This window comes from Candidatus Bathyarchaeia archaeon, from assembly GCA_038883335.1.
GTDB lineage: Archaea > Thermoproteota > Bathyarchaeia > Hecatellales > Hecatellaceae > JAVZMI01.
The window spans coordinates 57,672-102,232 of record JAVZMI010000005.1 but is presented as its reverse complement, the minus strand read 5'-3'; the positions used below and the strand labels follow the sequence as shown (position 1 = coordinate 102,232).

Here is a 44,561-nt window from a genome sequence, read left to right as displayed (position 1 = left end):
CTCTAACCATAAAATCCAAGGGTTCAACTATTAACCTCACCCCAATCGCTTGGAGGTGAGCTGGCATATGAGAGAACCTGTAAAACTCAGCCATATTGCGCACCCTGAGTGTCACCTCAGCGGAAGCCCCCTCCCGCTTCACTAAGCTCTCCTGCTCATCTTTAAACTCTTCAAGTCTTTTCCTCAAGTGAGGATTATCTTTTAGAATGCTGAGGTAACTCCTCCTTATGGGGTTATGGTAAAAGTCGGCAACTTCACATAGAAACTGGACGAAGCAATTTAGATCATCGGGCCTCGGCCTAATGGATGCTAATATAGTTCTCATCAACAACTCAAATCCCTGTGTAGTAAATTCTCTGAACACGCTCAAATATTCTGGAACAGTCTGCCTCTCATGCCTCCACTTATTGCTCAAGAACTCAAGAAGTGACAAGGCTGCAGTTTGACTATCAATGTCTTCAATGTTATGGCCTGCCTTAGCATACTCTAAGAGAAGTTCGTATACAGCCTCACTCCTCTGACCCAGACTTGAGCCTATAGTTAAAAGGGCGAAGGCTAGACTGTCATCTCTATATTCCACCTTCGTCAGGATTGACCGAGTCTGTTCGAAGTTCCTGAATTCTGGGAACGCCATGAGCGCTACGACACCTTTGGCTGTCAGATAATATCCACTTTTACTGGTTTGCATAGCCTTCTTACATAACAGGCCTTTGGCCTCTAACACTCCCACGCTCTTGGCGACTGCTAAATTTGAAAATTGATATGACTTAACAATCTGGCGCCTTGTGACTTTGCCTTCTCCAACTGCGAGGAGAACTAGTAAATTTCTTTCAAACGCCCTCTTCGAAGTTGCTGACCCGTTCCTAAAATTGAGGCTTGGAAATAGTGTAAGAATGCTTTGATCAGCATCTTCGACGCTGCCGCTTGAAACTCCTGCCACCCCAGAGATTTCTCCCGTAAGTTACATTAAACCCACTATAGCTTAATGGAATTTATATCTTCGCCCATCAAAACAAGGGAGACGTTCAGTGTGAGCTGTGAAAAGCGGAGGGTTGAGACTAGATCTCATCAATATGGGTCATCTCCTCAAACGGCATCAAATCTTCAATGACCTTAGTTTGAATTGGAATGCCGCTCTCACTTACTGCAGCTAGAGGGTTAGTTCCACCTATAAGTGCTATGCCAACTCGACCGATGCCAACCGGGACGCCGAAGATGGATTCGTTGGGTTCGCCTATCTTTAGCACGCCTCCAATCCCAAGTCTTTCCGCTTTTTGCAGTATCATCTTAGCATTATCCACAGCGTCCATAGGGATCTCGCGTAGGTTAGTCAGAATCTGGCCGTTCCCCGTCTCTATCGCCTTCATAACTGAACTCAAGCCCTTCGTCGCGAATAGGTCTAGAGGGTCGAGTGTTGTGCCTGTGTATTTTATCGCGTCTGTAAACCTCAACGGCTTCCCATTCACAACTTGGAGTACACCTCCAAACTCTAAGGTTATGGGGATCCCAGCCTTGTGCAGTATGCCATCTTGAGTTATGCTACAGAGGGTGAAGATCATCTTCTTGCCTTGAGGTACGGTGTTACCCCCAAAACTCTCTCCCCCGTCGAGGATCCTGATCTTTGAAGACACCGTGTAACCCGCCTTGATAACTCTCTTAATAATCACGATAGCTTCTTTGAAGTTCTCATCGTCAACAAGTGCTAGATTGACTATCACATTTCCTTTCCCACTCTCAATATCAAAATCCATCCTGTAGATTAGAGACTCTATCTTTGCTATGACGAACCCCATCCGACTTATCATCAGAGCGTTTCTTATCTCCTCTAACCCCTTAGCTGTTATCACACGCCCCTCATAGCCAAAGTTCTCTGTAAGGCCTCTTTCATCCAATATCTTCAGATGATACCTCACCGTCCGCTCGTCAAGTCTGAACCCTCTCCTCATGAGTTCATTAGCCACAAGACGGGCGCCCACAGGCTCTCTGTGTTCGCTGAGCACCTTCAAGATCTCTATAAGCTTTCTCTCAGAGTATTCGCCCACCATCTTCACCCGCACTGGTTCTGAGAAGATCTTCGCATAAATTAGCCTTACGTAACTTCAAGGATGATGCACCCAGATTGAGGCACAGTACCAATGAGACCACTGCAACAGAAAGATGAAAGCAGCAGCGGTTTGGATGATTCTTTCATCTGAGGCTTAAACTGAAAGCCTCCCAAATGACATATTAATGCGTATGGTGGGAGGAATGCCGGGTTTATGTATCTGCCAAATTAGGTTAAGGGAACTACTTTATTCCCATTTTCCGCGCGTATCTGGCTATCAAGAAGACTACGAACGCAACTATTATGAAGTCAATTAATACGCCTACAAAGTCACCTATGGCGAGGTTTATTCCATTCCCAACCGGTATACTGACCACAGCCTTCCTCCAATCACCACTAGGCAGGAAGGCGCCTGGAATAGGCATTATGATATCTGTTACGAGCGCAGAGACGACTTTACCTACATATAAACCAATAACGAAGCCGACAGCCAGACCTAGAACCCCATATTTGCCTATAAAGTCCACAAACTCAGCCAATAGACCTTTGGGTGGTGGAGGCGGCGGGGGTGCTGGTTTGGGGGTTACAGCTTCTCGAATCTTCCTCAGCTCATCCAGAATCTCCTGCTCTAATGACATCACACATCGGCTATAATATGCCTGATCCCTCTGTATAAAACTTTGGAACATAAAGTATGCACCCGTATATTACACCTCACATTAAGCCCTTCTCTCAAGCGTCATCTTGTTAATTGAGGTCAAAATTAGTTTGTATATCTCCATTACACAGAGGGCTGAGCTGAAATATTAAGGGCGTTAAACCATTGAATGAACTTAAAATTTTGCGTTAATCAAAAAATGCAGTGGTTGCCTCAGCTTCGGCAATTATACTTATAACCGTTATTTTCACATAAAATATAGAAGAATATTATGTTCTTTGGGGGTAGGTAGATGGAGGAAAAGAAAGAAAAGGCGGAGGAAGTTGCCGAGAAGACAGGTGAGATAGTCGGGAAGGGGATTAAAAAAGGACTTGAATTCGCTAAGGCGTTCGGGAAAGGTGTAAAAGGGGCGGTCACAGAGAAAGATGAGAAGAAAAAATAGTTAAGCATCCGGCAGTCCACTCGGTTCTCTGATTAAAACTCAGCGGTATGGTGCGATTCACGGATTTGATTCAGCATTTATTGATTAAGGACGACATCTACTTTTATTTACTCAAAAGCTAATGACTCTGCGTGCATTATCCATGCAACTAAGCTAAAGCGTAACTAAATGGCAAGTCGCACTAAACACTGCCAGGACCCTCAGCAATTATCCTGTGGTGGCAAACTGCATCTACAGCCCTCGCTATCGTAATAGTGTTTTAGCTGGCGAATGTTAGGCTCAGGGTTTAATTTTTCGAGTATTGAAGCCAGCACCCTGGATCGGAGGCTAGCATATTGCCCGTACATTCATATGCTCTCCCTCTACATCCCGCGCAAATATCACGGTTTGCACATTCCCCGCATTCTCCTTTCAACAGATCTCTTGAGCGGAGCATAGTCAAGATTGGAGACCTCTCCCAGATATCCACAATATTTCCTTTTCTCACATTTCCAATCTTAACCTGAAGGAGCATACAGGGAATCACATCTCCATTTGGGAGAATGGTTACATACCCCTCTGGCATCCCAGCGGCACAGCCGCGATTATAGTATGGTATTCTGTGTAGGAGATTGTTTGGGAAATGCCTCGGCTGAATCTTCTTCTCCTTTAGAATTAGAGGGTACATGGGGCACGCTGGTACCCTTATTATGATAGGACACTCGGCTTGCGCTTCAGCCAGCCACTCCATAACTTTTTCCCTTTCACCCACGCTCAGCACTTCCTCGGCGCATTCGCGTTTCACTCTACTCACCTGCACCAGATCGAAGAACTCAGCGGCATTCGCTCCACTTTCAACTGCTAATTGGAGTATTTGAGGAAGCTCCGTGATCGTCCGTCTCCTGATGACCGTGTTAAGCTGAAAAGGCAGCCCGGCATCCTTGCAAGCTCTGATTCCTTCTATAGCCTTGGCGTAGGCGCCCTCTTCACCTCTGAATCCGTCGTGCGTTTCAGCTTGAGCCCCATCCACCGAGATAGCTACAGCTTGCACCCCAGCCTCACGCATCTTCGTTGCCACTGACCCGTCGATGAGGGTTCCATTGCTCCCTACAACTACCCTTAAACCTTTTGCTGAAGCATGGCGTGCAAGTTGGTAGAAGTCGTCTCTGCAAAGGGGCTCTCCACCATCAATAATCAGAAGCTTTGCTCCCCAATTTGCGATGTGATCAAGCAGTCTTTTAGCCTCATCTGTTGTTAATTCGTCGGGCGCACTTTCCTCAGCTGCTTCGCTGTAGCAGTGCTTGCATTTTAGATTACACTTCTTAGTTATGGCGTAAGAAACTAGATAGGGCGGGGCAACCATCAAAATCCCACCATTGCAGTAATGAGTCCAAACCTATAAATTAAAACGTTCCGAAATTGCGAAGGGGAATCATTTCGACTTAATTTTTAAAAAAACATCTGAGCATGGCGAAAACTGAGAGAACAGTCTGCATAATGCTTAAAAATTCTTATAAACACGTTCGACCGAACCATAATCGGTGTCCTCGTCGGCTTCCGTAGGAAGACCAGCCGCAACTCTACATAAACAGTGAAGTACATGAAAAGTATGATTATATGCAGCTGGAAGATGCCGTCTGGGCTTGGGATTTTAAGAGAACCATGCGCTCTTATCCATACCAATGTGTGGGGGTATGATAGTGGAGGATGAGCTTAGAGAGGAGACTGAGAGTTGTTTCAAGCTCTTGAGAAACGGTGAAGCTGTAATCTTCCGCGTAGTCACATTCACGGACCTCAAGAAGACTTTGGAGGGGCGTTTCGCTTCAGGCGCCTTTATAGTCCTATACGATGCTGGGCGAGGCTGCGGTAGGCGCAGTAGTCAACGCCTCATGCAGATATACCCTGACAGGGAGGAGCTGCTCAAAGCCATAGCCCAAAATAAACGGAGCGAAGGATGGGGAAACATACGATTCCAACTCGACATGGAAAATGGGACAGGAAAAGTGGTTTTGGTTGAAAGTTTTGAAGCGAAAGAGTATGGGCCCTCCCAGCAACCAGTATGCTGGTTTTTTAGAGGCTATTTGGAGGGGGCGCTAAGCCAAGCCTTCAACAAGCCTCTAAAAGCAACAGAGACCGCCTGCATAGCCAGAGGAGACAAACAATGCGTCTTCCAGATATAACCAGAACCTCAAAGGGGAGAAGGGAAGTAGGTGAACGTGAAGAGGATGCGCCCCCATATTCTGCGATTTAGACACCTCTTCACCACGGCCTCCACCAAAGGGGCTGCTTCGTCCATCCTAAACTTATCTTCTCACAACCTACTAAAGGCCTGCGAACCGTTGCCATCTATCCTACTCTCACACAAACAGACAGGTAACCGCAACCCTTATTATTTCATTTACATATGCCGAGAATAGTTATCTAAGCCGGATTCAAACTCGCATGATTTTCAATAAACAGCTAGGGAAATTTTTGGCGGGCCCGAGGGGATTTGAACCCCTGACCTACAACTCTCCCCAAGTTTAGGAGGCTGCCGCGCTATCCTGACTGCGCCACGGGCCCAGCCATTCAAGAGATTACCTCATCTTTAGAAGTTTCGGTTTCAAACTTTCAGAGACAGCATATCACTCCACCGATGCATCTATGAAAGTTGCGTAAATCTCTCCAAACGTTGAAGTTGCTCGATCTTAAAGACTAGTTTGCCCAGTCTCTTATGGCGGATAAGCTCTTGCGCCAAGTCCACCGCGTACGCCGCCTTGTCGATAACTATAGCATCGCTACTCGCAACTATTTTCGCATACTCTAAGGTGCAACTGTCAGCCTGCTTCACTGCTGAAGCTACTCCCTCAACCCCCGCCTCCGCTAGAAGCCTCCTAGTCAGAGCTGCAACATCACCGCTCCTGCTTATCTGGGCGTCAAAGAAGAAACCAACCTCACCAACCTCTGAACTCTTGATGATAGAGGCAATCATGCGTAAGGCATCCTCAGTGATAACCTTCATCTCATACCCACCATGCACAGCAGACAGGTCCCTTATGAAACCGTCGTCGCAGATTATCAAGGGTTTGGATTCCAGTAAGCTCTCCACAGTTATTAGCGTGTTATATCCGTCCACCGCGATCCGCTTCCCCTTCGCTTCTCTGAGAGGAATAAGCTTCGTCCTGCGCGCCCTAGCCTCCTCGAGGCTGTGGACGCATCGATAAAGCAGGAGTCTCTCCAGTCTGCTTAACAGATATTTATCTCCTACAAGCCTTAAAGAGGTCTCTCTCTTATATCCTCGGTTCAGGAGGTACCTGTAATCTTCTATAGCTCGGAGGAGCCTCCCCATGAGCAGGTCTCCGCATCAGCCTATTCCACGTAGATTCCTGGGCGATGTGGCTCTGCTAGAAAGGATCGCCCCTGCGGGTCAAACTTGGCAGGGTCATCTTCACGGTATATCTCGATACTAGCGTTGAATTCACTCTCCAGAAAGCCCTGAGCCTCTTTCAAATATGCTGTCTCGTCGAGTAACCCCGCTGCCATCGCCTTCTCCAACCGGTCTCTAGGCGCCCTTGAGACAACTTCGAAGGTTCTCTTCAAGAATTTAACCGCCGATTCTGCCCCTACAGCAGCTTTGTATGAAGCTGTTACCTCCCTTATTAGTTGGGGGAGGGAGGCTTCGTTCTTGAGTGTAGCTTCTAACACCCTTAGGTAGACTCTCCACTTCCAATCCGATGCGGTATAATAACATATCCTCCTAGGACTTATGTTGGTGGCTTTGAGTATGCTTTTTGTGTCCTCCACCACCGAGATGATGATGCTCTCCAACTCCTCTGCTCTGAGGTCGATCTTCTCCACGCTTGGAGAGGGCCAATTGGCTAACGCCACGAAACCTTCCTTTCCAAGGAGGCTCCACACCTCCTCGGCGAGGTGAGGTATGAATGGAGCTAAGAGCCTGATCTGAATGTCGAGGGTCTCCCTTAACACTCCCGCTGTAACCCTCCTCCTCTCCGGGCTCTCAACTTGGCTTCGCCTAAGATACCATTGAACATCCTGATCCAGAAGGTAGAGGGCGATCTGGCATGCTTTCATAACCTCAAGTTTCTCCATGGTTTCGGTGACTGCTTGGATATGCCTCTGGACACGACTTATCAGCCACCGGTCGCACCAAGTCAGGTTCCGCTCTTCCTCAGCTGAAGGTCTTTCAAGACTGGCGACCTTAACGGCGTGGTTATAGAGGCGCTCTAATCGGTCACTCATCGATCTTGCGAGGTTGGCGCTGAAGTCGGCGTCTTGAAGAAGCCCAGCGGTAGCCAGCAGGGAGATCCTGAGCGGGTCAGCGCCATAGATGGCAATGGCCTCGCGGAGTGGGATTATGTTCCCCAGACTCTTTGACATCTTCTGCCCTTCCATCAGGACGCTGCCATTGACCACTATCTGCCTAGGCCAGAGAGCCTCTGGAAATATGGCTACATGGTTAAAGATGAAGTAAGTCAGATGGTTAGTAACTAAATCGCGGCCTGAATGCCTAGCGTCTAGAGGGTAGAAGTATGTGAACTCACGCCGCATCTCTTTTAGGAGGTTTACGTTTAGGTTGGAAGACTTACTCACAGCCGAGACGTCGCCCTCGCCGAAGAACACGTAATCGAATACAGCGTCTGTTAGCTGATCGGCTGAGATGTGTTCTCGGTTAATGTACTTCGCCAATAAGTAATATGCCATGTAGATCGTGCTGTCCGAAAGTGACTCAATTATCCAACTAGGATCCCAAGGTAGCCGTGTCCCCAAGCCGGATCTTCTAGCGCATGCCTTCTCTTTCAGCCATTCAATTACGTACGTGAACTCACGCCGCATCTCATCTGGAAGAATGCTCATCTTACTTAAACACTCACGCGCTCGCCTCTTCCATTCAGCGTTCCCATAATCGATAAACCATTGATTCTCAAATATCTTGACCACACACTCTGTCCCACACCGGCAGAGGATAGGTCTATTGGCCAGCTCATACATAGTCCCAGCCGCGCCTGCTTGTATCAGATCTCTCTTAACAGCCTCTTTCGCCTCAGCTACCGACAACCCAGCGTAACAGCCCGTGTTAGCCTTCATCCTTCCACTATGGAATTCATGCCTGTAGACCACTCGGGTAGCCTCTTCGAGGCGTGTGTCAGTCTGATCTTTTATCTTAAACTCTCTGACCACATCCGCGGCTGGGCTCTCAGAGTAACCTGGCAGTTCGATAATGGATATGGGTTCAAGTTTCCCTAAATCCTCCTTCCCCAAACCGTATGGGGCCAAGACTTCTGGGCTCCGCCTCACCTCTTCAAGGGCTACACAATCGTATGGGGCGTGGGCTGGGACTGACATCACCACGCCGGTAACCACGGCTGGATTTACAAAGCGGGCTGGGAGTATGGGGACTTTTTTACCGGTAGCTGGGTTTGATACGTATTTTCCTATGAGGAATTTTCCAGGAAACCTCCTCTTCACTTCCACCTTATGTGCAAGGAGTCGCAGCTTCTCTACGGATTCGGCGCTGATTATCTGGTTCTCTCCATCAACATTCGCTTCAACGTATTCGGCGCCAGGATTAACCCAGATGTTCGTGACTCCAAAGATTGTCTCCGGCCTCAGAGTTCCTGTGGGAAGGATGAAGTTTTCGTTCTTAAATTTGATGAGGGTAAATTCCTCTATCTCAGGCTCTACGTCGCCTCTTGTGTCATGTTGCCCAACGGGGTGGCCGCAACTGGGGCACCACCCAACCGCATGGCTCCCCTGGGATATAAAGCCTCGCTCACGTAGTTTGCGGAATTGCCATTCAATGAAGCGACTATATTGGGGGTCTATAGTGGTAAATTCGCGGCGAAAGTCTATTGAGTAGCCCATCTTCTTCATGCCCTCTCTTATCTCTTCATGGAAGTAGGTAGCGATCTTCAGTGGATCCTTGAATTCTTCGAGGAGTTGAGGGGGCACTTTGTATATCTCTCTGAAAGTGGTGATCAGCTCCTCGTCCCCTGCGGCGAGACGCTTAGCCATCGCTAGGATGGGGGTTCCAGTATAGTGGAAACCCATCGGAAGCAAGGTGTTATAGCCTCTCATCCGGCGGTATCTGGCATGGACATCAGCAAGCGTATAGGTTCGGCCGTGGCCTATGTGCTGTGGACTGTTAGGGTAGGGGTAAGCCACTGTGAGGAAGAACTTCAGCCTAGACGGATTCGAGTCTGGATCAGCCTCGAAGACTTTAGCCTCAGCCCACCTCTTCTGCCACTTCTCTTCAATCTCCTTCCAAACCAGCGGCAACTTAACCTCGCCTCAGCTGCCTTCCTACAACAACTTCAACAGCCTCAAGGGCTTCATTCACCTTATCTAACCTCGGACCTCCACCCTGGCCTAGGTGCAGTTGACCACCGCCGCCACCACCCAGCATCACGGACAATTCAGCCGTAACCTTCCCAGCGTTGACGCCGACTTCTACAGCCTTCGCCCCAGCCATAACTACAATCCTAGCCGAGTTTGTAGTGATACCGATATATACGACCACAAGGTCTGCTTCTGCCTTCACGAGTTCGCTCCAAGTTTTTATTACACTATCCAAGTCAGCATTCTCGGCCGCCATTTTCATCACCCTTACACCGTTGACTCTTCTTGCTTTCTTGAGTAGCTCGGAAGCCTCATAGGAGGCAGTTCTCTCTCTCAGTCTCTCAACCTCCTTCCTTAGAGCCTTCAGCTCCGACAGCAAGTCTTCAACGGCCTTCTCAGAATGTTCTACGGGAACGCCGAGGGTCTCAGCCACATGTCTTATCTTATTCTCGCTCTGTTGGATGTGGTGAATCGCAGATTGTCCGGCTGCGAATAAAATTCTCTCCACTCCGTCTTGTATCCTTTCGCTCTTCAAGATTTTTATGAGACCCACCTCCCCAGTTGATTTACAATGTGTCCCCCCGCAGGCTTCTACATCCCAGTCGCCTATCTTCACAACCCTGATCTTCGCTCCGGGAACTACACCGCCCTGGTAGAGTCTGAAGCCGAATTTAGCCTCAGCATCTTCTCTAGCCATCCACATGGTCTCCACGGAGGTGTTGGCCATAACCGCTTCGTTAGCTAGCCACTCAAGTTTATGGATCTGTTCGAGGTTAAGCTTCTCGTAGTGAGCTATGTCTAGCCTCGACCTCACAACATCTTTTTGCGCCCCTGACTGCCATACGTGATCACCCAACAACCGCACCGCAGCTCCCATTATAAGGTGGGTCGCAGTGTGCTGCCTCATGAGAGGTAGTCTCCTCGCCCTGTCAACTATCCCCATGACTTCGCCCCCCTCACTTGGCATCTCCCCCTCGAGGGCGTGGAAGATTACATCTTGAATCTTCTGTGTGTCCACGACCTTAGCCTCTCCACCTTTGAATCTGATGATGCCCAGGTCTGGTGGCTGGCCTCCACCCTCAGGGTAAAAGGCAGTTTGGTCGAGAACCAAATATTTCCCATCCACAATACGCAGCACCTTCGCCTTGAACTCGAAAATGTGAGAGTCCTCATAGTATAGTAGCCTAGTTGGAGGCAATTTCCCCGCTAACTCCCTATACTTGGCAACCCAACCCGCAGTTTCCTCCGCCGTAGACTTGGCGGAACCTTCGTGAAGTTTGGCTATGCGGCTGAAGAAGTCAGCTGGTACCTCAACCTCCACCCCTAGGCTCTTAGCTGTCTGCTGGACAAAGTCGGGGGTTAGTCCGTGGGAGTCGTAGAGTTTCAGCAGCTCTCCTTCAGCTATAGTGGGCTTAGCTTTCGCCTTAGCCTCCCCAACCAGCCTTGAGACGATTTCCCTACCCCTAGCTAAGGTTGCCGCGTATCTCTTCTCTTCTAGATCAACCATTCTCAGAATTATCTCTACCTTCCTCTTATACTCTGGAAAGGCTGTAACAAGCTCTTTCAGCTGGATACTCAAGACCTCACTTAGAGGCATGGCAAGTCTTAACTCCTCCAAGTTTCGCAGGGTTCGCCTTATTAGTAGACGCGCAAGGTAACCAGCCTCAGCGTTTGATGGAACTACACCATCACCCAACATGAAAGTGAGGGTTCGCGTAAAGTCTGCTACAGCATATATAAGCTCCATAGGCTTCATCAGAGCCTCCAGCTCCGCCGGCGTAACTCTAACTCTCTCCGCAACCTTAGCTCTGAGGAGGGCTAACCCGCCAGGGCTCCTGATATCGACTAAGCCGGCCTGCCGAGAAGCCTCTAGGAAGATTGTCTCATCCTCTATTTTATATCCAGTAAGTCTGCAGAGTTCTTGGACTACTGGAGCGAAGGCTGTGTCGTAGATTGTGGGTTTCCCTTGGCTGAGCCACGCTATCCGTTCGAGACCGTAGCCTGTGTCGACGGTAAGGTTCTCTATGGGCTTCAGCTTGTCATCCTCAGTCTTATAATGCATATAGACCAGTGTGGCGAGTTCGATACCGTCGACTGTGACCTCGAAGTCTTCCCCTGCATTTCCACCACCTACCCACATCTCCTCAATGAACCGTATTCTTTCTGGCTTGATTCCAAGTTCACTGGTGAGGAATTCGAAGCAGTAGGCAGCCGTTTCATCCGTCCAATAGACCATCTCGCTTGGAGTGTTGAATGCATGATGCGCCATCATCTCGAAGCTGGTGAGATGTCTTCCGGATCTTCCCACGAGATCCATGTCTGTTAATCGCACACATGGTTGGGAAATGACTAGTGGGTTGGCTGGTGGAGGTACTAGTCCACTGGTAACCCACGGCTGGAAATCGTAGATTGAAGCACCAACGAAGAATACGTCATCTCGCCACCTTGCCACCACCGGATATCTACCAACCCTTCTATGGCCCCTCCTCTCGAAGAAGGAGAGGAACTTCTCTCTAACCTCCGCTACACTGTAGCTGGCCTTAGTGGACGGGCGGCCTAGGAATGCATATTCTTGGCAGGGCTGGTCTCCGCAGTAGACACTCTCCCTATCGAGAGTCCAGAAGTTTCTACCGCATGAAGCACACTGCTTCCTCACGAAGCCTTTCTCATCGAAGAGCTTTACATGGTAGATCGAAGACTTGTCTAAGCCTTCCATCATGCCTCCGACCTTAGTCTTCAATCGCTCTCAGCCCAACTATTAAGGTATATCGCTGCTGATGCGGCATAAATTTTAGCCGCCTCCACAACTGAAGGCAAATCAACATACTCGTTGGGAGCATGTGCTCCACCACCTTTAGGTCCTATTGAGACTGTGGGAATCCTACCTCTAACCACCAGATAATTCTCATCGCCAACGGAGAGCTCTATGCGCCTGCGAGGTTTGAAACCGCTGACTATTTGGCATGCCCGCTCAACAATATTCGATATCAGGCTCCTGCGGCTCAGAACGTAAGGTTCCATAAACGGAGTTTTACGCGTCATCAACCGCACTCTGAACTTAGCATCCGAGTCGAGGTCAGCTATCAGCTTCTCGATCTGCTTCAATGCAGTCTCCTTAGTCTCCCCGGGCACGAGAAGCCTATCAACCAGTATGCGGCAGAAGTCCGGAATAGAGAGAAACTCGGTCCCTCCGCTAACTGATAAAATGGATACGGCCCCCTTCACGCCCCTAAACCTTTTCAGGGGTAGACGCTTGAGGTGGGTTATGAACCTAGCAGCTTCATCCACCGCGTTTACACCCTCCTCAGCAAGGGCGCCGTGGCTGGATGTGCCTTTAACGGAGACCTCATAAACCGCTCGACCCCCCCTCCCCTCCACCAGATCGAGCTGAGTAGGCTCCGCGGAGATGGCGGCATGGATGCCTCTTAACTTCCCTTTCTGAATCAGAGCATCACACCCCCTAGAATAAAGCTCCTCGTCGCTCCCAAAGGCTACTAGGAGTGAGCCCCTCAATTTCACCCTCCGCAGCTTATTAGCCGCCGCCAATATTGCGGCTATCCCACCCTTCATATCAGAGGCACCCAAGCCATAGAGGCGGCTACCCTTCAGGGTAGGTTTGAATGGGGGATAGGCCCAGCCTGAGACAGGCTCTATAGTATCCATATGACCGTAGAGAAGGAGGCAGGCACCCTTCTCACCGCGGCTAAGACTAGCTAGGATGTCTGGGCCACATTCAGGTGTATCAATCTTCTCCACATTGAAGCCTAACCCAGAGAGATAGTTGGCTAGCCAGTCTGCTATGTCATGCTCGTTACCACTCACACTTGGGATAGAGATAAGCTCCTCCAAAATTGGCTTTACATCTCTCAGGGTGATACTTGGTGAACTTTGTGAGAGGAGCTTCAAGAGTGCATTTCACTTGAAGCTTATGGTCTCTTCGACAATCCCGTTGGGCGTTATTATCATGAAGTCAGCACCGTCACCGCTCTGGATGTCTCTAGCTACAGCCGCTTTTATGCTTCTAAGCGCCAGCTCCTTCGCCTCTTCTTGAGTCATGTCCTCTTTATAGCTGGATTCTATTATGCCTGTAGCTATCTCTGCACCGGAGCCGACGCATGAGAACTTGTCCTTTATCAGCGACCCAAGAGGGTCCAAGACATATATTGCTGGCCCCTCCTCATCGACACCCCCAATTATGGTCTGTGTGAGCAGGGGGAAGAGCCTCCTCTCGAAGAGGATGTTGGCCATCAGCTTTGCCACCGCGATTACAGAGGACGGCCGTGCGCTGTCTAGGCTGTGAAGCATGGAGAGGGAGGCAACATACCTTGCCAGTATTTGCATATCCGCGACTAAACCGGCGCATGCAGCGCCAACTCTATCGGTGAGCTTAAAAACCTTCTTACCCGCCTTACTAAGGACGAGGTATCCATACGCGACTCTCTTCTCCGAGGCTAGGATTACCCCGTCTTTAAAAGTTATACCAAGAGTTGTAGCCCCGGGCAGGAATGGGATATGAGCCATTATTAAGCCTCCTGTTTATTGGGATAAATACAGGCTATTATAAATCGTTATCGCAGGTGAATAGGGGACAAGACCTAAAGGGTTAAGAGAGATATTAGGGAAGATCTTCTGGAGTGGCAGTATGCCGGTTGAAGATTTCACAGTCACATTCATCCATAGAGGTGCAGTCAGCGACAAAAAGACCATTCCCTTCTCATCAATTCTCAAGATAAGCCGAGCTTGCTTCACCTACAGGTCAAACGGCGAGGAGATACTGATACCCCTCCATAGAGTCTTAGAAGTTAAGAATACCAAGACGGGTGTATCCCTGTGGAGGAAACCAAGCCGAGTTAACACATGCTCGGCTACGCGCGATAGGAAAGTACGCAGAACATTTTAATAATATATGTATTCTTCAAAATAACCCCAGCAGGAGGTTAATTTAGGCGTGTTAGAGTGTGGAGTGAAGATTAAGGTAAGATTCTTCACCACTCTAAGGGAGATTGTGGGAAAGAAAGAGGAGGAACTTATACTCCAACCAAATGCCACTCTAGAAGATGTCTTTAATAGCCTCTCAAGAAAATATGGCTCCAGATTTACTGATTACACTTTAGATGAAGGGGCGATCAAGCCTTTTCTCCAAGTGCTAATAAACGGTCGCAATGCAAACCTTCTCGATGGGATGGCTACCCACCTGAATGAAGGAGATACAATAGCCATCATCCCCCCCGTGGGGGGAGGCTGAACCGTGACTCAGAGAAAAACCGCAGGCGAAGGATGCAGGTTTGGTTAGCGTACATACGCTAACACCTAAAACGATTCTAAGGCGAAGTTGAACTTGTCATCGGCACAAATTCAGGTTAAAATCGAGATTGTGCACCGTACTTTAGATTATCATCTAACAAACAAGTCTGGCTACCTCTGGGGTTCGATGATAACCTTGATTGAGTTCTTAGCCTCCGCGACTAGCCTGAAGCCCAGCCCTGTCTCAGCTAACCCAAACCTATGAGTTATCATCTCCCTAACCCGTACTCTCCGCCTTCGAATTAACTCCAGCGCAACCACATGATCGGCTGGGCTACCTGCATAAGAGCTTGTGAGTGTTATCTCGTTACGCCAGAAAAGGTCGTTCACGGAGAGTGGAATCGTGACACCTTGCTCTGTCGGCGCAAATAAGAGGACAGTACCTCCCCGCTCTACCGAGTTGAATGCTTGCGTAAAAGCTGATGCTGCGCTAGTGGAGACTATCACCCTATCTGCAAGCCTCCCACTATTGAGCTGACGGAGGAGTGCAGGGATGTCTTCTTTCGCATGGATCACGGCGTCAGCCCCAAACCGTCGTGCCGCATCTAACCTATACTCACTTACATCTGTTGCCACCACAAGCCCCGCTCCAAGCGCGCGGGCTAGCTGAATGTGAAGCAGACCTGAGATGCCACTACCAATTACAAGAACACTACTTCCTGGTTCTACATGCGCCAGCCTCTGCCCCCGCAGGACACACGCCAACGGCTCAGTGAATGCTGCCTCCTCGAAGGATACATCATCGGGTAATGGGTATACCCCATATCTTACGTTGACCGCTGGCAGCCGAATGTACTCGGCGAAGCCGCCTGGGTCAAAGTTCGTGCTACGAAGCGTCTCACAAACCGTATGGTGGCCGCTCAAGCAATAATGGCAGGTGTTGCAGGGCACGTGGTGAGAAGCAGTTACCCGGTCACCCACTTTATAGAGGGTTACCCCCTCCCCCACCTCGGCGACTACACCAGCAATCTCATGGCCTAGGACGATTGGTGCCTTCTTTTTGCGGTACCATTCCATGACATCGGAGCCGCATATGCCACTTGCCTCCACCCGCACCAAGAGTTCACCGGGACCTATAGTTGGCGTTGGAGACTCCTCCAACCGTACATCCCGGTTGCTATAATACGTTGCTACCCGCACTGCAACCACTACCGCCAATGCCTTTCGTCTGATGTATGCTACTGTGGCTTTTTCTTGTATTAATTTGATCTGGAGGGCTGGCGTTCATGGCTGCCTTTTGTCTTGCTTTATCTCGTTAAATATATGGTAAGCCTCTTCCACGGTAGCCTTCTCGTGAATGATGGCGCGGAGAGCCCTGATCATTGCCACGGGGTAGTCAGACTGCCAAATGTTCCTCCCCATATCCACACCTACAGCCCCCTCTTGGAGGGCGTTGTAGGTGAGTTTCAACACGTCAAGTTCTGTTGCTAGTTTAGGTCCTCCGGCAACAACCAAGGGTACTGGGCATCCTTTCGCGACTTTCTCGAATCCTTCACAGTAGTAGGTCTTCACCATACGGGCACCTAGCTCCGCCGCGATGCGGCAACTTAGGGCGAGATAGCGTGCATCACGCTTCTCTAACTCTTTACCTACAGCGGTAACCGCGATGACAGGTATACCGTATTCTTCACCTTCATCTACAAGCTTTGACAGGCTGAGCAGGGTCTGCTTTTCATGTTCTGTGCCAACGAAGATGGATAGTGCAACTGCAGCCGCATTGAGGCGAACTGCCTCCTTCATAGAGGTGGTGATTCCTTCATTGGAGAGTGGCCCCCCTACAATGCTTGTACCGCCTGATACTCTAAGGACGACCGGTATGTTGGCAGTAGCCTTTACAGAGGAGCGTAGTATTCCTCTTGTAAGCATAATGGCATCTGTATACGGGATCAATGGCTCGATGGTCTTACTGGGCTCTTCAAGTCGTGTGGTCGGTCCGAGGAAATATCCATGGTCGACTGCCAACATTAGGGTGCGGCCAGTTTCTGGTCTTATTATCCTTGCCAAACGATTCTCCATTCCCCAGTCCATTGCTACAAACCTCCACTCTATATCTGCTCTTGTATCCTGAAATAAATACCTTGGTTCCCAGAGTAATCCTTTAAACAGTGGATCTGTTTACCTCTGTTGAAGGTGGAGGTTTGGACTATTCACTCATCACCGAGATGTACGAGAAGATAGAGGCTACTACCAAGAGGTTGGAGATCACAGATCATCTCATCTCTCTTTTCAAGAAAACTCCGGCGTCTGTTATTGATAAAGTAGTCTACCTCACTCAGGGGAAACTTTACCCAGATTATATGGGCATAGAGGTTGGCATAGCTGAGAAGCTCGGAATAAGAGCGCTTGCTTTGGTTTCCGGCTTGGGGGAAGCTGCCATCCTGCAGAACCTAGAGAAGACTGGCGACCTCGGTGAGACGGCTGCGAGCATTCTGAAGAAGAGAGTTCAAGTTGCTCTAATGCGAGAGCCCCTAACCGTTGAGAGGGTCTATGAGACATTGGATAAGATCGCCAGAGCGGTTGGAGAGGGCGCTCAGGAGACTAAGATTCGTCTACTTTCCAGCTTGCTAATAGATGCGGAGCCTAGAGAAGCTAAATACATTATGAGGACCGTGACTGGAAAGCTCAGGCTTGGGTTGGCTGACATGACAATACTAGACGCTTTGGCAGCGGCTTACTGTGGCTCAAGGGAGGAGAGGCCTAGGCTTGAGAGGGCATATAATTTATCTTCAGACCTTGGCAGCGTGGCTAGGGTTGTGGTTGAGATGGGCATAAAGGGTGTTGAGCAGTTCAAGGTTGTCGTAGGAAAGCCAATCCGTCCGATGCTGGCGGAGAGGCTCCCCTCAGCGAACGAGATTTTGGAGAAGCTGGGTGGAGTTGGGGCAGCCGAGTATAAGTATGACGGGGAGAGACTCCAAGCCCACAAAGATGGAGGCAAAGTGATGCTTTTCTCACGTAGATTGGAGAACATAACAAACCATTACCCCGACGCATGCAAACTCATTCAGCAATACGTCCATGTAAAGGAAGCTATAGTCGAATGCGAATGCGTAGCGGTAAACCCAGAGACTGACGAGCTGATGCCTTTCCAGGAGCTGATGCATCGGCGGCGTAAATACCGTATTGAAGAAGCCATGGAGACTTACCCTGTATCCCTCTTCATGTTTGACGCCCTCTATGTCGACGGGCAAGACTTGACAACTGCACCATACCCCGAGAGACGGAAGAGCTTAGAGAAGATCGTCGAAGAGTCGGACCGGGTGAGGATCGCTAAGGCTCTAGTCACCGATGACCCGGAGAAGTTGGAGAAATTTTTCGAGGAAGCGGTGTCTGAGGGTTGCGAGGGGCTGGTGGTAAAGTCTGTCGCCTCGGATTCTATCTATCAGGCTGGCGCTAGAGGTTGGCTCTGGATAAAATTGAAGAGAGATTATCAAGCGCTACTGACCGATACACTTGACCTCGTCGTTGTTGGGGCATTCCACGGGAGGGGGAAGCGTGGTGGAACCTATGGTGCTCTTTTAATGGCTGCCTACGATGATGAGAAGGACACTTTCCCAACCATCTCAAAGTGCGGTTCAGGCTTCACAGACGAAGACCTAGCGAAGCTACCTACTCTTCTCAAGGATTATAAGATAGACCACCGCCATGCGAGGGTAGAGTCTCAGCTGAAAGCAGATGTCTGGTTCATCCCCGCGGTAGTCCTTGAGATTATAGGCGCTGAGATAACTTTGAGCCCAATCCACCCAGCTGGGATGGATATAATTAGAAAGGGTAGCGGGTTGGCGGTGAGGTTCCCCCGCTTCACTGGGAATTACCGAAACGACAAGGCGCCAGAGGATGCAACAACCGTCAAAGAGATTGTGGAAATGTATCGACGCCAACTGAAGAAGATCGCAGAGAAACCATCTGAGGCGGTAGTATAGACCACGTTAGGTTGCCGTGAAGACTGTAAATGGCTTATTGACACCCCGCCCCTGCCCGAGATGTCAAGCCTTAACTTTAGTCTTCATTTCCATAGTCTGGTTAGTTATCGTCTGATTAGACTATACCCTAAGTCTAATATGACCTCAGGGTCTTAAGGGGAGCAAAGGTGATATGGTGGGATGAGTCTAGTGGAACTTATTCTGAGATTCAGCCAACTTAAACGCCACCTGCGAACCGGTTGGCTGACGAAGGGCATTGGAAGAGGGGATGTGGAGTCAATAGCTGAGCACACGCTTAGAACAGCCTTCATAGCTATGCTCCTCGTCGACCTGGAGACTCCGAAGCTTAAGGTAGACTCCGATCTGATCCTTAGAATGGCTATCATCCATGACCTCCCAGAAGTAATACTGAAGGATATAGATAAGGAGGCTTGGAGCTACCTGAGCCCTAACTCCAAGACGAAGCGGGAGGTTGAGAAAGCCGTACTTGCTGATCTCTTCGCGGAAATTCCGGCAGAGCTGCGGGAGAGATACTGGGAGATCTGGAGGCAGTATAGGGAGGGAGACTCGGTTGAGACAAAAATAGTTGAGGCTGCTGACAAATTGGAGATGGCCTTCCAAGCCTACGAGTATACGCAGCTCGGCTACCCCGGAAGACTTACAGAGGATATGTGGATGGATGCTGAGAAGAAGATTTGCTCCTTAGAGCTCACGTCAGCCAGAAAGCTTCTAGACGAACTAAAAGAGAAGATGCGTTAAATTACTGAGGGATCCAAGATGAAACCTCAGCCATCTCACCGTCCCTAAATATTCTATTCTGAAACCTTAAACTATGGCAACCCACAGTTTTAGGAATTCTTTTTATGTTAGGAGCGAAAAAAATATTTATGGTATTTTCCATTGGTTGCCGAGATCGAGTTTGTCACTGATATCACTATCATTGTGGTGGTAGCTTCTCTTATCACAGTTCTATTCCACCAAATTAAACAGCCGACGATTTTGGGCTATCTGGTTGCAGGGATGGCCTTCGGCTCCTCAATATCACCATTCGTTCTTGTTAAAAATGTCGACGCCATCAGGCTACTGGCAGAGCTGGGTGTAATCCTTCTTCTTTTCTTCCTCGGCCTAGAGTTCAGCGTAAAGAAACTCCGAAATGTGAGCCTCGTAGCGATGGTTACAGGTGGAATCGAGATGCCCCTGATGATCGCTATTGGTTACTATCTTGGCATCTTATTCGGCTGGTCGCCTATGGACTCTATCTTCTTAGGCGCCATAATCTGCGTCAGCAGTACAGCTATCCTGGTCAAAGTCTTGGAGGATATGAAGTGTATGCAGGAACTCTCCTCCCAGATTATATTCGGCATATTAGTCGTTGAAGACTTCGGCATCATTATAATCATCGCAATCCTTTCAGGTATAGGAACAATGGGTACCGTATCGTACCTTGAAGTTGGTGGAATCATCCTAAAGTTGGCGATATTCGTCGGTGCCTTCTTAACACTCGGCCATGCGCTCATACCCAGGCTTATTGATTATATTGCAAAGTTTCATGTAGCTGAGGTGCTTGTCCTCGCTGTTCTGGGGCTGTGTTTCGGAGCTGCCCTATCCACCTTCTGGTTAGGTTTCTCCACCGCCGCTGGAGCCTTTCTGGTAGGGGCGGTTCTCGCGGAGTCTAGGCATGCTGGCGAAATTGCGAGGTTGACGCAACCTATTAGAAATATGTTCGCAGCCCTTTTCTTCATATCGATAGGGATGTTATTCGACTTTTCAGTATTTATGCCTCTATTGATACCCGCATTGATTATAACTCTGGTAAACATCGCGGGCAAGATTTTTACCTGTAGCCTCGGAACTCTTCTGAGCGGATATGATGGTAAGACTGCCCTACGGGTCGGCATGGGGAAGTCGAATGTGGGGGAGTTCTCTTTCGTCGTAGCAAAGATCGGGAAAGACTCCGGAGTGGCCAGCGGCTTCCTCTATCCAATCTCCATATTCGTAGCGGTTGTAACAACCCTTTTCACACCCTACTTCATAAAGAAGTCTCCACAAATAGCTAGCAGCATATCTAAGTTTGCCCCCAAAGGCTTGAAAACCTACTTATCAAACTATACTGTCTGGATGTACAACCTGAGACAGGCGGCTGGAGGCCGAGGCTCTGCCTCTATCGCCCTTAGAAGGACCATCCGGAGGATCTTCGCCGACATTTCAGTCATCGCCCTTATCGTAATCCTACTTCAGATTGCATACACCCATGTTAGCGGGCAGTTCGCCTTCTATGAGGCGTATTTGGACATAATTCTCGCAGGTGTCGCAACTGCCTTAGTCGCCCCTTTCGTAATGATGATGCTCCGCAACCTTGGACGCTTAACAGATCTCGCCGGTGAACTCCTCAAGTCGAAGGCTTCTCCTTATAATCAAAGCGGAGACAGATATACGCATCGTATCGCTCAAAACCTCATTAGAGTTCTCGTGATTGTGATTATCATTGTATTCTCGATAGTAGTTACCCCCTTATTGATTGCCCCATTATTCAGCCGGTTAACAAAATCAATCATTATATTCCTAGCAATAGCCTCTTTGGTGGCCCTTTACCTATCCAGGGAATATTTAAGTGGAGTCTACGATAAAGTAGAGGCCTTATACCATAAGATCCTCTCCAAAGAAGAGAACGAGTCTACACACGCAGAAGAAGAGGAGTCAATTTGAAGTGAGGTTCGATCTCAGGTATTCTGCCAGATAGTTCAGAACGCTTATAAAGTCTGATTTATAGCACGTTATTAATGACTCCAAAGAGCGAATTATTTCGGATCAAACGTACGATCCTTGACAGAGGATGTGCTGATTTCGCCGAGTTACAGCCCATAGCCAAAGATAGCAAGATAGAGGCGGTCATCTTTAACTTAAACGCTAATATCGAGAAGGTTTTCCGTGTTGATAGGGCTTTCTACGGCAGTTATAAGTTTGTTGAGATCACCCCCAAAAACTTGAAAGAAAGTCTCATAATGAATATACGTATTTACATCGTTGAGAAGATCTGGAGCCTGACGCTCTTAGAGATGGTTCGCTGAAGGTTATGTGTCGCAGTTAAACCGAGGTCTGGGTATTTACCGCGTCGGCACCGGGTTAGTTGGTAGAATGTGGAGATGGGCTGCTAATTTTCCACGAAGGTTTAATGTTCTGAAACTATTCTATAAACTATGAAAAAATTCTATAGATTAATTAGATTATAAAGAAACTAGTAGAAATAATTATAAAAAAATATATAAAAAGAGAAGGGAATAATAACCGTGTAGGGTAGGTGTGAGTTTACGTGGAAAGTAGAAGAGTTCAGAAAGTAGGCTACTCCACTCTAAGCGTCTCCCTCCCAAGCCGCTGGGTGAAGGAGGCAGGCCTAAAGCAGGGTGACATAGTACTATTCATACAAGAAAACGACGGCTCCCTAAGAGTAATCACCAGTGCACTAGCGGAATCCAAGAAGGTTAAAGTAGATTTCCAGATAAACTCCGATTTATGTGATGAGCCTCGAATATTGGAGCGCATCATAATTGGAAACTACATCTTGGGACGAGATACTATCATAATCTTTTCTCCTTCAGGGCGGGTAAGTAGCGAACACTTACAGGAAATTAGGGAAGCTACGAGGCGGCTGATGGGTGTAGGCATAATAGAGGAGACCCCAAACCGCATAACTCTCCAGTGCTCTATCGACCCTGCAAAGTTTCCCATAGACACGCTGATGCGGAGGCTATATGTGATAGCGTCCACTATGTACTCCGAAGCCTTACAAGCCTTAAGTGAAGATAAACCCGAACTGGCGCAGGATGCCCTACGCAGGGAAGATGAGGCTGATATGCTCTACTGGCTTATTATCCGCCTCCTCCTATTAGCACAGGAGGATCGAAGCCTCGCCCAGAGTATAGGCATTTCCGACATATTAGAGATCCCCGATAACCGAGCTATCGTCCAGCTCTTGGAGAGCATAGCTGACCATGCTGAGAAGATCGCAATAAGCACCGCTGAGCTTGTGAAGTTTAGAAGCGAAATACCTCGCCATTTAATAGAGAGCATACTTCAGATCGGGGATCTAACATCAGCTGTCTGCCAGAAAGCAATGGACTGCAACTATAAGAGGGATATAAAAGTCGCTAACGACGCGCTTGAAGCTGAATGCGTGGTGGAGTCTGCGGAGGAAAGACTAACAAGCATCTTGCCAAAGGAAATATCAAACCCCTATATCCTAACACATCTCCGATCAGTGATCTACAGTCTGAGGCGGATAGCCGAGCTTGGAGCTACCATAACACTAATTGCTATAGACAAAGCTTTGGAGAAGCCTAGCAAACTATGCGCACCAACAAGCTGACCGAGAGAGAGCCCTACGCAACCAGCTCTCACGTGGATAGAGCAGCTTGGGTGAGCCAAATAAGTGTATCCTTAAATTCAGAATCTTTGAGGCTGGCCAGTGTTTGGCATGCCTTGAATTTATACTCAGCAAGCTTACCTCGACAGTAATCTATAGACCCAGTCTCCTCCATCTTCTCTAAGATCTTCTCAGCAACTTGATCCTCAACATTGCCTTTACCAATATTATTCTCTACTAGCAGTCTCGACTGAGAATCCCCGTTTGTGTAAAGGTGGAGATAGGGGAGGGTTACCCTGCCGTTCACGAAGTCGCCGTAGACCTGACCTAATATATCCTGTAGGTCGTCTTTCAGTTGGTAGGCTATCCCAAATAACTCACCAAATGTGCTGAGAGTCTCAACTTCTGACTTTAGACCGCCAACGACTACAGCACCACACTCCGCAGCAGCCTTGAAGAGCGAGGCTGATTTCTTCCTTATCATCCTAAAGTAGTCCTCCTCCTTACAGTTGCTGATGGAAAAAGAGACATCCATGAACTCTCCGTCACAAAGTTCCATGGTACTTTCTGCTATAATCTCCAGTAGCTTAGGGTTACTTTGAGCTAATAGCGCCACAGCTGAAGCATAAAGTACATCCCCTACGAGTAACGCCTTACTCCCCAACTTACAATACAGCGTAGGTAGATCACGCCGCACACCTTCAAAATCTAAGACATCATCATGGATTAGAGAGGCGGTGTGCACAAGCTCTATTGCCACAGCTGGCATAGTTAACGCTTCTCTCACCCCGCCTAAACTCTGACCGCTCAGTATGAGGAGTAAAGGTCTAAGCCTCTTCCCTCGTGATGAGAGAGAGTAGGTTATGTGAGGTTGAAGTTCGAAATTTGTAAGGAGCGAGGTAAATCTCAGTAGCAAAGATTCGATCTCATAACTCAGCTCGGAAACGTAGATGTGGTATCTCGCCTCATCTTTACAGCTCAAACTGCGAGTTTCATCCAATTAAAGTCTGAACTCCATCCTCGTCAGATTTCTGGATCTCATATCGAAGTCTGCTGCTAAATATGCCTATCGGTTAACCGTCAAGGCATCTACCAAGCATACCGATCAAGCCAACTCATAGATGAGACCTTTTACAGCTAAAGTTCATCATCCGCCACACAAGCTAGGTACGTCATTAAACTCGCTCTATCTATGTCAAAAGCTAACTCAAACTACTAAACCCTTGACCTTGAGAGCTATAAAATTAAGCGAGTGTCTATATCTGAACTCTTTTGATAGGTTCCGAGAGATTGTTCTAACTTGCTCCCTTATAAATTCCTAGATAAACTGGCGGTTGCCGGCGGGATAAGGGATAAAGCTATCAAGTTTCTCAAAATAATGAGAGACGGTAGGGTTGCTCTTGGCTGATGGAGATCTTGCAGGGGTTGCAATTAGAGATAAAGTAAGGAGTCTAACCCACCATAAACCTAAGACGCAGAGGCACATCCGTGTTATCGCTGAACTGTGTAATGGGTGCGCTCTCTGCCTTAAGTTCTGCCCCAGCGGCTCTTGGAAGCTGAGGGACGGTGTTGCTGTGTGGGAATACGGAATGGAGTGCTGCCTAGAATGCGGAACATGCTTCTGCGTGTGCCCCCGCAGCGCAATAGCGTGGAGTTACCCCCGAGGGGGAGAGGGCGTACTCTACAGCTTGGGATGAGTCACACCATCAGCTGGCGGCGTGTCTCCCTTCCTAGGAGTGGTTTTGTCACGTTTCTTGCTTAGGATTGTCGTTCTACCTATGCCTAGGAGGAGTTTCGCCACCTCTTTGAGGGGTACCGTGCCAGACGGCGCCAACTGGACAGTCATTTCCGCCAAAGTCTTCGCATATCGACTCAAGAATTCCTCTACTGCCTCGCCATGTGATTTCCCCGTATAACTTCCATGCTTCGTCATGGCGCTTCCCATCTCATAGATCATCCTGTTGAAGAGGTCGACGCCCATCTTGTTTACCACATAGTCTTGGACTTTCCTTCCGTAGGTTATATCTTTCCCGATGAAACTCTTCATCCACTTATCCTCATACCCACGGAGAGTCTTAGCTGAGACGTCCCCTAGACTTATCGCCTCCGCAGCTACTTCGCCAGCCATCTTGCCTGACATAGCTGCAGCCTCATACCCAGCCCCATCAAAAGGACATACAAACCCAGCTGCATCACCCACGAGAAGGAAACCGCCTCCATAGGTTTGCTCTGGAGCTCCGTAGATGGGTACTAGGTGGGTGGAATAATTCATTAACTTCGCATCCTGCACTTTATCTTTTACGCGAGGAAGCGTCACCACCTCTTGGAGATATGAGAAGATGTTCTTCTCCATCGCGTCAAGCCCGCATCCGATGCCTATACAGAAATCCCTCTCTGAAGGGAATATCCATGCAAACCCTCGGGGGCAAATCTCCTCCCCGAAAAGTATCTCTATCTCAGAGCCGTAGAAGCCTCCAAATCTCTCCTCTATCTTCTCTGGTGGCAGAGTGTAGGTGTACTTGGCGCATAGGGCAACAGAATTCAGCGACAAGTTCTTCCTCAATCCGAGGCTCCTGGCCGTGACAGAGTTCACACCGTCTGCCCCGATTACGATTTTCGAGTAGAGCCTCTCACCCTTATCCGTCACAACTCCTCTCGCGCAACCCGATTCGTCTCTAATAACCCCCTCCACGAGCGTGGAAGTTTTGAGTTCCGCACCCGCCGACTCTGCGAATCCCCCAACCCAACGGTCCCACTCAGGTCTATGAACCGTGTAACCGTACTCCATTTTCCGGCTATAGCGAATCTCAGTAGCCTCGTCTCCAGAGGGAAGGAAGAAGACCCACCCATTTATCCGCCGCTGAAGCGGGCCACCCCTCATCCAAGGGAACTCTTCAAATATGCTGACTGGAAGAAATTCACCACCGACACTCTTCTGACCTGGGTACTCCCCTCGCTCAATTAGCAGAGTACTTAGACCCTTCTCCGCCGTTGTCTTAGCTGCCACCGCGCCAGCAGGACCAGCACCCACCACTATAACATCGTAAGACATAGATGTCACCTTTTTACGTTGATTTTGGTTTTAGCACCTCCATGCCCCTGTTGGTTGGCGGTTGTGGAGCATTGGAGGTTAAGTTGTATGACTGGCGCGTCCAGTTTAACGTTTTCGGGTGTTCTGTTGGGAGGCGGATTGGGGTTGGGAAACTTCACGAGTCGAAGACCTGAAAGAACAACTGAACAGACCCGGCCTCATGCGAATAGACATCTTCCGCGTCAAAACCAGCTGCGAGAATATCGTAAAATACTATACTTTCATCGGCGAAGATGGAGAGAATGCCCTGAAACGTCGGCTCACCATAAGAGCCAAAAGCTCAGCCAATCAAAGACAGCGAACCCTCCCCAGTTCGGAGCAGAGCGGAGGGAAAAAGTCAGACCCCCAGCAGCCGACACAACCCGAAAACACTTGGTAAGAGGCTCCGCAACATTAGCGGCGTGAAACCTGTCGCCTCCGAGTTCTTCTTAGGTCACTAGATGGACGCTGACGGCTACGATAAGAGCCCCAATTAAACCCAGGAGCCTAAGGCTGAGTACCTCAAAGTAGAGCCACAGTTAAACCTCTTCTCGAACCTAGGCGTCGAAGGGGAACTCCAGCGGCAAGAGGAGGAGTTGGCGATGCAATGGGTTGAGGGGTGCCTCAGGAAGAAGATACCAGGGAAAGACTGGAGGCCTGTTGACACCCTACAACTCTGTGGGAGCACCTTCGGGAGCACCTTAGAAAGCAGGCGACGGCGGAGATCTGGAGAGAAGATTCCTTCACTCTCTTCTTAGAGGCGTATTTTTGTTTCATTCAAAACAGGTAGAAGAAGAAAAATAAAACGAAGAAACTAAAATTTTGAATAACTCTCAGCTTCAAACTTATTTCTCGAATTGAGTTTATAAAGAAGTGTAGGGGGCCGCCTACTTGGCGTTTCCATTCGTCGTGGTTTTAATTGTATCTGTTCCGCTGAAGTCAGCCCAGCCACCTTCATGGTAGACTTTACCTTGAATGCGTAGCACGGTTTCATCTGACGGCACCAGAATTACATCTACTATGGCTTGTCTGTCAAATTTCACTCTAAGCACATCGTTGCCCTCAGTCCCCTGTAGAACATTTGCCACGAAGCCATACTTGGTGTTGTTAAGCGCATATGCTAAGGGTGAGCCTCCATTAGCGATGCTTATGGTATTCAAGTCTACTTGTGAAATACTGTATCCTTCGGGCAGAGTTATGTCCACGCTAACCCAGCTTCCTTCACTGTTAAGTTTTAATGTTCTCGGCGTAAACTTAACAGTCGCGGGCACAGCTAGCACGTTAACTCCCACCTGTGTGGTATCAAATGCTCCTTTATCATCAGTAACATTCAGAGTGACCGTGTAAAATCCGATTGTATGGTAAACATGTGAAGTGGTGACACTTTCTCCGAGCTCACCGCTGCCGAAGTCCCACTTGGAGGAGACTATGGTTCCGTCTTCATCGTACGAAGCTGAACCGTCGAACTGTGCCGTATTGCCTGCGGTTATCTCTTAATAGACAGGGTTAGCACTGCAACTGGGAGCCTGTTAACAAGTACGTTTAGGGTGTCGCTGCCTGTACCCCCGTCGTCATCAGTAACTGTTACTGTCACAGTGTAGATGCCACCATTCATGTAGGTGTGGCTGCAGGAGACGGTACCATTGCCTGCATCCTCGTCGACCAAACCGCCATCAACCATTCCATCACCCCAGTCAATTGTAGCTGTATGGGTGCCAAGCCAACCTTGATCTGCAAAGTCAGCTAGTATGACTGTGAACGGCGCATCCTCATTAACCGTTAGGTCTGACACTGCAGAAACGGTTGGAGCTACGTTGACTATAGCCACAGTTGCCATATCTGTAGCTGTACCCTTTTTGTCGTCAGTCACCTTGAGACCTACAATCCCAGAATAGTTGTCACCAAGTATAGGATGCTGTCACCCCGGAGGCATCATCATACAGTCCATCGCCGTCCAGATCCCAATCGTAACCGACAATAGTCCCATCCGGATCGAGTGAGACGGCTCCACTGAAGGTTACTGATGAACCTTCAAAGCCCATGTAGGGGCCGTCTGCCTCAGCTACAGGTTTTTTGTTCTGGATATAAGGTGGAGCTGAGATTGCGTGACGATAATATCCAGTTCCTCCACCGTAGGTGTTAGAGCAAGTGAATGTACCATCGCCGTTGCCCAACCAGACTATAACATCATAGCCATAAATCCCCTTAGTTGTGACAATATCCTGATTTCCATCACCATTAAAATCGTAATTGTCAAGTGGACCATAAGGGTAGATGCGTGAATCGGTTATTGCCTTAACCCAAGTGAAAGTGCCATCGCCTTTGCCCTTATAAAATCCCAGTAAGCAAAATCAGTACGTGAGGCGAGGAGATCTACGTTTCCGTCACTATCAAAATCAGCGGCTGCAACACCCCAGTAATAGCTGCTTTTTGCAGGAGACGTCTTTCTTGTGAATGTGCTATCTCCCTTGCCCAAGTTGATATATAACTGTAAAGCTTCATGACGGGGTACGACAACATAGTCTGCATGCCCATCATTGTTGAAGTCAGCAGTATCGGCGCCTACCGAATAGTAGGGTGCTGTGTTTGCCAGAACTGATCTGGTAAACCCGAAGTGGCCGTTGCCCAAGTATAATTCATCGTTTACGCTCTCATAATGTGTCAATATGAAGTCAAGGTTACCGTCCTCGTTAAAGTCAGCAACCGGCATATCCATAGGGTAGCGTCCCTCCTTCCATGTGCCAATCTCCATCAACGGAGCAAAGTTTTTCCCGAGCCGAGCTTCTCGTAAAGATATACCTTATGGGGATAAATTGTACTGTAACCTGCTCCTACGATCTAGTCGAAGTCTCCATCATTATCGAAGTCTCCGACTCCATTGCCGTAGGTGTGGTGAATTACTGGTGTTTGGCCTATGTACTGTTGGCTAGAGAATGTGCCGTCTCCATTGCTTAACAAATAATTGCTACGCCCCTCATAATCGGCGGCAACAACATACACTTAGTCAGCGCCGCCATTGGAAGCTGATACCGGTATCGCTTGAATAAAATCAAACATTAGAATACATAAGAGAAGGGCTGCGGCTTTTAATTATGAGAGCAGAGTTATAGGTCAAGTTCAGTGTTATGAGTAAAAATATAAACTAACTGTCACAATATACCATCCACGGTGAGATGGGTTGTGGAAGCAGATCTTTGCTTTTTGGTTATGTGTGACACTAGCCCTAACGACGTTAACGGCACCGTCCTATGGAAGTGACGCAACAGTAACTGTATGCCTCAAAAACACTGTGACAGGCGAGATTGTATGGGAAGAGACATCTACCGTCCCAGCCGGGGCATCTGCGATAGAGGTCCCGAGAGCCTTATTTGAGCTCATAGAGAAAGCTTTCGAGACGACCACATTTGAACCGGGGAAATATACGGCATATATTGGAGCGAACGAGTTGTCGATAACTGTTTCCGAGAATCTCACAGTAACGTTCACCCCGCGCCAGTATGGCTGGTCTGTTCCAGCCACCGATGTGGAGACGGTGAAAAAATTAACAGTTAAAGATGCAAAAACGCAAAAAAGTAAGCCATCTCAAACGGCAACGAGCGGAGTCCTCGGGGCACCGTGTCATGGTACAAAATATGCAATTGTGATTGGCATCTCTGACTATCCAGGTACGGAGAATGATCTTCTCTACTCTGATGATGATGCAAGAGATATGAACAGAACTCTTGTGGATACTTACGGCTATGTTAAAGACAACATAATACTGCTCATGAATGGTGAGGCTACGCGAACTAACATTATGAATGCGATCGCACAGTTGAAGGCCAGGGAGACTGGAGGGGACGATGAGATTGTCTTCTTCTTTAGCGGTCATGGAACGAAGGGTGTGGCGGCTGACGGTGATAAAGAGAGAATCGACGAGGCTATCGTATCCCACGATGGAACTCAGCTGGTCCCAATCTGGGACGGGGAACTTAGGCTTGAGTTCAGCGGCTTCGAGACCACAAGAATAATCTGCATATTTGATTCCTGCTTGGCAGGCGGGATGACTGACCTACAGACTTCTGAGAGGATCATCGCTATGGCTACCACCGAGAGAGGAGTTGCATATGAAGGAGAGAGCTGGGAGAACGGGCAGTTTACTTACTACCTAGTTGAGCAAGGCATGCTCTTTGGATCAGCTGATAGGGTGGATCATGACGCTGACGCGGGCACAAGAGACGTTACTGTGGAGGAAGCTTTCGATTATGCAAAGGCTAACTGCAGCCATCAGACGCCGGTAATAAGCGACAACTTTCCTAACGACCTACTTCTGTAGGTTTACACCCATTTTTTACAGTCAAGAGTTGCGGTGGCAGAATTGAACTATATGGGTTTGAAAGAGGGGAGACTGAGCGACCGAGTAGGTATCTAGATGTACTTGCCAATTATTTAAGGCGGTTGAGGGGTAGGCTTGATCCACAACCTTTTTCACGGTTTCAGAGCCCCATCCATACTGCCACTCCTATAGCCATCAACATCAACTGTAACATACACGTACCCGAGGGAGTGCAGCTTATTCGCGATCGACTCCAATATTTTCTCGTTGAAGATAAGACTTCTCTCGTCCCTGCCTACCTCAACCCTGGCGAGATTGCCGTGGTCTCGAACTCTAAGCTGCTTTACCCCAACAACATCCTTTATGAATCTTTCAGCCTCAGCTACACGAGACAATCGACCTAAAGTGATCTCCTCCCCGTAAGGGATCCTCGTAGCCAAACATGCCATTGAAGGTTTTTCAACTGTTGAAAGATTTAGCAATCTTGCCAGCTCCCTAACCTCGCCCTTAGTGATTCCCAGATCCGCCAAAGGGCTGTAAACTCCCTCTTCCATCAACGCTACTGAGCCGGGCCGGTTTGCCTTCAGATCCTCCGCGTTGGTTCCATCCACCAACGTCTTGAGGCGTAGTTGGTTGGCGACTTTCTTGAACTCAGCAATCAACTCTTTCTTGCAGTAGTAGCAGCGGTCAAATTTGTTTCTCACAAAGTTAGGGTTACGTAACTCGTCAACCTTCACAACTAGATGCCTGATACCTATTTCCTCCGCAACTCTTCTAGCCGCCTCCAACTCGCCAGGAGGCAGAGTCGCCGAGTCGGCTGTTATGGCAACTGCCCTATCCTCTAGGGCAATTTTGCTTGCAGCGGCAACTAGAGAGCTATCAACCCCGCCCGAAAGTGCAACCAAAACGCTCTCCTTCTCCCCCAGTTTACGAATCAACTCAGAAAGTCTCCAATTCAAAGATCTACTACTATACGCCATTTACACCTTTACCTCCTTAAACTCATCTGCCTCTACCAGATGCCGAAAGTTGGTGAACATACCGTTTTCCTACTAACTTCTAATAGATCAACTCCCTGAGGACCCATCTCAGGTATTTGTCTGAGGTTGGCTTCATAGCTGAAAAACAGCGTGTACTCATATCTGCCCTGAGTTTGGCTATTGCCTATCCTAGACCTGTACCTTCCCGTGAGAGTTAACAATGCCCGCCGTTTAGCGTTCTCTCTTCTAAATAATCTGCCAAAGTTTGAGAAAAAATTCCCTATGCAACCTAACTAGTGAGGGGTCGTCTGTCAGTGAGCCTATGTCTCGCCCTTCCTTTATGTCGTGGTTGTCGGGTATGGCTTCAATAAAAAGGATCTCATTAGCATCTGCGCAAACATAATTTGGCAGTGGAAGGGTTGTAGTTTTGACTTTTATTACTTCCTTGAGATCTCTCAGTGCAGGCTCGTTCTCGGGGGTAAGGGGTGCAATAACTCGGACATCTAGATTTCTTCCCACAGCCTCTTCAAAAGCATCAAAAAGAGATTTGCAAATTCTGATCGCCCCATTGGCACTAGTTACATTAAAGACGGAATCTTTGGCTTCGTTGACCATCTTGAGGATCTTCCTCTGAACCTGCTCCCTCCCATGAAAACCCCAGAGTTCACGCCTCTCATAAGGCTCCTCCATGTGAATGTATTGCGAAGACTCAAAGCTGAGTGCGAGATCGTCCAGAACCTTCTTACACCTTTCAACATCCTCAGCCAACCTCTCAACGAGAGGAAGTAATATCTTGTTCGGCGCTACTGCAACATAGCGTTCAGGCTTACTCGGGATGACTTTGATGAAGCCTTTCAGCTCCAAACTTTTGATTGAACCGTAAGTTTTGGGTCTAGGTATCTTCCCCAGAAAACCAATCTCGCTGGCGGTCCGCTGACCCATCCTCACTAAAACTGTGTAAATACGTGCCTCATATTCTGTTAATCCAAGTTTAACGAGACACGCCCTAATGTAATCTTCATCTAACGCCATAATTGCGATTTCCTCCACGCATAGGGTTTAGGGGGTGAAACTACTCAAAGATACTCTCCGCCGGAAAGACCTCAAGCCCTTTATCCGTTATCTTGTAGGGTCTAGGTTGTAAGTCTATTGCTACCTCTCTCATCTTCTCCACCTGAATAACTCTCATACTGGATCTCTTGATAGGAAGAGTTTGGAGCGTTATAACTCCGTGGGCTACATATTCTTCAGGGTCTATGTCTCTGTTAGGGCCTAAACGCCGCAGTTCAGTTGTCACGAGAACTGTAACGTCAGACGTCATTAAACCTTCAGTTAGATCGAGAATGGCGGCTCTACGCTTAAAAATGTCTGGATATTGAAAAACTAATAGAGTGAGAGGGTCTATCGCTATCCGTTTCGCATTAACTATCTCAGCACTAGTCTTAATTCTTTCAACCAAGCTGAAAATTGAGAACTCGCTCCGTCCAACACTTGTTTTACCGATCTTAACTTCATCAGGCATATGTCTAATGGGTGATGCGTCAAGGAAGATGAACTTTTTCTGCTTCTCCAGCTGGTTGAAGTCGAATCCGAAATTGATCATTTCTCTGTAGAAGTGGTGCTTCGCCTCTTCCAAGCTTACAAATATACCGTTCTCCCCATACTTTGTAATGCCATTGAAAAGAAACTGAGCTGACATAATTGTTTTACCTGCCCCCGGCCCACCCACTATTAGAATTATCCTTCCACGAGGGAGACCGCCACCTAATAACTCATCTAAGCCAGGTATCCCGGTGGGTACTTTAAATGTGGCCAAATAAACTACCCTGAAAGTTTACTCATATTTGACGTGGCAATATAAAAAAGCTTATCTGAACCTTAACTGTAACACCGCCGACTTGGCTTCATAAAACGAAAAGTTGAGAGAAAATAGAAGATTCTAGGTTATATATTACGTTATGACTTTCTCTGACGGGAACACGGATATCCCATTCTGGCCTATGATGTAGGGTCTGGTCTGGGTGTCATGGGCTATGCCGCGCATTTTCTCTAGGCGAATTCCTCTGATGAGGTGCCCCTCTTTATTGTAGCCCTGCAACATGATTACACCGTCAGCTAGATACTCTTCAAGGATGTAATCTCTCTCCATTGGAGTTCCCCCAATCTCGCAGGTGATAAGAGAGGTGCAACCAGTTTCCCTTAGCGTCTTGAAGATTAACCGTGTAACTGTTCTACGCTTAACCTGGTCTGGCTCCTGGAACATCAACGCCGAGAGCGAGTCCACTACGATCCTTTTAGCGTTCAAGGACTTTACGGCATACTTTACAGCTTCGATGAAACTTGCAACTTTGAATGTAGGCATCGCTAGAAACTTAACCATCTTCTCATACTCTTCATGTGAAAGATAGGTCACAAGTGAATGATCTACTATCTTAAGTTTCGTATTCTCGTATTTTGAAAGATCGAAACCAAGTCTAGCCATATCCTCCCTGAGTTTATCTAAATCCTCTTCCAATACAACAAGAACACCGGCTTCATCAAACTTTGAGAGCCCATTCCAGAGAAATTGCACGCCTAGAATAGTTTTCCCGCAGCCAGGCCCTCCAGTTACTATAATGCACCTCCCTTTTGGAAACCCGCCACCGAGCATTACATCTAACCCTTCGATGCCGGTTCGAGTTAATTCAAAAGGCATACCGCGACAATCACCTGAAGACGTTTGCGTTTTTGTCGTGGAGCGCATTAAATTTATCATTAAGAAACTTCACTAAAATAAGTTGCATAATATTTTTATATAACAATTTGAAGGTAGCGAAGCCTCTCGCCGGGGACTTTAATTACCCCAGTCTACTTGTTACTGACGTAATGTTTACCAAGTTACAAAGCGTTTTTAGTTAAGGTATACCAAAACCACTACTACGCTTTGGTTATTTCGATAACAAAAATCCAGCAGCGAACCTTGGATGTTTCTGAAAAGGCCTACGTTATTCTCTAGTGGAGGTTGATAAAGGTAGAAGTAACCATGAAGACGCCGATTAAGGATAACTCCGGCATAGATGGGTTAAATGTTAATGGTGAAGGCGAGAATTTAGTTAAGGTTGGAAGAGGAGACTCGTTCGGAAGGAATACTGACCTAAAGATGGTGAGACATGCCAAGCAGTCCCCAATAAATGAGTCTATGGGGCGGATTATGGAATCATTGGAACTTCAGTGTGATTTTCCAATAATAGAAAGGTACGAATTAGGCAAAGGCGTGGAGGCTAAGGTTGTCAAGGAAACTTCAAACCAGTTAAGGTATGTAGTGGTCGAACCTGCGCTGACGAGGGATGAGGAAACTCTGCTGGAGGAGATAAAGGAACTGCTAATGGACGAGTTGGATGTTGACGCGAGAAGGATAGGGTCTAAAACTGAGTCTGAAAATTTTCTCGCGGGAGAGATCGAGAAACTTGTCAGAAAGTACCGTATCACAGTGAACGATGAAACATTAAGTAAGGTAAGATATTACATCACGCGGGACTTTGTCGGCTATGGCAAGATAGATCCACTTATGCATGATCCCTATGTGGAGGATATATCATGCAACGGCCCTGGGCTACCTATTTACATCTGGCATAGAGAATTTGAGTCTTTGCCTACGAATCTGGTTTTTTCGACACACGAAGAGTTGGACCGTTTTGTTGTTAAACTAACCGGCATGACGAGTAGATCTGTGTCCATCGCTCAGCCCGTGGTAGATGCGACATTACCTGATGGAAGTAGAGTGCAAGTAACCTATGAGAGGGAGGTCACGCGTAGAGGCTCCTCATTTACCATACGGAGATTCCGCGAGAGACCGTTGACGATAACAGACTTGATACTCAATAAAACACTTTCCGCTGAGGTAGCTGCTTGGTTCTGGTACGTAATAGAGAAACGTGCTTCAATTATTGTTGTAGGAGGCACTGCCTCTGGCAAGACTACTATGATAAATATGCTCTCAATGTTCATAAAGCCAACCTCAAAGATAATCTCTATAGAGGATACAGCAGAGTTACAGTTACCTCATGAGAATTGGCTTCCCTCAGTTGTCCGCTCGGGGTTTGGTGTGAGTGGAAAGCAGGCGGAGATAACACTATTCGATTTACTCAAAAATGCGATGAGGCAAAGGCCTGAATATTTGATAGTTGGGGAGGTCAGAGGCTCTGAGGCTTATACTCTATTTCAAGCGATGGCTACTGGGCATGGTGGCTTAGCCACGCTTCATGCGGATTCAGTTGAAACAGCTATTCGGAGACTTGAGAATGAACCGATGAATATTCCGAGGTCACTAATAACAACCCTTGAAGCGATAGTAGTCATAGGCAGGGTGAGGTTGAAAGAGAAATCTGTGAGAAGGGTGTTAACTGTCACAGAGATCGTCGGTTTAGACCCCCTGACAAAAGAGATACTTGCCAAAGGAATCTTCGAGTGGAATCCACAAACTGACTCCTATAACTCTGAGAAGAAAAGCTACTTGTTAGGGAAGATAATGGAGAGACACGGTCTTAGCTACACTGAAGTTGAGCAGGAGCTGGCGAATAGGCGAAGAGTAATCGAGTGGATGGCTAAAAATAAGATTCAGGATTATAGGGATGTTGTAGAGGTGATCAGATCATACTACATGGATCCTCTCTCACTCAGGGAGAGGATAGGGATGTAATGGTTATGGCGAACTCCGCCGCAAATCATAATAGGGCAGTTAAGTCTCTCCCCTACTTCAGCTATAAAATTCTAGGAGAAAAACTCGATTTTCTATACTCACATTTCAACGGTCTAAAAACTGATCTAGCTAAGGCGAACATAAGGATCAGCCTAAAAGCCTATGTATGCCAGATGGTTTTTACCTCGATTCTATCGACACTGATCAGCTTCGGGGTATTCTCAGCACTAAACCTCGCTGTACCATCTCTCTTGCGCGCCATCTTCCCGCAACCTTGGACACAATTACTCACTCTACTCGTTGCCCCGCTGGCCGTCGGGTCTGGGACCTTCCTTATCCAGTACAGCCTGCCAGCTATTAAGATTGAGGAGCGCAGCAGAAGGATAGAGCGGTTTCTTCCCACCACCTCGAGTTACATGTCTGTACTTGCATGCGCAGGTGCAGACCCGGAGAAGATTATACGCTCAGCGGCGGCTGAAGACTCAAAGATGCTTTTATCAGAAGAGTTTAGGTCGATTGTGGTTAGGATGGATCTTTTAGGGTATGATATACTGACCGCTTTAGACGAGGGAGCTAGACTGTCCCCTACTCCCATATACGCCAATCTGCTGAAGGGTTTAGCATACACCATCCGAACTGGTGGGGACTTGAAGAAGTTCTTTTTGAAGATGACCAAACAACTTCTTAGTAGAAGGAACCTATTGATACAGCAGTTTATCCACACTCTAGGAGTTTTGGCTGAGACCTATGTGCTTATGTTCGCAGCCTTTCCTTTACTCCTCATAATTATGCTTTCACTCATGGCTTCAGTAGGCGGGACGCTTGGCGGCATAGATTTCATATCGTTCATGTACTTGTTGGCGTTTCTCATAATGCCGATTATGGCAGCCCTGTACATCTTCCTCATCGACATCATTCAAGTGAAGGGATAAGATTGAAGCTAACCTGGGCAAAACTTGTTAAACCTAAACTGAGAGCATGCGGCCCCCAGTCTGCCGAAAAAGTAGTCTCCAGAAGAAGCTTGGGTGATTTGAAAATTTGTGGTCTCTCTCTTGCTATGTTCTTTTTAGCCTTTACAGTTGGGTTCATCTCGACTGAGAACCCAAGTCAAATAGTCAACTCGCCTCTAGAACGATTCGCTGCTTTAGGGGTTATCTTAGCGTTAATCCCACCTTCGCTATTTTATCAAATTGAATCTAGGCGCAAAGAGGCGATCGATAATAATCTACCCATACTCTTGCAGGATATAGCTGAGGCTGGCTCCCTTGGCATGACTCTCATAAGATCCATCGAAGTCTCGGCGGAGCGTAACTATGGTCCCTTAACGAAAGAGCTCAAGGTTATGGCGGCTCAGCTGTCTTGGAAGGTACCTCTCGATAAGGCTCTCAATCTTTTTGCTGAACGATGTAGAACCTCGTTAGCGAAGAGTGTTGCATTCTTGATCAAGACCGCATATAGAAGTGGAGGAGATGTTCAGGAGAGCATCGAAACCATCAATCTGCATATTCAAGAGCTACAGAGTCAAGAGAGGAGGAGGAAGGTGGAGATGCGCCCCCACATAGCCATAATATACATGACATTCGCTGTATTTCTAGTGACAGTTTATTTCCTTATAACCCAATTTTTCGGTGTCTCAATCAGTGGACTAGAGACAGTGCGTATAGGCTCGGCGATAGGGGGGTTCCGAAACCCCGCTGACTTGAAGGAGAGTTTGAGACCTATTTTCTTTTACATGGCTATGGTAGAAGGGGTGTTATCAGGTTTGGCGGGTGGGAAGATAAGCACTGGCTCAATTCGAGATGGTTTCATCCATTCCACCATACTGTGCTCGGTCACTTTTATAGTATTCATGATGATATAACCGTGAACAGGATTTTATGTTATAATGGTGTAAGATTTCTGATGCCTAGCATGTGGAAGAACATGTTCTCATCAGCGCTGTGGACGGCTGTGACGGTTTACGCTTGCAGATTCCCATCCCTAAATTTTAGGCGTGTAATGAATGCCATTGATAGGGTCATTAAGGGTTTCGAGACAAAATTAGAGGAGACAAAGAGGCATCCCTATATTAGCGCCGACACTTTGAATTCGATGAGAATCTTCAAAGTTAAATACTACACTTACGCGGCTTTTCTAGCTGCGCTAAGCTCTTACCCGATACTTGGCAGCGTAGCCACCGAGGAGCATATCTATGCCTCCATTTTCGCAAAGACCGCCATGGTTGCGAGCATAAAGCTCTTAGACAACATAAATGACAGCTTTCAAAGTTTCAATGAAGCAGTGGAGTCGCAGGTGAGATATCAGAGAGCCCTCGCTACTGGCATACTTCCCTCCGAGGCAGAAGAAGATCTTGGATGGGTAAGTAGAGCTGAGAACACGGCACATCTTATTGCCTCATGGGCTCATGGGCTAATCGCCTCTGCGTGTTCCAAATCTAAAATGTTTAATCTTTTCTTAGATGACCTCTACGAGTATATTGATGGTCAGATAGCTTCGTTCTGCCAGAGGAGAGACAGGTATTCGGTTGACACTATGAGCTTAAATGACTTCCTGCATAAGGTCTCATCCAAATGTTTTGGGAAGATATGGGTCGATATAGACTTCTGTTTCCTAGAAAAATCTGTCGAAGAGTTGGATGCAAACGAAGAAGAAGCCGCCTTGCTTGTCAATCGGAGCCTAGATTTGATCTTTAAATCTCTACTCTTCTATGATGATGTTACCGACTTCGATGAGGACGTTAAGAACCATATAATTAACTCGACGATGATACTTGGCATTGACTTAGGAAAAATTTCAGCCGAAGAGCTTTTCGGAGATAAAGATGTTCTACACACAAAGCTGGAGAGTAAGGGCGTCTTTAACGACGCCTTCGCCCTGGGAAACATCCTCTACCTGAAAGGAGTGGAGTGCCTAGTCGAAGCCAAGAAATACACACGGCTTATGGATATAGACGCCCTTATCTTTTGTGCAAGAGTCCTTAGACTATTCCTGCTGAGGAAGACATTTCTGAATGGAAATGGTCTGGATCTTAGAATGATAATCAGATCCTTGGAGCCGCTTGCTAAACTGAAAGCGTCAATCCCTGAGTATTTGAAGGCTTACGAGCTGGCTGAAGAGTTGGGGGCTAAGGCTAGAGGGATCAAGGCTTTAAAGCAGGCGGACAATAAACGAGCACTCCTGGTCTCCTAAAGCTTTACATTTAACCTCTTCACACTCAACCCTCTCTTTGAAAGCTTGAGAGAGAGCCCCAGCTAGAGTGCCAGATATTATATAACAAACAGGCTTCTCGGTGGCAGAGGCCCCTTCGCAGGCAAAACAATCCTTAACCTTTACCTCATACACTCCTTCACGTTGCTTCTCAACTTTGCAGCCTAGACCGAAACCCATCCATAGAGTTAACGAAGCGATTTTAGGGAGGTAGCCTATGTCGAATTTAGCCCTAGGATCTTCCCCGACTGCTCTTACGCGTTCAGCCGCAGTTATCCTACCAGCAATCTCATGAAAGAACTTTTCGGCAGCAACGAGACAGTCAACAGGCTCCTTAATATCTGGCAGGTAGGTTTGAAGTATAGCCTCTATAGTTTTTCTTGAACCTAGCAAAGACTCTAAGGGGACTTTGCGTGGGTGTTTGCCCAGAAACTTGGTTGCAAGCCAGTTAGGTAGAGCTAGAGCTGCTCGTGAGCCAAAACCTAAATTTTTTATAGGTTTATTTCTCGATTTTTTCAATTCTTCCGTCTCAATGAACCCGTTAACCGACCACTCAGCTATTTTATCTATAATCTCCTCAAATTTATCTGGGAATATCACCTCTATATCGTTTAGAGTCATATTTGAGAGTTGGGTTAGAAGTAGACAGTCTTGTGGGGGCATTTTGCCGAGCCCAGTTTTGCTGACGATGATACGTAGGTGGTCTTTGTGCTCCTTGAGGTAAGTTCGCCTCCATTCAAGTTTCTCCTCCTTTGTTGCCGTAAGCCTATCGGTAAACTCGTCGTGGAGTTTAATTAACAACCTACCATCCCGGAAAATGTAGGGAAACTCTACCCCGTGATACTTTACGTCGCATACTCTCAAGACTGAGAATTTACGAATGTAATTATCACCTACCTTAGATACAGTCAAGTTGATGAAGCCAGAGAGTAGAGCCTGAAGCATCCTCTCGAAGGTGTGGTAGGTATTGCGTGGAAGGGTGAAGAACTCTAAGAAAGGTTTCCCGTGAGATGCTGTCACCCAGTGCTCTATCATCTTTAGAACTGGGGCTTCGCCTTCTTTGACGAGGAGTTGCGGCAGGTAATGATGTATAATTACCCCTCGCCCTAGCTTCTCTCTAAGCTGATTTATGAAGATTGATAGATCATTTAGGGTTTTGGCCTCTAACCTAACCTGCTTAAAACTGGCTGGGACATCATAGTATGCTATTACCACCACCGGCTCAGTTTGGGCCAGATTTGAGAGTATTGAATTTAAAAACAGGATTGAGTCGAAATGTCCTTCATCTAAAACTAGGACGAATGAGCCCTCAGGGAGGTTTGCAATCGAGTCAAAGATCTCATGTCCAGTTTTGATTTTTCGCAATTCACTTATTTAATAAGTTCGTGTATACTTAAGAATTGCCATGAAGAAGTATAAGGTGGTAGCCTTCGACGTTGACGGTACCTTAATTAAGGAGACATGCTGGGAAATCATCCATCGACATTTCAAGATCCCATGGGAGGATACGCAAAGGAACATTGAGGAGTACTGCGATGGCAAAATTAACTTCCCACAGTTGATGAGGAGAGAGATAGAGCTGTGGAAGATACGTGGAGAACTACCATGCATTGGCGAAGTTCAGAGAGCACTTCAATACTATACCCTTATAAGAAACGCTAAAGAAGCCGTGAATAAGCTTAAGAAGGAAGGTTACACTGTCATCCTTGTCACCTACGGTTTGGATATTCTTGCCGAAAAGATTGCAAAGGAGATCGGCGCTGATCGAGTGTTTGCTAACAGTTTAAAACTCGACGGCGAAGGACGGTTAACTGGGGATCAGGTAACCCGTGTTGCCTTAGGTAGAAAGAGTGAGATACTGAGTGAGATCTCGAGAGAGATGGACGTCCCTCTCTCCCAGTTTGTCGTTGTTGGAGACAGTAAATATGACCTTGACATGTTCAAAATTGCTGGGCTTAGGATTGCTTTAAACCCTAAAGACGAGGAGATCAGGAAGGCTGCGGATATAGTTGTGGAGACCGAAGACCTTAACGACTTACTTTCAACTCTAACAGTTCACATAAGCAGAGGTTAAGCTCCAGGCCACCACCTAAAAATTGAGACCACACAAAAAGGTTACCCAGTGACTTCCAAGGCATCCATCAAGATTGCTCCAGACCAGAATTCACCATCCATGCTTCCCACTAATCCGGCCGAGCCTGTGAAGACCAGTGTCTTACCAGCCTCCACATTCCAAGAGTCTATGTGGAAGTATAGGTACTGGGTGGCGCCAGGTTCTATCGTTAAGCTGCCAGGCCACCCTTTGGCTGCGGGGTCTATAAGATGCCCACCTATGTAGAAAACTTTTTCGTTTGCGGTTGCGTCACTTATCTGTGAGAGTAAGACAGAATCTGTGCTTAACACCAGAGGCGAAGTCCCCAGATTGCCGAAAACGGCGCGTATGTATAAATTACCCGACTTTACATCTCCAGTCGAAACATAAGGTGGCCTCCAATCGTAGGATCCTTCGCGTTTCACTTTCATCGAATGGTGAGAGTAAACGACCTGAGACTGTTGGACATATACTAACGCAGTTGTTAAGGGCATTGGGTAGATTGTTGTAAAGACACGCCCCCGCTCCGTTACCAACCTAAATTCATAACTGTGCGTGTCGTCTAGCTGGATTGGAGAGTAGATTTGGATCTCATGCGCAAACTTAGCTGACTCTATGTAGCCATCTTCAAACCCGTAGGTGGAACTCGGAGACTTCGCGTCAAAGATCACCAATGTCGACTGATTCTTGTCATGCACATAGATTCTGACTATTTCGACGTCTAACGGACAGTTATTGTTAACGATTATTTTGAACAGGTAAGAATCTGCCCCACCTATACGTTTAACGCCCGGATACTGGAAGTCTAGATCTTCACTAAGCCTCTCTTGGTCGGATGCATTGACCTCCGCCAATACTCTCTGGTAACTGTCATATTGGGACATTTGCCAGAGAAAAAAGTTCATCCCGACTATCAGTATCATTATGAAAAAGATCGAGCCTGCAATTGTGCCTAAACCTCGCCTGCACTGGAGGGGTTTAAGCATCAACGCCTCAATTTTTAACATGCTTGCCAGTAGCCTCCGATGGAGGACCCGCGATCAGATGTGACATCAATCCGTTCGACAGCCCACTTCGAAATTTCTTCCGTCAACGCTATCTCTAATTCTTTCACCTGCCCTGAGTCCAATGTTAAGGGGAGCTGGGGGGCGATGCTTATTTCCAACCCATTAATGGATACGTCTGTGACGGTTATCTGAACTCCACCTATGTTTCGTATGTAAAGTTTCACCTCTTCATAGAATGCGTCGGCGTCGGTGTCCATGAACCATACCTTCTCGATGATGAAGCGCTCTCTCGCCGCATCGCTTCGGTTTGAGATAAGATCAGCCGCCATATTCTGATATGCTCCATAACTTGTCACAACCCAGGTATAGAGGCTCGAACCTACAGAGACAATAATAGCCATCGCTAGGAGGTTTGCGACGATGGTGGATACAGCTCTGTTATCCATGTCGGATAACCTTGCTAGCCGCAACTGCGACTTAACTACTAGGCAGTATACCTTAATCTTCAGGCCATTCGTTCGATTAAAACACCTCGTAACTTGGCTGTCATTGTGACGGTAACATTTGACTTATATAAAGTGAAGCAAGTAGTTGAAGGTTCCAACTGTCAAGGCTTCGGAAAATTTTTACCTTAATGGAAACCATTTAGGCAGCAGGGTCTTAATGGCGATTCTTAAAAAAATAGGTCTCTATCCGATCACCAGACCCAACAGTCTTGCCGCCACTTTGTAGTAACAGCACACTTCGATCTTGAAACAATAACATGGCCTTTGGTTTGATGGATGAGACCTACGCTTTTTTCGCCGGCGGTTTCATAAGGGCGAGAGCGATTAGGATTCCGACCGCGGCTAGGCCAGCTACTGGGAAGAATACGGCCACATAGCTTCCCAGCATGTCGCGCAGACTTCCAGCCAACAGGTTCCCTATTATTGCACCCATGCCGTAGGCTGTAAAGACCACCCCATAGTTTGACCCATAGTACTTAAGGCCGTAGAATGTTGCGGTAGCAGTTGGAGCTATCGCTAGCCAGCCTCCGAGACAGAACCAGAGGCATATGAATGCGCCTACGTATAGGAACACCTGGCCTGAGTCTGAGAATAGACCAAGAGAAGTCGCTGCGCCGGCGATTATTGCAAAGTTTAGAACCGCAGCGTTGCGTGGGGTGATTTTGTCAGTCAGGCTTCCGAAAATAGGCCTTCCTATACCGTTGAAAACGGCGAATGTCCCTGTTAAAGTTGCGGCTGTAGCTGCTGGTAGGGCGAAGATTTCCTGCCCGACTGGGCTGCTGATTCCTATCGCCATCAAACCTGCTAGGGTACCTATTGTGTAACATGCCCACAGTCCGACGAAGCTCTTCGAGTGTATCATCTCTTTCAGCGCAATGTCTGGAGCTTGAGCTTTGACTTCAGGAGCCCAACCTGTCGGTTTCCAGTTTGCTGGTGGGAATTTTAATGGCAGGCTGAGTATTACGAGCGCGACAAGGAATACTGCGCCCAAATAGGCGAGAGTTTGGAGTGGCCCGTAGAGTGAGATCAGCATGTTGGCTAGGGGTGCTGTAACTAGCGGCGAGATTCCAAAGCCTAGGACTGTACTTCCCACGGCTAGCCCTTTCTTGTCTGGGAACCATCTTCCAGATACGCCTATAGGGCAACCGTATGCAAGACCGACCCCTGCCCCGCCTATTACCCCGTATGTGATCGATAACAGTGCCATGTTTGTGGATCGACTTCCAAGCAGCCAACCGATCCCAACCATTACTCCGCCGAGCATCGCAACCTTCTTGGGTCCATACTTGTCCATCCACTTTCCAGAGAACGGCATCATGAAACCGAAGAGTGCCAGGAAGAGGATGAACGGTAGGAGGCTTTCTGTAGCGCTGGCTGCGAAGAGGCTTTCAAGGGGTTTCCTGAAGACGCTCCAAGCATAGATTGTACCCATGCATATGTTTATGAGTAGGCCTAGGATGACGAAGATCCATCTTCCTTTCTCGGCTCCCATCCCGAAGAGTTTTAGCTTTTGCGTGGCTTCCATAATTGGACAACCCGTTCGTTTTAGAGTTTGAAAGCAAAGTGCGCTTTTGCGTATTATATAAGGTTTACTTACAGGGGGCTGCTTGGTGTTGTTTATTTTGAGTTCTGGAAAAGGCTTATAAGTATGAAGGCTGCCAAA

At 47.7% G+C, this 44,561-nt stretch carries 44 protein-coding genes and 1 tRNA gene; 18 read left to right on the top strand and 27 right to left on the bottom strand.

The genetic code is table 11. The features are described from left to right. The 3 genes from QXJ75_03960 to QXJ75_03950 form a co-directional block, all read right to left on the bottom strand. On the bottom strand, positions 1 to 940 hold a 940-nt coding region (locus QXJ75_03960; protein ID MEM3737226.1), incomplete at its 3' end, for a hypothetical protein. A gap of 118 nt (positions 941 to 1,058) precedes the next feature. Then, on the bottom strand, positions 1,059 to 2,057 hold the full coding sequence (locus QXJ75_03955; protein MEM3737225.1) for an NrpR regulatory domain-containing protein: 999 nt from the start codon (positions 2,055 to 2,057) through the stop codon (positions 1,059 to 1,061). A 229-nt stretch (positions 2,058 to 2,286) separates the two neighbouring features. After that, the gene (locus QXJ75_03950) at positions 2,287 to 2,733 is read right to left on the bottom strand and encodes an MscL family protein (GenBank protein MEM3737224.1); all 447 of its coding nucleotides are present in this window, start codon (positions 2,731 to 2,733) and stop codon (positions 2,287 to 2,289) included. A 261-nt stretch (positions 2,734 to 2,994) separates the two neighbouring features. On the opposite strand from QXJ75_03950, the gene QXJ75_03945 reads away from it, so the two are divergent. Further along, a complete protein-coding gene (locus tag QXJ75_03945; protein MEM3737223.1) occupies positions 2,995 to 3,144 on the top strand; it encodes a hypothetical protein in 150 nt (49 codons plus the stop codon). Between the two features lie 286 nt (positions 3,145 to 3,430). On the opposite strand, the gene QXJ75_03940 is transcribed toward QXJ75_03945, so the two are convergent. Further along, positions 3,431 to 4,486 (bottom strand): radical SAM protein, encoded by a 1,056-nt coding sequence (locus tag QXJ75_03940; GenBank protein MEM3737222.1) that lies wholly within the window; start codon positions 4,484 to 4,486, stop codon positions 3,431 to 3,433. Positions 4,487 to 4,817: 331 nt separating this feature from the next. Here QXJ75_03940 and QXJ75_03935 point away from each other — a divergent pair, with 331 nt between their 5' ends. Then, on the top strand, positions 4,818 to 5,303 hold the full coding sequence (locus QXJ75_03935) for a V4R domain-containing protein (protein MEM3737221.1): 486 nt from the start codon (positions 4,818 to 4,820) through the stop codon (positions 5,301 to 5,303). A 293-nt stretch (positions 5,304 to 5,596) separates the two neighbouring features. Here the strand turns inward: QXJ75_03935 and QXJ75_03930 are convergent. From QXJ75_03930 to QXJ75_03905, 6 genes are all read right to left on the bottom strand, one after another. Then, a tRNA-Arg gene (locus tag QXJ75_03930) sits at positions 5,597 to 5,685 on the bottom strand. A 79-nt stretch (positions 5,686 to 5,764) separates the two neighbouring features. Continuing rightward, a complete protein-coding gene (locus QXJ75_03925) occupies positions 5,765 to 6,451 on the bottom strand; it encodes a DUF434 domain-containing protein (GenBank protein ID MEM3737220.1) in 687 nt (228 codons plus the stop codon). A 20-nt stretch (positions 6,452 to 6,471) separates the two neighbouring features. Next, positions 6,472 to 9,399 (bottom strand): leucine--tRNA ligase, encoded by a 2,928-nt coding sequence (leuS, locus tag QXJ75_03920; GenBank protein ID MEM3737219.1) that lies wholly within the window; start codon positions 9,397 to 9,399, stop codon positions 6,472 to 6,474. 1 nt (position 9,400) lies between these two features. Next, complete coding sequence (gene alaS, locus QXJ75_03915) at positions 9,401 to 12,199, bottom strand: alanine--tRNA ligase (GenBank protein ID MEM3737218.1); 2,799 nt, start codon at positions 12,197 to 12,199, stop codon at positions 9,401 to 9,403. Then, a complete protein-coding gene (locus QXJ75_03910; protein ID MEM3737217.1) occupies positions 12,196 to 13,365 on the bottom strand; it encodes a M20/M25/M40 family metallo-hydrolase in 1,170 nt (389 codons plus the stop codon). Before QXJ75_03910 ends, alaS begins: the two co-directional genes overlap by 4 nt. A gap of 9 nt (positions 13,366 to 13,374) precedes the next feature. Then, complete coding sequence (locus QXJ75_03905; GenBank protein MEM3737216.1) at positions 13,375 to 13,980, bottom strand: proteasome subunit beta; 606 nt, start codon at positions 13,978 to 13,980, stop codon at positions 13,375 to 13,377. 91 nt (positions 13,981 to 14,071) lie between these two features. On the opposite strand from QXJ75_03905, the gene QXJ75_03900 reads away from it, so the two are divergent. Further along, entirely contained in the window at positions 14,072 to 14,359 is a 288-nt protein-coding gene (locus tag QXJ75_03900; protein ID MEM3737215.1) for an RNA repair domain-containing protein, read from the top strand. 48 nt (positions 14,360 to 14,407) lie between these two features. Then, complete coding sequence (locus tag QXJ75_03895; GenBank protein ID MEM3737214.1) at positions 14,408 to 14,704, top strand: ubiquitin-like small modifier protein 1; 297 nt, start codon at positions 14,408 to 14,410, stop codon at positions 14,702 to 14,704. A 170-nt stretch (positions 14,705 to 14,874) separates the two neighbouring features. On the opposite strand, the gene QXJ75_03890 is transcribed toward QXJ75_03895, so the two are convergent. Then, positions 14,875 to 15,903 carry a zinc-dependent dehydrogenase gene (locus QXJ75_03890; GenBank protein MEM3737213.1) on the bottom strand — a complete coding sequence of 343 codons (1,029 nt, stop codon included), beginning with the start codon at positions 15,901 to 15,903 and terminating at the stop codon, positions 14,875 to 14,877. Positions 15,904 to 15,987: 84 nt separating this feature from the next. Beyond that, positions 15,988 to 16,791: a 3-hydroxy-5-phosphonooxypentane-2,4-dione thiolase gene (gene lsrF / locus QXJ75_03885; protein ID MEM3737212.1), complete on the bottom strand. Its 804-nt coding sequence runs from the start codon at positions 16,789 to 16,791 to the stop codon at positions 15,988 to 15,990. A gap of 110 nt (positions 16,792 to 16,901) precedes the next feature. Here lsrF and QXJ75_03880 point away from each other — a divergent pair, with 110 nt between their 5' ends. From QXJ75_03880 to QXJ75_03860, 5 genes are all read left to right on the top strand, one after another. After that, complete coding sequence (locus QXJ75_03880; GenBank protein ID MEM3737211.1) at positions 16,902 to 18,683, top strand: ATP-dependent DNA ligase; 1,782 nt, start codon at positions 16,902 to 16,904, stop codon at positions 18,681 to 18,683. A gap of 180 nt (positions 18,684 to 18,863) precedes the next feature. Next, entirely contained in the window at positions 18,864 to 19,442 is a 579-nt protein-coding gene (locus QXJ75_03875; protein ID MEM3737210.1) for an HD domain-containing protein, read from the top strand. Positions 19,443 to 19,583: 141 nt separating this feature from the next. Then, positions 19,584 to 21,389 (top strand): cation:proton antiporter, encoded by a 1,806-nt coding sequence (locus QXJ75_03870; protein ID MEM3737209.1) that lies wholly within the window; start codon positions 19,584 to 19,586, stop codon positions 21,387 to 21,389. Positions 21,390 to 21,463: 74 nt separating this feature from the next. Continuing rightward, entirely contained in the window at positions 21,464 to 21,751 is a 288-nt protein-coding gene (locus tag QXJ75_03865) for a hypothetical protein (GenBank protein MEM3737208.1), read from the top strand. Between the two features lie 242 nt (positions 21,752 to 21,993). Next, positions 21,994 to 23,046, top strand: coding sequence for a phosphate uptake regulator PhoU (locus tag QXJ75_03860; GenBank protein ID MEM3737207.1), 1,053 nt, complete (start codon positions 21,994 to 21,996; stop codon positions 23,044 to 23,046). A gap of 28 nt (positions 23,047 to 23,074) precedes the next feature. Here QXJ75_03860 and QXJ75_03855 read toward each other — a convergent pair whose 3' ends face one another. After that, entirely contained in the window at positions 23,075 to 24,025 is a 951-nt protein-coding gene (locus QXJ75_03855) for a polyprenyl synthetase family protein (GenBank protein ID MEM3737206.1), read from the bottom strand. Positions 24,026 to 24,443: 418 nt separating this feature from the next. Here QXJ75_03855 and QXJ75_03850 point away from each other — a divergent pair, with 418 nt between their 5' ends. After that, entirely contained in the window at positions 24,444 to 24,740 is a 297-nt protein-coding gene (locus tag QXJ75_03850; protein ID MEM3737205.1) for a 4Fe-4S dicluster domain-containing protein, read from the top strand. Here QXJ75_03850 and QXJ75_03845 read toward each other — a convergent pair. Beyond that, the gene (locus QXJ75_03845) at positions 24,725 to 26,095 is read right to left on the bottom strand and encodes an NAD(P)/FAD-dependent oxidoreductase (GenBank protein MEM3737204.1); all 1,371 of its coding nucleotides are present in this window, start codon (positions 26,093 to 26,095) and stop codon (positions 24,725 to 24,727) included. The genes QXJ75_03850 and QXJ75_03845 overlap by 16 nt on opposite strands. 118 nt (positions 26,096 to 26,213) lie before the next feature. Here QXJ75_03845 and QXJ75_03840 point away from each other — a divergent pair, with 118 nt between their 5' ends. Both QXJ75_03840 and QXJ75_03835 read left to right on the top strand, forming a co-directional pair. Next, a complete protein-coding gene (locus QXJ75_03840) occupies positions 26,214 to 26,513 on the top strand; it encodes a hypothetical protein (GenBank protein ID MEM3737203.1) in 300 nt (99 codons plus the stop codon). A gap of 202 nt (positions 26,514 to 26,715) precedes the next feature. Continuing rightward, entirely contained in the window at positions 26,716 to 26,871 is a 156-nt protein-coding gene (locus QXJ75_03835; protein ID MEM3737202.1) for a hypothetical protein, read from the top strand. Between the two features lie 129 nt (positions 26,872 to 27,000). Here the strand turns inward: QXJ75_03835 and QXJ75_03830 are convergent, their stop codons facing one another. The 5 genes from QXJ75_03830 to QXJ75_03810 all read right to left on the bottom strand — a co-directional run bounded on the left by QXJ75_03830 (position 27,001) and on the right by QXJ75_03810 (position 29,113). Then, a complete protein-coding gene (locus QXJ75_03830; protein MEM3737201.1) occupies positions 27,001 to 27,393 on the bottom strand; it encodes a hypothetical protein in 393 nt (130 codons plus the stop codon). Between the two features lie 206 nt (positions 27,394 to 27,599). Then, positions 27,600 to 27,983 carry a PKD domain-containing protein gene (locus tag QXJ75_03825; protein ID MEM3737200.1) on the bottom strand — a complete coding sequence of 128 codons (384 nt, stop codon included), beginning with the start codon at positions 27,981 to 27,983 and terminating at the stop codon, positions 27,600 to 27,602. Between the two features lie 28 nt (positions 27,984 to 28,011). Beyond that, complete coding sequence (locus QXJ75_03820) at positions 28,012 to 28,389, bottom strand: PKD domain-containing protein (protein ID MEM3737199.1); 378 nt, start codon at positions 28,387 to 28,389, stop codon at positions 28,012 to 28,014. An 11-nt stretch (positions 28,390 to 28,400) separates the two neighbouring features. Further along, positions 28,401 to 28,865 (bottom strand): VCBS repeat-containing protein, encoded by a 465-nt coding sequence (locus QXJ75_03815; GenBank protein ID MEM3737198.1) that lies wholly within the window; start codon positions 28,863 to 28,865, stop codon positions 28,401 to 28,403. Between the two features lie 86 nt (positions 28,866 to 28,951). Beyond that, a complete protein-coding gene (locus QXJ75_03810) occupies positions 28,952 to 29,113 on the bottom strand; it encodes an FG-GAP-like repeat-containing protein (protein ID MEM3737197.1) in 162 nt (53 codons plus the stop codon). A gap of 178 nt (positions 29,114 to 29,291) precedes the next feature. Here QXJ75_03810 and QXJ75_03805 point away from each other — a divergent pair, with 178 nt between their 5' ends. Continuing rightward, a complete protein-coding gene (locus QXJ75_03805; GenBank protein ID MEM3737196.1) occupies positions 29,292 to 30,428 on the top strand; it encodes a caspase family protein in 1,137 nt (378 codons plus the stop codon). A 152-nt stretch (positions 30,429 to 30,580) separates the two neighbouring features. Here QXJ75_03805 and larE read toward each other — a convergent pair whose 3' ends face one another. The 4 genes from larE to QXJ75_03785 all read right to left on the bottom strand — a co-directional run bounded on the left by larE (position 30,581) and on the right by QXJ75_03785 (position 34,103). Beyond that, a complete protein-coding gene (larE, locus tag QXJ75_03800; protein MEM3737195.1) occupies positions 30,581 to 31,408 on the bottom strand; it encodes an ATP-dependent sacrificial sulfur transferase LarE in 828 nt (275 codons plus the stop codon). A 246-nt stretch (positions 31,409 to 31,654) separates the two neighbouring features. Continuing rightward, positions 31,655 to 32,440 (bottom strand): helix-turn-helix domain-containing protein, encoded by a 786-nt coding sequence (locus QXJ75_03795; GenBank protein ID MEM3737194.1) that lies wholly within the window; start codon positions 32,438 to 32,440, stop codon positions 31,655 to 31,657. Between the two features lie 40 nt (positions 32,441 to 32,480). Next, positions 32,481 to 33,224, bottom strand: coding sequence for an ATPase domain-containing protein (locus QXJ75_03790; protein MEM3737193.1), 744 nt, complete (start codon positions 33,222 to 33,224; stop codon positions 32,481 to 32,483). A 135-nt stretch (positions 33,225 to 33,359) separates the two neighbouring features. Beyond that, on the bottom strand, positions 33,360 to 34,103 hold the full coding sequence (locus QXJ75_03785; protein ID MEM3737192.1) for an ATPase domain-containing protein: 744 nt from the start codon (positions 34,101 to 34,103) through the stop codon (positions 33,360 to 33,362). Positions 34,104 to 34,409: 306 nt separating this feature from the next. Between QXJ75_03785 and QXJ75_03780 the strand changes: the two genes are divergently transcribed. From QXJ75_03780 to QXJ75_03765, 4 genes are read left to right on the top strand one after another with little or no spacing between them, the layout of a single operon-like run. After that, complete coding sequence (locus tag QXJ75_03780) at positions 34,410 to 36,086, top strand: type II/IV secretion system ATPase subunit (protein MEM3737191.1); 1,677 nt, start codon at positions 34,410 to 34,412, stop codon at positions 36,084 to 36,086. Next, a complete protein-coding gene (locus QXJ75_03775) occupies positions 36,086 to 37,018 on the top strand; it encodes a type II secretion system F family protein (GenBank protein MEM3737190.1) in 933 nt (310 codons plus the stop codon). The genes QXJ75_03780 and QXJ75_03775 overlap by 1 nt, the downstream gene beginning before the upstream one ends. 2 nt (positions 37,019 to 37,020) lie before the next feature. After that, positions 37,021 to 37,947, top strand: a complete 927-nt coding sequence (locus QXJ75_03770; protein ID MEM3737189.1) for a type II secretion system F family protein — start codon at positions 37,021 to 37,023, stop codon at positions 37,945 to 37,947. 41 nt (positions 37,948 to 37,988) lie between these two features. Beyond that, entirely contained in the window at positions 37,989 to 39,275 is a 1,287-nt protein-coding gene (locus QXJ75_03765; GenBank protein ID MEM3737188.1) for a hypothetical protein, read from the top strand. Here QXJ75_03765 and QXJ75_03760 read toward each other — a convergent pair. Beyond that, positions 39,234 to 40,658, bottom strand: coding sequence for a V4R domain-containing protein (locus QXJ75_03760; GenBank protein MEM3737187.1), 1,425 nt, complete (start codon positions 40,656 to 40,658; stop codon positions 39,234 to 39,236). The genes QXJ75_03765 and QXJ75_03760 overlap by 42 nt on opposite strands. Positions 40,659 to 40,698: 40 nt before the next feature. Here QXJ75_03760 and QXJ75_03755 point away from each other — a divergent pair, with 40 nt between their 5' ends. Next, positions 40,699 to 41,367: an HAD family phosphatase gene (locus QXJ75_03755; protein ID MEM3737186.1), complete on the top strand. Its 669-nt coding sequence runs from the start codon at positions 40,699 to 40,701 to the stop codon at positions 41,365 to 41,367. Between the two features lie 41 nt (positions 41,368 to 41,408). Here the strand turns inward: QXJ75_03755 and QXJ75_03750 are convergent, their stop codons facing one another. From QXJ75_03750 to QXJ75_03740, 3 genes are all read right to left on the bottom strand, one after another. Continuing rightward, positions 41,409 to 42,392 carry a hypothetical protein gene (locus QXJ75_03750; protein ID MEM3737185.1) on the bottom strand — a complete coding sequence of 328 codons (984 nt, stop codon included), beginning with the start codon at positions 42,390 to 42,392 and terminating at the stop codon, positions 41,409 to 41,411. After that, complete coding sequence (locus tag QXJ75_03745; GenBank protein ID MEM3737184.1) at positions 42,386 to 42,862, bottom strand: hypothetical protein; 477 nt, start codon at positions 42,860 to 42,862, stop codon at positions 42,386 to 42,388. The genes QXJ75_03750 and QXJ75_03745 overlap by 7 nt, the downstream gene beginning before the upstream one ends. Positions 42,863 to 43,181: 319 nt before the next feature. Further along, positions 43,182 to 44,423 (bottom strand): OFA family MFS transporter, encoded by a 1,242-nt coding sequence (locus QXJ75_03740; GenBank protein MEM3737183.1) that lies wholly within the window; start codon positions 44,421 to 44,423, stop codon positions 43,182 to 43,184. Positions 44,424 to 44,561 lie beyond the last annotated feature (138 nt).

Excerpts from the sequence above, each read along its gene's own strand:
- QXJ75_03905 (MEM3737216.1), bottom strand. The coding sequence starts at position 13,980 with ATGGCTCATATCCCATTCCTGCCCGGGGCTACAACTCTTGGTATAACT.
- QXJ75_03945 (MEM3737223.1), top strand. The coding sequence starts at position 2,995 with ATGGAGGAAAAGAAAGAAAAGGCGGAGGAAGTTGCCGAGAAGACAGGT.
- QXJ75_03815 (MEM3737198.1), bottom strand. The coding sequence starts at position 28,865 with ATGGAGATTGGCACATGGAAGGAGGGACGCTACCCTATGGATATGCCG.
- QXJ75_03765 (MEM3737188.1), top strand. The coding sequence starts at position 37,989 with ATGCCTAGCATGTGGAAGAACATGTTCTCATCAGCGCTGTGGACGGCT.
- QXJ75_03750 (MEM3737185.1), bottom strand. The coding sequence starts at position 42,392 with ATGTTAAAAATTGAGGCGTTGATGCTTAAACCCCTCCAGTGCAGGCGA.
- QXJ75_03925 (MEM3737220.1), bottom strand. The coding sequence starts at position 6,451 with ATGGGGAGGCTCCTCCGAGCTATAGAAGATTACAGGTACCTCCTGAAC.
- QXJ75_03795 (MEM3737194.1), bottom strand. The coding sequence starts at position 32,440 with ATGGCGTTAGATGAAGATTACATTAGGGCGTGTCTCGTTAAACTTGGA.
- QXJ75_03775 (MEM3737190.1), top strand. The coding sequence starts at position 36,086 with ATGGTTATGGCGAACTCCGCCGCAAATCATAATAGGGCAGTTAAGTCT.
- QXJ75_03940 (MEM3737222.1), bottom strand. The coding sequence starts at position 4,486 with ATGGTTGCCCCGCCCTATCTAGTTTCTTACGCCATAACTAAGAAGTGT.
- QXJ75_03740 (MEM3737183.1), bottom strand. The coding sequence starts at position 44,423 with ATGGAAGCCACGCAAAAGCTAAAACTCTTCGGGATGGGAGCCGAGAAA.
- QXJ75_03835 (MEM3737202.1), top strand. The coding sequence starts at position 26,716 with ATGCAATGGGTTGAGGGGTGCCTCAGGAAGAAGATACCAGGGAAAGAC.
- QXJ75_03935 (MEM3737221.1), top strand. The coding sequence starts at position 4,818 with ATGATAGTGGAGGATGAGCTTAGAGAGGAGACTGAGAGTTGTTTCAAG.
- lsrF (MEM3737212.1), bottom strand. The coding sequence starts at position 16,791 with ATGGACTGGGGAATGGAGAATCGTTTGGCAAGGATAATAAGACCAGAA.
- QXJ75_03950 (MEM3737224.1), bottom strand. The coding sequence starts at position 2,733 with ATGTTCCAAAGTTTTATACAGAGGGATCAGGCATATTATAGCCGATGT.
- QXJ75_03865 (MEM3737208.1), top strand. The coding sequence starts at position 21,464 with ATGACTCCAAAGAGCGAATTATTTCGGATCAAACGTACGATCCTTGAC.
- larE (MEM3737195.1), bottom strand. The coding sequence starts at position 31,408 with ATGGCGTATAGTAGTAGATCTTTGAATTGGAGACTTTCTGAGTTGATT.
- QXJ75_03785 (MEM3737192.1), bottom strand. The coding sequence starts at position 34,103 with ATGCCTTTTGAATTAACTCGAACCGGCATCGAAGGGTTAGATGTAATG.
- QXJ75_03755 (MEM3737186.1), top strand. The coding sequence starts at position 40,699 with ATGAAGAAGTATAAGGTGGTAGCCTTCGACGTTGACGGTACCTTAATT.
- QXJ75_03845 (MEM3737204.1), bottom strand. The coding sequence starts at position 26,095 with ATGTCTTACGATGTTATAGTGGTGGGTGCTGGTCCTGCTGGCGCGGTG.
- QXJ75_03875 (MEM3737210.1), top strand. The coding sequence starts at position 18,864 with ATGAGTCTAGTGGAACTTATTCTGAGATTCAGCCAACTTAAACGCCAC.